This window comes from Peribacillus sp. NPDC096540, from assembly GCF_050278525.1.
GTDB lineage: Bacteria > Bacillota > Bacilli > Bacillales > DSM-1321 > Peribacillus.
In genome coordinates this window covers 57,672-115,219 of record NZ_JBNNTG010000003.1, presented here as the reverse complement: position 1 = coordinate 115,219, position 57,548 = coordinate 57,672, and the positions used below count along the sequence as shown (strand labels likewise).

Annotated in this window: 62 protein-coding genes, 1 pseudogene and 1 other annotated feature (1 of these 64 only partly in view); of the genes and pseudogenes, 8 read left to right on the top strand and 55 right to left on the bottom strand. The window is 39.7% G+C overall.

The annotated features are described in order from the left end of the window. Positions 1–14: 14 nt before the first annotated feature. From ACQKMR_RS04420 to rpsU, 19 genes are all read right to left on the bottom strand, one after another. Positions 15–836 carry a pyruvate, water dikinase regulatory protein gene (locus ACQKMR_RS04420; protein WP_427696191.1) on the bottom strand — a complete coding sequence of 274 codons (822 nt, stop codon included), beginning with the start codon at positions 834–836 and terminating at the stop codon, positions 15–17. 16 nt (positions 837–852) lie between these two features. Continuing rightward, entirely contained in the window at positions 853–1,491 is a 639-nt protein-coding gene (locus tag ACQKMR_RS04415) for a helix-turn-helix transcriptional regulator (RefSeq protein ID WP_427696190.1), read from the bottom strand. A gap of 160 nt (positions 1,492–1,651) precedes the next feature. Beyond that, positions 1,652–3,721: a glycine--tRNA ligase subunit beta gene (glyS, locus tag ACQKMR_RS04410; protein WP_427696189.1), complete on the bottom strand. Its 2,070-nt coding sequence runs from the start codon at positions 3,719–3,721 to the stop codon at positions 1,652–1,654. Next, positions 3,708–4,604 carry a glycine--tRNA ligase subunit alpha gene (gene glyQ / locus ACQKMR_RS04405; RefSeq protein WP_053346993.1) on the bottom strand — a complete coding sequence of 299 codons (897 nt, stop codon included), beginning with the start codon at positions 4,602–4,604 and terminating at the stop codon, positions 3,708–3,710. Before glyQ ends, glyS begins: the two co-directional genes overlap by 14 nt. A gap of 187 nt (positions 4,605–4,791) precedes the next feature. Continuing rightward, positions 4,792–4,966, bottom strand: a binding site (T-box leader). A 58-nt stretch (positions 4,967–5,024) separates the two neighbouring features. Further along, on the bottom strand, positions 5,025–5,777 hold the full coding sequence (gene recO / locus ACQKMR_RS04400) for a DNA repair protein RecO (protein ID WP_427696188.1): 753 nt from the start codon (positions 5,775–5,777) through the stop codon (positions 5,025–5,027). 33 nt (positions 5,778–5,810) lie between these two features. Beyond that, on the bottom strand, positions 5,811–5,954 hold the full coding sequence (locus ACQKMR_RS04395; protein ID WP_082527684.1) for a YqzL family protein: 144 nt from the start codon (positions 5,952–5,954) through the stop codon (positions 5,811–5,813). Between the two features lie 99 nt (positions 5,955–6,053). Further along, positions 6,054–6,983 carry a GTPase Era gene (era, locus tag ACQKMR_RS04390; protein ID WP_053346995.1) on the bottom strand — a complete coding sequence of 310 codons (930 nt, stop codon included), beginning with the start codon at positions 6,981–6,983 and terminating at the stop codon, positions 6,054–6,056. Next, on the bottom strand, positions 6,976–7,404 hold the full coding sequence (locus ACQKMR_RS04385; RefSeq protein WP_427696187.1) for a cytidine deaminase: 429 nt from the start codon (positions 7,402–7,404) through the stop codon (positions 6,976–6,978). The genes era and ACQKMR_RS04385 overlap by 8 nt, the downstream gene beginning before the upstream one ends. 9 nt (positions 7,405–7,413) lie before the next feature. Continuing rightward, positions 7,414–7,791, bottom strand: coding sequence for a diacylglycerol kinase family protein (locus tag ACQKMR_RS04380; RefSeq protein ID WP_427696186.1), 378 nt, complete (start codon positions 7,789–7,791; stop codon positions 7,414–7,416). Further along, a complete protein-coding gene (gene ybeY, locus ACQKMR_RS04375) occupies positions 7,769–8,245 on the bottom strand; it encodes an rRNA maturation RNase YbeY (protein ID WP_427696185.1) in 477 nt (158 codons plus the stop codon). The genes ACQKMR_RS04380 and ybeY overlap by 23 nt, the downstream gene beginning before the upstream one ends. Further along, the gene (locus ACQKMR_RS04370; RefSeq protein ID WP_427696184.1) at positions 8,242–10,416 is read right to left on the bottom strand and encodes an HD family phosphohydrolase; all 2,175 of its coding nucleotides are present in this window, start codon (positions 10,414–10,416) and stop codon (positions 8,242–8,244) included. The genes ybeY and ACQKMR_RS04370 overlap by 4 nt, the downstream gene beginning before the upstream one ends. A 190-nt stretch (positions 10,417–10,606) precedes the next feature. Continuing rightward, positions 10,607–11,569 (bottom strand): PhoH family protein, encoded by a 963-nt coding sequence (locus ACQKMR_RS04365; protein ID WP_427696183.1) that lies wholly within the window; start codon positions 11,567–11,569, stop codon positions 10,607–10,609. 3 nt (positions 11,570–11,572) lie between these two features. Continuing rightward, a complete protein-coding gene (gene yqfD, locus ACQKMR_RS04360; protein WP_427696182.1) occupies positions 11,573–12,760 on the bottom strand; it encodes a sporulation protein YqfD in 1,188 nt (395 codons plus the stop codon). A 15-nt stretch (positions 12,761–12,775) separates the two neighbouring features. Then, complete coding sequence (yqfC, locus tag ACQKMR_RS04355; protein WP_053347001.1) at positions 12,776–13,060, bottom strand: sporulation protein YqfC; 285 nt, start codon at positions 13,058–13,060, stop codon at positions 12,776–12,778. A 124-nt stretch (positions 13,061–13,184) separates the two neighbouring features. Next, complete coding sequence (locus ACQKMR_RS04350; protein ID WP_427696181.1) at positions 13,185–13,685, bottom strand: hypothetical protein; 501 nt, start codon at positions 13,683–13,685, stop codon at positions 13,185–13,187. A 22-nt stretch (positions 13,686–13,707) separates the two neighbouring features. Further along, positions 13,708–14,691, bottom strand: a complete 984-nt coding sequence (gene floA / locus ACQKMR_RS04345; RefSeq protein WP_427614051.1) for a flotillin-like protein FloA — start codon at positions 14,689–14,691, stop codon at positions 13,708–13,710. A 43-nt stretch (positions 14,692–14,734) separates the two neighbouring features. Beyond that, positions 14,735–16,054, bottom strand: coding sequence for an NfeD family protein (locus tag ACQKMR_RS04340; protein ID WP_427696348.1), 1,320 nt, complete (start codon positions 16,052–16,054; stop codon positions 14,735–14,737). 309 nt (positions 16,055–16,363) lie between these two features. Further along, the gene (locus tag ACQKMR_RS04335) at positions 16,364–16,807 is read right to left on the bottom strand and encodes a GatB/YqeY domain-containing protein (protein WP_427696180.1); all 444 of its coding nucleotides are present in this window, start codon (positions 16,805–16,807) and stop codon (positions 16,364–16,366) included. Positions 16,808–16,821: 14 nt separating this feature from the next. Further along, on the bottom strand, positions 16,822–16,995 hold the full coding sequence (gene rpsU / locus ACQKMR_RS04330) for a 30S ribosomal protein S21 (RefSeq protein ID WP_028391853.1): 174 nt from the start codon (positions 16,993–16,995) through the stop codon (positions 16,822–16,824). Positions 16,996–17,230: 235 nt separating this feature from the next. On the opposite strand from rpsU, the gene ACQKMR_RS04325 reads away from it, so the two are divergent. Further along, positions 17,231–18,163: a Na/Pi symporter gene (locus ACQKMR_RS04325; RefSeq protein WP_427696179.1), complete on the top strand. Its 933-nt coding sequence runs from the start codon at positions 17,231–17,233 to the stop codon at positions 18,161–18,163. A 29-nt stretch (positions 18,164–18,192) separates the two neighbouring features. Here the strand turns inward: ACQKMR_RS04325 and deoC are convergent, their stop codons facing one another. The 13 genes from deoC to gpr all read right to left on the bottom strand — a co-directional run bounded on the left by deoC (position 18,193) and on the right by gpr (position 33,407). Continuing rightward, positions 18,193–18,864, bottom strand: a complete 672-nt coding sequence (gene deoC / locus ACQKMR_RS04320; RefSeq protein WP_379155634.1) for a deoxyribose-phosphate aldolase — start codon at positions 18,862–18,864, stop codon at positions 18,193–18,195. Positions 18,865–19,022: 158 nt separating this feature from the next. After that, positions 19,023–20,360, bottom strand: coding sequence for a tRNA (N(6)-L-threonylcarbamoyladenosine(37)-C(2))-methylthiotransferase MtaB (mtaB, locus tag ACQKMR_RS04315; RefSeq protein ID WP_427696178.1), 1,338 nt, complete (start codon positions 20,358–20,360; stop codon positions 19,023–19,025). Positions 20,361–20,366: 6 nt separating this feature from the next. Further along, a complete protein-coding gene (locus ACQKMR_RS04310) occupies positions 20,367–21,119 on the bottom strand; it encodes a 16S rRNA (uracil(1498)-N(3))-methyltransferase (RefSeq protein WP_427696177.1) in 753 nt (250 codons plus the stop codon). Between the two features lie 144 nt (positions 21,120–21,263). Continuing rightward, the gene (gene prmA / locus ACQKMR_RS04305; RefSeq protein WP_427696176.1) at positions 21,264–22,205 is read right to left on the bottom strand and encodes a 50S ribosomal protein L11 methyltransferase; all 942 of its coding nucleotides are present in this window, start codon (positions 22,203–22,205) and stop codon (positions 21,264–21,266) included. A 36-nt stretch (positions 22,206–22,241) separates the two neighbouring features. Beyond that, on the bottom strand, positions 22,242–23,363 hold the full coding sequence (gene dnaJ, locus ACQKMR_RS04300) for a molecular chaperone DnaJ (protein ID WP_427696175.1): 1,122 nt from the start codon (positions 23,361–23,363) through the stop codon (positions 22,242–22,244). Between the two features lie 324 nt (positions 23,364–23,687). Next, complete coding sequence (dnaK, locus tag ACQKMR_RS04295) at positions 23,688–25,523, bottom strand: molecular chaperone DnaK (protein ID WP_427696174.1); 1,836 nt, start codon at positions 25,521–25,523, stop codon at positions 23,688–23,690. Between the two features lie 38 nt (positions 25,524–25,561). Beyond that, positions 25,562–26,158: a nucleotide exchange factor GrpE gene (gene grpE / locus ACQKMR_RS04290; protein ID WP_427696173.1), complete on the bottom strand. Its 597-nt coding sequence runs from the start codon at positions 26,156–26,158 to the stop codon at positions 25,562–25,564. Between the two features lie 99 nt (positions 26,159–26,257). Further along, positions 26,258–27,286, bottom strand: a complete 1,029-nt coding sequence (hrcA, locus tag ACQKMR_RS04285) for a heat-inducible transcriptional repressor HrcA (RefSeq protein ID WP_427696172.1) — start codon at positions 27,284–27,286, stop codon at positions 26,258–26,260. A gap of 125 nt (positions 27,287–27,411) precedes the next feature. Next, positions 27,412–28,563: a radical SAM family heme chaperone HemW gene (gene hemW, locus ACQKMR_RS04280; protein WP_427696171.1), complete on the bottom strand. Its 1,152-nt coding sequence runs from the start codon at positions 28,561–28,563 to the stop codon at positions 27,412–27,414. A 79-nt stretch (positions 28,564–28,642) separates the two neighbouring features. Then, positions 28,643–30,478: a translation elongation factor 4 gene (gene lepA, locus ACQKMR_RS04275; protein ID WP_427696170.1), complete on the bottom strand. Its 1,836-nt coding sequence runs from the start codon at positions 30,476–30,478 to the stop codon at positions 28,643–28,645. A gap of 181 nt (positions 30,479–30,659) precedes the next feature. Then, positions 30,660–30,983, bottom strand: coding sequence for a YqxA family protein (locus ACQKMR_RS04270; protein ID WP_427696169.1), 324 nt, complete (start codon positions 30,981–30,983; stop codon positions 30,660–30,662). A gap of 20 nt (positions 30,984–31,003) precedes the next feature. Continuing rightward, positions 31,004–32,203 carry a stage II sporulation protein P gene (gene spoIIP / locus ACQKMR_RS04265; protein ID WP_427696168.1) on the bottom strand — a complete coding sequence of 400 codons (1,200 nt, stop codon included), beginning with the start codon at positions 32,201–32,203 and terminating at the stop codon, positions 31,004–31,006. A gap of 85 nt (positions 32,204–32,288) precedes the next feature. Beyond that, positions 32,289–33,407, bottom strand: coding sequence for a GPR endopeptidase (gpr, locus tag ACQKMR_RS04260; protein ID WP_427696167.1), 1,119 nt, complete (start codon positions 33,405–33,407; stop codon positions 32,289–32,291). Between the two features lie 275 nt (positions 33,408–33,682). On the opposite strand from gpr, the gene rpsT reads away from it, so the two are divergent. Further along, positions 33,683–33,949 carry a 30S ribosomal protein S20 gene (gene rpsT / locus ACQKMR_RS04255; protein ID WP_034308554.1) on the top strand — a complete coding sequence of 89 codons (267 nt, stop codon included), beginning with the start codon at positions 33,683–33,685 and terminating at the stop codon, positions 33,947–33,949. Positions 33,950–34,030: 81 nt separating this feature from the next. On the opposite strand, the gene holA is transcribed toward rpsT, so the two are convergent. Next, positions 34,031–35,044: a DNA polymerase III subunit delta gene (holA, locus tag ACQKMR_RS04250; RefSeq protein ID WP_427696166.1), complete on the bottom strand. Its 1,014-nt coding sequence runs from the start codon at positions 35,042–35,044 to the stop codon at positions 34,031–34,033. Between the two features lie 343 nt (positions 35,045–35,387). Between holA and ACQKMR_RS04245 the strand changes: the two genes are divergently transcribed. Then, a complete protein-coding gene (locus ACQKMR_RS04245) occupies positions 35,388–35,522 on the top strand; it encodes a YqzM family protein (RefSeq protein WP_081108861.1) in 135 nt (44 codons plus the stop codon). Positions 35,523–35,599: 77 nt separating this feature from the next. Here the strand turns inward: ACQKMR_RS04245 and ACQKMR_RS04240 are convergent, their stop codons facing one another. The 3 genes from ACQKMR_RS04240 to ACQKMR_RS04230 all read right to left on the bottom strand — a co-directional run bounded on the left by ACQKMR_RS04240 (position 35,600) and on the right by ACQKMR_RS04230 (position 39,210). Continuing rightward, on the bottom strand, positions 35,600–37,906 hold the full coding sequence (locus ACQKMR_RS04240; protein ID WP_427696165.1) for a DNA internalization-related competence protein ComEC/Rec2: 2,307 nt from the start codon (positions 37,904–37,906) through the stop codon (positions 35,600–35,602). A 17-nt stretch (positions 37,907–37,923) separates the two neighbouring features. Beyond that, positions 37,924–38,484 (bottom strand): ComE operon protein 2, encoded by a 561-nt coding sequence (locus ACQKMR_RS04235; protein ID WP_427696164.1) that lies wholly within the window; start codon positions 38,482–38,484, stop codon positions 37,924–37,926. Between the two features lie 84 nt (positions 38,485–38,568). Beyond that, the gene (locus ACQKMR_RS04230; protein WP_427696163.1) at positions 38,569–39,210 is read right to left on the bottom strand and encodes a helix-hairpin-helix domain-containing protein; all 642 of its coding nucleotides are present in this window, start codon (positions 39,208–39,210) and stop codon (positions 38,569–38,571) included. 105 nt (positions 39,211–39,315) lie between these two features. On the opposite strand from ACQKMR_RS04230, the gene comER reads away from it, so the two are divergent. Beyond that, positions 39,316–40,146 carry a late competence protein ComER gene (comER, locus tag ACQKMR_RS04225; RefSeq protein ID WP_427696162.1) on the top strand — a complete coding sequence of 277 codons (831 nt, stop codon included), beginning with the start codon at positions 39,316–39,318 and terminating at the stop codon, positions 40,144–40,146. Between the two features lie 105 nt (positions 40,147–40,251). Here comER and ACQKMR_RS04220 read toward each other — a convergent pair whose 3' ends face one another. The 8 genes from ACQKMR_RS04220 to ACQKMR_RS04185 are packed head-to-tail and all read right to left on the bottom strand — an operon-like array spanning position 40,252 to position 45,264. Continuing rightward, a complete protein-coding gene (locus ACQKMR_RS04220) occupies positions 40,252–40,995 on the bottom strand; it encodes a class I SAM-dependent DNA methyltransferase (protein WP_427696161.1) in 744 nt (247 codons plus the stop codon). Then, the gene (gene rsfS, locus ACQKMR_RS04215; RefSeq protein WP_057218744.1) at positions 40,992–41,348 is read right to left on the bottom strand and encodes a ribosome silencing factor; all 357 of its coding nucleotides are present in this window, start codon (positions 41,346–41,348) and stop codon (positions 40,992–40,994) included. Before rsfS ends, ACQKMR_RS04220 begins: the two co-directional genes overlap by 4 nt. Then, the gene (yqeK, locus tag ACQKMR_RS04210) at positions 41,348–41,920 is read right to left on the bottom strand and encodes a bis(5'-nucleosyl)-tetraphosphatase (symmetrical) YqeK (RefSeq protein ID WP_427696160.1); all 573 of its coding nucleotides are present in this window, start codon (positions 41,918–41,920) and stop codon (positions 41,348–41,350) included. The genes rsfS and yqeK overlap by 1 nt, the downstream gene beginning before the upstream one ends. Continuing rightward, the gene (locus ACQKMR_RS04205; RefSeq protein ID WP_427696159.1) at positions 41,910–42,479 is read right to left on the bottom strand and encodes a nicotinate-nucleotide adenylyltransferase; all 570 of its coding nucleotides are present in this window, start codon (positions 42,477–42,479) and stop codon (positions 41,910–41,912) included. The genes yqeK and ACQKMR_RS04205 overlap by 11 nt, the downstream gene beginning before the upstream one ends. 11 nt (positions 42,480–42,490) lie before the next feature. Then, positions 42,491–42,781, bottom strand: a complete 291-nt coding sequence (gene yhbY / locus ACQKMR_RS04200) for a ribosome assembly RNA-binding protein YhbY (protein ID WP_053347027.1) — start codon at positions 42,779–42,781, stop codon at positions 42,491–42,493. Continuing rightward, on the bottom strand, positions 42,775–43,617 hold the full coding sequence (gene aroE, locus ACQKMR_RS04195) for a shikimate dehydrogenase (protein WP_427696158.1): 843 nt from the start codon (positions 43,615–43,617) through the stop codon (positions 42,775–42,777). Before aroE ends, yhbY begins: the two co-directional genes overlap by 7 nt. Positions 43,618–43,636: 19 nt before the next feature. Further along, complete coding sequence (gene yqeH / locus ACQKMR_RS04190) at positions 43,637–44,746, bottom strand: ribosome biogenesis GTPase YqeH (RefSeq protein ID WP_427696157.1); 1,110 nt, start codon at positions 44,744–44,746, stop codon at positions 43,637–43,639. After that, on the bottom strand, positions 44,743–45,264 hold the full coding sequence (locus ACQKMR_RS04185; RefSeq protein WP_427696156.1) for a YqeG family HAD IIIA-type phosphatase: 522 nt from the start codon (positions 45,262–45,264) through the stop codon (positions 44,743–44,745). Before ACQKMR_RS04185 ends, yqeH begins: the two co-directional genes overlap by 4 nt. Positions 45,265–45,729: 465 nt before the next feature. On the opposite strand from ACQKMR_RS04185, the gene ACQKMR_RS04180 reads away from it, so the two are divergent. Next, entirely contained in the window at positions 45,730–45,870 is a 141-nt protein-coding gene (locus tag ACQKMR_RS04180; RefSeq protein ID WP_201185876.1) for a sporulation histidine kinase inhibitor Sda, read from the top strand. Between the two features lie 57 nt (positions 45,871–45,927). Here the strand turns inward: ACQKMR_RS04180 and ACQKMR_RS04175 are convergent, their stop codons facing one another. Then, positions 45,928–46,713, bottom strand: coding sequence for a phosphatidylserine decarboxylase (locus ACQKMR_RS04175; RefSeq protein ID WP_427696155.1), 786 nt, complete (start codon positions 46,711–46,713; stop codon positions 45,928–45,930). Positions 46,714–46,848: 135 nt separating this feature from the next. On the opposite strand from ACQKMR_RS04175, the gene pssA reads away from it, so the two are divergent. Further along, the gene (gene pssA / locus ACQKMR_RS04170; RefSeq protein ID WP_427696154.1) at positions 46,849–47,388 is read left to right on the top strand and encodes a CDP-diacylglycerol--serine O-phosphatidyltransferase; all 540 of its coding nucleotides are present in this window, start codon (positions 46,849–46,851) and stop codon (positions 47,386–47,388) included. Positions 47,389–47,453: 65 nt separating this feature from the next. Here pssA and ACQKMR_RS04165 read toward each other — a convergent pair whose 3' ends face one another. The 3 genes and pseudogenes from ACQKMR_RS04165 to sigK form a co-directional block, all read right to left on the bottom strand. Continuing rightward, positions 47,454–49,244, bottom strand: a complete 1,791-nt coding sequence (locus tag ACQKMR_RS04165; protein WP_427696153.1) for a M3 family oligoendopeptidase — start codon at positions 49,242–49,244, stop codon at positions 47,454–47,456. 778 nt (positions 49,245–50,022) lie between these two features. Beyond that, positions 50,023–50,240: pseudogene (locus tag ACQKMR_RS04160) on the bottom strand (transposase); the annotation flags it as partial. Between the two features lie 378 nt (positions 50,241–50,618). Next, complete coding sequence (gene sigK / locus ACQKMR_RS04155; RefSeq protein WP_053347035.1) at positions 50,619–51,341, bottom strand: RNA polymerase sporulation sigma factor SigK; 723 nt, start codon at positions 51,339–51,341, stop codon at positions 50,619–50,621. A gap of 192 nt (positions 51,342–51,533) precedes the next feature. On the opposite strand from sigK, the gene ACQKMR_RS04150 reads away from it, so the two are divergent. Further along, on the top strand, positions 51,534–51,719 hold the full coding sequence (locus ACQKMR_RS04150) for a hypothetical protein (RefSeq protein ID WP_427696152.1): 186 nt from the start codon (positions 51,534–51,536) through the stop codon (positions 51,717–51,719). A gap of 407 nt (positions 51,720–52,126) precedes the next feature. Here the strand turns inward: ACQKMR_RS04150 and ACQKMR_RS04145 are convergent, their stop codons facing one another. From ACQKMR_RS04145 to ACQKMR_RS04120, 6 genes are all read right to left on the bottom strand, one after another. Next, on the bottom strand, positions 52,127–52,267 hold the full coding sequence (locus ACQKMR_RS04145; protein ID WP_116820737.1) for a YrzI family small protein: 141 nt from the start codon (positions 52,265–52,267) through the stop codon (positions 52,127–52,129). Between the two features lie 530 nt (positions 52,268–52,797). Next, positions 52,798–53,064: a YrhC family protein gene (locus ACQKMR_RS04140; protein WP_427696151.1), complete on the bottom strand. Its 267-nt coding sequence runs from the start codon at positions 53,062–53,064 to the stop codon at positions 52,798–52,800. Positions 53,065–53,178: 114 nt separating this feature from the next. Then, positions 53,179–54,315, bottom strand: a complete 1,137-nt coding sequence (locus ACQKMR_RS04135; RefSeq protein WP_427696150.1) for a bifunctional cystathionine gamma-lyase/homocysteine desulfhydrase — start codon at positions 54,313–54,315, stop codon at positions 53,179–53,181. Between the two features lies 1 nt (position 54,316). Then, positions 54,317–55,240 carry a PLP-dependent cysteine synthase family protein gene (locus ACQKMR_RS04130; RefSeq protein WP_427696149.1) on the bottom strand — a complete coding sequence of 308 codons (924 nt, stop codon included), beginning with the start codon at positions 55,238–55,240 and terminating at the stop codon, positions 54,317–54,319. Positions 55,241–55,332: 92 nt separating this feature from the next. Continuing rightward, positions 55,333–56,028: a 5'-methylthioadenosine/S-adenosylhomocysteine nucleosidase gene (mtnN, locus tag ACQKMR_RS04125; RefSeq protein WP_427696148.1), complete on the bottom strand. Its 696-nt coding sequence runs from the start codon at positions 56,026–56,028 to the stop codon at positions 55,333–55,335. 16 nt (positions 56,029–56,044) lie between these two features. Next, positions 56,045–56,683, bottom strand: coding sequence for a class I SAM-dependent DNA methyltransferase (locus ACQKMR_RS04120; RefSeq protein WP_427696147.1), 639 nt, complete (start codon positions 56,681–56,683; stop codon positions 56,045–56,047). A 160-nt stretch (positions 56,684–56,843) separates the two neighbouring features. On the opposite strand from ACQKMR_RS04120, the gene ACQKMR_RS04115 reads away from it, so the two are divergent. Further along, positions 56,844–57,056, top strand: coding sequence for a DUF2536 family protein (locus ACQKMR_RS04115; RefSeq protein WP_053347042.1), 213 nt, complete (start codon positions 56,844–56,846; stop codon positions 57,054–57,056). 85 nt (positions 57,057–57,141) lie between these two features. Here ACQKMR_RS04115 and ACQKMR_RS04110 read toward each other — a convergent pair whose 3' ends face one another. Then, a protein-coding gene (locus tag ACQKMR_RS04110) for a YrrS family protein (protein WP_427696146.1) crosses the window boundary here: on the bottom strand, positions 57,142–57,548 show its 3' portion. 307 nt of this gene lie beyond the right edge of the window; 407 of the gene's 714 nt are visible here — the last part of the coding sequence; its start codon lies off the right edge, out of view — the gene reads right to left on this strand; its stop codon occupies positions 57,142–57,144.

Genomic DNA, 57,548 nt, shown 5'->3' with positions numbered 1-57,548 from the left:
AATATATCCACCTATCAACGATTTTTGTTTTGAAGGATATTGATAATCAAATTGGCTGTTTCTTCAACAGCTTTATTCGTAACATCAATGATTGGACAATTCAACCTCGAAATGATTGTATCAAAGTAAGTCAACTCTTCTTTAATCCGTTCCACATTCGCGTAAATAGCATGATCATTAAGTCCCAGGGACTTTAATCGCTCTTTACGAATATGGTTCAGCTTTTCCGGACTGATCTTTAAACCAATACATTTTTCAGGTGGGACCAGGAATAATTCTTCTGGTGGTTCCACTTCAGGCACTAAAGGTACATTAGCCACTTTATAGCGTTTATGGGCCAAATATTGTGATAGAGGTGTTTTTGAAGTACGTGATACACCTACAAGGACAATATCCGCTCGTAAAATACCACGGGGATCCCGCCCATCATCATATTTTACAGCAAATTCAATGGCTTCGACTCGCTTGAAATAATCATCATCAAGCTTTCTAACGAGACCAGGCTCATTAAGCGGTCCTTTTGGCGCTCTTTTCTGAAGGATGTCCATGAGCGGCCCTAAAATGTCATAAGCAGACAGATTTTCTTTTTCGACCTGTGCTTTCATGTAAGCTCTAATAGTTGGTTTCACAAGGGTATAGGCGATGATTGCTCCATCTAATTTAGCCAGTGAAATTACTTCATCCACGTTTTGTTCATCTTCAATATACGGAATTCGTTTTATGGAAAAAGCAGATCCCGAGAACTGGCTTGCGGCTGCTTTTGTAACCAATTCCGCTGTTTCCCCCACTGAATCCGATACAACATATATAATAGAACCGTTCATATTCTCCGTCATTCCTTTTGCAAGCCCCCTAATAGCCTTCATCAGCTAAAGCTACGAATGCTTTTGTTATATTGGTTTTCGTAATTCTTCCAATTACTTCATAGCCTTTTTCTGTTTCTTTGACAACCGGTAATGAGTCGATTTGTTTATCAATCAATTTTTTTGCAACATCAATCATTAAGTCTTCTTTTGAACACATTGTAATATTGGGCATCCTAGTCATAATAATATTGACTGGAATGGAGTTAAGCTCTTGTTTACCTATACTAGCACGCAACAAGTCTTTCCTTGATAAGACACCAACTAGCAAAGCATGCTTATCGACAACAAACATGGTACCGACATCTTCTAAAAACATCATGACGATTGCATCATATACGGAAATGCCTTCATCAACAACGACAGGAATTGATTGATAGTCTCGTACATAAAGATGGTTCAAACTATCTGTCAAAAGCTGCGTCCCTGACCTGCCTGTATAAAAATACCCGACACGCGGCCTCGCATCAAGAAAGCCTGCCATCGTTAAGATAGCAAGATCAGGACGAAGTGTCGCTCTTGTAAGGTTCAGTCTATCGGCAATATGTTCTCCTGTAATTGGTCCATTTTCTTTTACAATTTGTAAAATATGCTCTTGACGCTTATTCAATTGGATTATAATCACCACCCCACTGCTTTCGCAGAGTAAAGTAACAAAAGTTATTCATTTAATAATTATATACCATATTATTTAATAAAAGCATGTTTGTCCTATTTATTGACCATTTAATATTTTAAGAAATCGGAAACCTTTATAAAGTGTCTCCGATTTCTATGAATCCTTTCAATTATGAAAGGATAATTTTATTCATAGCCGCAAAACCTGAAACTAAATCGCTAATTTCCTTCATTAGTGATAAGCGGTTATTACGGATTGCTTCATCATCTGCCATGACCATTGTATTCTCGAAATATGACTCTATTTCCGTTTGAAGCGAGATAAGCTGTTCAAAACGCTCTTTCTCATTTTTAGATTCAGCATATCGCAATGCTACTGTTTGATATTTTTCATAAAGCTCTTTTTCCTGCTCATTTTCAAAAGCATTCGGGTCAACTGTCACTTTATGGTCACACTTCACAGCAATATTCATAACGCGACTTAACGCTTCTAGGCTTTCTTTAAAGCCTGCTTCATCTTTTTTCGCATCCAATACATGAGCACGCTCTACTAAAGAGTGAATAAACCCAATCTCGTCGATCAGAACCGCATCAATTAAATCATAACGAATCTGCTGTTCTTGAAGTAAATGTTTAACCCGTGCTTTAAAGAAGGTAAACATGTCTGCTTTTACTTCTTCCAAATCACGTTTTAGAAGGCCTTTTGATTCTAGTCCTTTAAGTCCTAGAGTGATAAGCTCTTCTAAAGAGATATTCCATTTTTTCTCCGCTAAAATTTGAACAACACCACTTGCCTGTCTTCTCAATGCGTATGGATCCTGTGAGCCGGTTGGAATGACGCCAATAGCAAAGAATGATGCGAGTGTATCAATTTTTTCGGCTATACTTACAACTGCTCCAATAACAGAAGGCGGTACATTGTCATCCGCATGTCTTGGCATGTAGTGTTCATTGATTGCAGCTGCTACTTCTTTTGCTTCTCCTTTTAGAAGCGCATACTTCTCACCCATATACCCTTGTAATTCAGGGAATTCATAAACCATATGGCTTACTAAATCAAATTTAGCAATTTCGGCTGCACGTAGCGCCAGTTCCTTTTCTGCCTTTAAATTCAAGGCATCCGCCAGAACGCCTGTCACCGCTATTACTCGGGCAGTTTTCTCAGCCAAGGTGCCTATTTCTTCATGATAAACGATGCTGTCGAGCTTTTTCAAAGCATCTGCTATCTCTTTTTTCTGATCTTCTTTAAAGAAGAATGCCGCATCCGATAAACGGGCACGTAACACTTTTTCATTTCCTTTAGATACCTTTTCTAGATGACGGTCATCGCCATTACGAACGGTTACAAAGAAAGCAAGTAACTTGCCGTCTTGATCTTTAACTGGAAAATAACGTTGGTGCTCCTTCATTGAAGTGATCAAAACTTCAGCTGGAAGTTCAAGGAATTCTTCTTCAAATTGGCCAAATAACACCGTTGGGTACTCAACCAAATTATTGACTTCTTCAAGCAGCTCTTCATCAACTGGGATAATCCAGCCTTTTTCCTGCTCTAGTCTTTTAATCTGGTCTAAAATAACATTACGCCGTTCATCTGGATTAGCCATGACAAACTGTTCTTTTAACGTTGCTTCGTATTGTTCAGGAGCCTCTATTATTGCGACTTCTCCTAGGAAACGATGTCCCTTTGTTTCACGACCTGTTTCAACATCAGCTATGGAAAATGGCACTACTTCGTTGCCGAATAATGCAATTAGCCACTTAATCGGACGGACGAAACGAAGATCTTGGTTGGCCCAACGCATATTTTTCGGGAACGTCATGCCTGTAATAATTTCCTGTAGCTCAGATAAAAGCTGGGCTGTCGGTTGTCCTTTAATGAACTTATTTACATGGGCATATTCAACACCCTTAAGTTCTTTAAAATAAATATCCTCAGCGGTCATTCCTTGGCCTCTAACAAATCCCAATGCAGCTTTTGACCAGTTACCTTCACTGTCCAAAGCAATTTTTTTTGCTGGTCCTTTTGCTTCTTCTTCGATATCTTTTTGTGATTCTGATACGTCTTTTACCAATATGGCCAAACGTCTTGGTGTGGAAAAAGCTTCAACCGCTCCGAATTCAATTGCTTTTTCCGTTAGCCATTTCTGTACTTTATCTGACAACTGTTTCATGGACGCTGTCACAAAACGAGCCGGCATCTCTTCCAATCCAATTTCCAATAACAAATCACGCTTGCTCATTTGTATTTTCCCCTTTCACTTTCAGAATCGGGAAGCCTAATTTCTCCCGCTCTTCATAGAAGGTTTTGGCAACCTTACGTGCTAAGTTACGGCAGCGGGCTATATATCCCGTTCTTTCCGTTACTGAAATCGCACCTTTTGCATCCAAAAGATTAAATGTATGTGAACATTTTAAAACATAATCATAGGCAGGATGTACAAGCCCTTCTTCCATTTGGCGATGTGCTTCCTTTTCATACATCGTGAAAAGTTGAAATAACATATCAAGGTCGGATGTTTCAAACGTATATTTTGAATGCTCGTATTCCGGCTGTCCAAAAATATCCCGTACTGTAAATCCTTCTGTCCATTCTAGATCAAACACATTTTCTTTTTCCTGAATGTAAGAAGCCAAACGCTCGATTCCATATGTAATTTCCACGGAAACCGGCTTACACTCAAGGCCGCCTACCTGTTGGAAATACGTAAATTGTGTAATTTCCATTCCATCAAGCCAAACTTCCCAGCCGAGACCAGCACAACCTAATGATGGGTTTTCCCAGTTATCTTCTACAAAGCGAATATCATGCTCAAGTGGATTAATACCTAAAGCGCGTAATGAATCCAAATACAGCTCTTGGATATTGTCTGGTGATGGCTTCATGATCACTTGGAATTGATGATGCTGATAGAGACGGTTAGGATTCTCTCCATAACGACCGTCTGCTGGACGGCGGGATGGCTCTACATATGCAACACTCCACGGTTCAGGTCCAATAGCTCTAAGGAACGTATAAGGGCTCATCGTCCCTGCCCCTTTCTCGACATCATAAGCATTCATTAATATGCAGCCTTGTTCAGACCAATGCTTTTGTAAAGTTAAAATCATATTTTGAATATTCATCGTACACCTCCAGATTATTTAAAACGCATCTTAATGAATTAAGGACGGGAGCAAATTTACCAGTAAAATTGAATCCTTTATTGGCCAGACATGCATTTCACCAATTAATTCAAGTGTCTTACCGGCCCATTCATTTTTATTCTTTCGCATTTTTGCAAACAAAAAACTCCCGTCTCTATGCGAAATGCATAGGGACGAGAGTATACCCGCGGTTCCACCCTAATTGCCGTTAATAAACCGGCCTCTTTTCAAAGCTACATGCTCCGGAACGCCTTCCCTGTAAATCCATATCCCGGCTTTCACCATCCCGGGTTCGCTTTTTATGGAGAATGACAGATACTCTTTTCCATCAACGCAATCTTCTTATTTTAATGATTAGAATTTTATACAATCAAGCCTGGAATGTCAATAGGTCAAATCTTAAAACATATCTTTCATCGTATCAATCTGTTTTAAAAACTTTTTTGATTTTAAATGGAGACCTGAATACTCTTCATAATAAGCATCAATGATTTTCTGCAGTTCTTTTTTCGTTTCAGGCTTAACCGAAATGTTTCCGAGCCTTGATAAATCCAAATAATAAAATATTCGCAGCAATTTAACGGCTGCGGGTGAAATTTTATAGTGATATTGGTCTTTTCCCAGACAGCGGTGACAAATAAAACCACCTTCCCGTAGCGAGAAGGAGAATTCCCCTTCTGTTTCACCACAAACAGCACATTGATTTAGTACAGGGTTAATCCCATTGACGGGCAGCATCTTCATTTCGAAAATAAATTTCAAAACCTCCGCGTCATATTCTTCGTTTATGTAATGCAAGGTTTGCGAAAGCAATTCAAACAGATAAGGATTTGGTTTCTTATCATCTACGCTTTTATCAACCAATTCAACAATGTATGAAGCATATGCAGTGGCAAAAAGATCCTCCCTTATAAAACGAAGCGAGTCGACCATTTCTCCTTGCTGAAGGCTTCCGAGTCCGCTTGATGTAGAAACAAGGAAATACCCGGAGCAAAAAAGTTGGGTGACGGCAGCAAGCCTGCTATTAGGTTTACTGGCTCCTCTAGCCATAACTCCAATTTTCCCTAGCTCACGGGTATAAATAGTAATAATTTTGTTGTTTTCTCCATATGCAGTCCGTCTTATGACAATGCCTTCACATTTTTGGAGCATACCAAGACACCACCCATGCTTGCCAAGACTAACTTATGAAACAGGAAAATCAATATCTGCTAGCTCTTCACTCAATACTAAGGGTCTTTCCTGTCTTTCGACTTCTATCTCCTTAAACAGCAAATAGGTGTCCACATTACCTGTTTCACTAAATAACTCCCAGGTAAAATCCAACATATAAAGCCCACCTTTCAATTTTAACTAGCAATATAAATATCCGACCATATGATTAGCTTGACCGTTTTCCACACTTTCATGAAGCGTAAATTTTGTTAATTAATACTCGCTCTCATTAAAACCATAATCGCGAAGTTGGCTCGCTTTGTTACGCCAATCCTTCTGTACCTTCACCCATAGTTCCAGGAATACTTTCGAGCCTAATAAATTCTCGATGTCAACCCTCGCACGGCTACCGACTTCTTTCAACATTTTCCCTTGCTTACCAATGACAATACCTTTTTGTGAATCACGTTCTACCACAATCGTTGCCATAACATTAATCGTATCACTGTTATCCATTTTTTTTATTGAATCGATAACAACAGCCACTGAATGGGGAATTTCCTCCCGCGTCAGGTGAAGTACTTTTTCACGGACCAATTCGGAAATAATAAAACGTTCAGGATGATCGGTTACCTGGTCAGCTGGATAAAACTGTGGACCTTCAGGAAGATGCTCCTTGATTTGTTCAAGCAGTGTATCGACATTATTACCTTCAAGCGCTGAGATTGGAACGACGGCCGCGAACGGATAAAGCTTTTGATATTTTTCAATAATTGGAAGTAAATCATCAGGATGCATAGCATCAATCTTGTTAACTACAAGGAAAACAGGTGTTTTTACGGTTTGTAATTTTTCAATGATAAACTCATCACCACGTCCGTATCCTTCTGTCGCATTTATCATGAACAGAATCAAATCCACCTCTTTCAATGTATTTGTTGCTACCTTCATCATAAAGTCGCCAAGCTTATGCTTCGGCTTATGAATACCTGGTGTATCAATGAATATCATTTGTGAATCGTTTTGCGTAAGTACACCTTGAACCTTATTTCTCGTTGTTTGCGGTTTATCGCTCATTATGGCAATTTTTTGACCGATAACCCGGTTCAAAAATGTACTCTTGCCAACATTAGGTCGGCCTATAATCGAAATAAAACCTGATTTGTAACCTTTTACTTGTGTTTCGTCGAATAGTTTATTCATTTAAATCCTCCGGTGAAAAAGCTCCTGGAAGCAATTCCTGTACTGTTAGTTCTTTAATATCCCCATTTAAGTTGGTTAAAACAACCGTCATATCTTGTTCACATAGTTCTGATATAACCTGCCTGCACGCTCCGCATGGGGAAACAGGACGATCAGTATCTGCCACGACTGCTAGTTTTGTGAACTTCTTATCATTATGGGCATAGGCGCTGAATAAAGCAGTTCTTTCGGCGCAATTGCACATACTGTATGCAGCATTTTCTATATTGCACCCATGATAAACTTTACCATCGGCGGTTAATAAAGCAGCCCCTACTTTAAATTTCGAATAAGGTACATAAGCCTTTTCCCTTGCTTTTTTAGCTTCCTCAATCAATTCATTCGTATTCAATTCACATCTTCCTTTCAAATTGGATACCATTTCAACCACCTATAAACCAAACTTCGGCAAAAAGATAATCAATCCAACTATTATAGAAAATATAGCATATATGAATACAGCTCCCGCTGCAATATCTTTTGCCTGCTTAGCAAGAGGATGGATTTGGTCTGTTACCAAGTCTACAACCCTTTCAATAGCTGAATTTACAAGCTCTAACGTAATCGTACCAGCAATGGCCGCCAAAATGAACAGCCATTCCATCCCATCCAATGAAAAATACCAACCAAAGAATACGATGATTACTGTTAACACAAAATGAATCTTTATATTACGCTCTGTTCGAACTGCTTCCAAAATTCCCTGACAGGCAAAAGAGAAGCTTTTTATTAAAGGATACTTTTTTTTACCCTTCTCTTGAAAGTCCATATTCTTCCAAGATCTCCTTTTGTTTAGTAAACATCACTTTTTCATCTTCTTCATTCATGTGATCAAAGCCTAGTAAATGAAGAAAACCATGAAGAGCTAAAAACCCAAGTTCACGGTCAAAAGAATGTCCGTATTCTTCTGCTTGCTCTTTTGTACGCTCAATGGAAATGATAATATCACCAAGCATACGAGGCATTTCCGCACCGATAATTTCCATTTCATCTTCACCCATCTCTTCCAGTGCAAAGGAAATGACATCGGTTGGTGCATCTTTATGGCGATATTTTTTATTGATTTCCTGAATTCTATTATTATCTACAAAAGTGACAGACAGCTCCGTATCTTCTTCGATATTTTCATTTTTAGCCGCAAATTGCAGAATACTTTCAACAAGTTGCTGGGCTTTTTCCGTAACTTCGTTCGTTTCATCCATTAAATCGATTGCTAACATCATTCTTTCACCTTCTGTCCTAATTTATCCGGCTCCGGATATTCAATCCTGGAGTGGAAGATACCATTAAGCGATTCACATAAGGAATGCTTCACGATACTTAATTCTCTCATAGTAATGTCACATTCATCAAATTGACCGTCTTGAATTCGGTCCTGAATAATAAAACTTACCAGCTCTTCAATCTTCTCTGGTGTAGGGTGCTGCATCGATCTCACTGCTGCCTCTACACTATCAGCAATCCCTATGACAGCGACTTCCTTCATTTTCGCCCTCGGTCCTGGGTAACGGTAACAGGCTTCAACGGTCGTATCATCCTGTTTCTTTGCCTTATGATAGAAAAATTTCAATAAAGTTGTCCCGTGATGCTGCTCCGCAATATCCACAATCTCTTTGGGGAATTTATGACTGCGCAACATCTCTCCACCATCAACGGCATGGGCAATGATGATATCCCTACTTGTTTCCGGCTGCAGTCGATCATGCGGGTTTTCTGCATTCATCTGATTCTCGATGAAAAAGTGCGGACGTTTCGTCTTGCCTATATCATGATAATAACTGCCGACCCTTGCAAGCAATCCATTTGATCCAATAGCTTCACAAGCTGATTCCGCTAAATTGGCCACCATTACACTGTGATGGTAGGTTCCTGGCGCTTCAATTAAAATTTTTCGCAGTAAAGGGTGGTTTGGATTTGAAAGTTCGATTAGCTTCATCGATGATAAGATCCCGAAACCTGCCTCAAAAAACGGTAACAGTCCCATTGTCAAAACAGCTGAACCGACCCCTGATCCTATGGCAGCAGCAGCAAAGTACAAATACTCCATTTTAGTATAATGCCCGTCCATTATAAAGATAAGCGAAAATACAAATGCCATATTGATTACAGACATCAGAAGTCCTGCAATCAAAACCTTTGATTTGAAATTGGGGCGCGATAATATAATGATTGCCGCCAAACCCCCGAAAATAATATAAAGTCCCATTGTGAAATCTAGATTTCCAGGTGTATCTCCATTAAATATAATCGTACCATACGAACCTAATAAAATTATCATTGCTACAGCTAACTTATCATTTAATAAAATCTTTATTAGCATCGCCGCCATGGCACCTGGGAAAATGTATTCCAAATTCGAATTTTTAAGATCTGCTAAAACGCTGACAGTTTTCATAGTTGCCATTGAAAGGATAAAGACAAGACTGAAGATCAATAACTGATTATACTTGTTATCCCGTTTGGAAATTGAAAAGTAAAAAAAGTAATAAAAAGCGCCAAAAGTTAAAAGGATAAATAGCAGTAGGCCAACATAAGGATAAATGGTAGACTCTGTACTTAAAAAACCTGCCAGTTCAAGTTGCCTATACACATCCCGGTCTACTAACTGATTTTCTTCAACGATAATCTGCCCCTGAAGAATTCTAATAGGCTCTACGCTTTCGATCGCTTTCCTGCGTTGCTCCTCGGTTTTATCCTTATCAAAAAACACATTTTGGATGATCGCCGTGCGTGCAAGGGAATTAGAGGCTTTTTTCATATCGCTATTAATGCTCATATACCCTAATTCTTCTACAACCTTTTTCTTGGCATTTTCGACATCACTGGCCGCAATTCGTGAGCTCATCACATTATTAACAGCCGTAATCGTTGAATCTTTTGCTATTTTCAACTCATCTTCATCCGCCTGTACTAAAGCAAGGAAAACAGATTCCTCAATATTTCTATTGACTTCATCTGTCAATTTTTCTTTTAAAATGGAAACCTTCTGGGCATCGGTTTTTATTATTTCCTTTTTATTTTCCTTCCCTTCCTCTTTTTTGTTATCTCCTTCAGGATCTGATTCTTTATTCACCTCAATTGCCGAATCAAAAATGGATGAAATCAGATCGACTTTATTTTTGGCGTATTCTTTTTTTAATGTATAGACATCCGCCACTTGTTTTGAAATCTCTTCTTTTTCTTGTTCGGTCTTATATGTATCTTCTACAGTCTTGGTTGAACGAATGGTTTGTTCTGCCGGCTTAAATAGCTCTACATGGACTTTTTCCGGTTTGACATTGGAAAACATTAATCCATAAGCAAACAAACCAAGTATCATAAACAACAGTACTTGAAAAAAACGATGGACCAATAGCCCCTTTATTTTAGTGAAAAATTTCTGGATACGATTCAAGGAAGGTCCTCCTATAAGAAAGTGATGTAATACTCTAGATATGTAAAATCATAACAGTTTTCTTGTTAATTTTCACCTTGTTATGATAAATGTAAAGCTTCTTCCGTTCTATTTCTACTTTTTGTTAAAAAAAATACATACACTACACACAGCACGAAAAATCCGCCGAGTTGAATTGGCGGATTTTTTATTATTCCTTTGCCTGCTCGTAAGCGGTAATGATTTTGGCTACAAGCGGATGTCTTACTACATCACTTTGTTCAAAATAAACAAATGAAAGACCTTTAACATTTTTCAAGATTTCTTCAACCCGAACCAAACCGGACTTCATTCCTTTGGGAAGGTCAATCTGTGTACGATCTCCCGTAATGACCATCTTTGAACCGAATCCAAGCCGAGTCAAGAACATCTTCATTTGGGCTTCAGTCGTATTTTGTGCCTCATCCAAGATGACAAATGCATCTTCAAGCGTACGTCCCCTCATATAGGCAAGAGGAGCAATTTCAATCGTTCCACGCTCTATCATCCTTTGGGTTTGTTCCATCCCCAGAAGGTCATGTAGGGCGTCATATAACGGCCGTAGGTACGGATCTACTTTTTCCTTCAGATCTCCTGGCAGGAACCCTAGGCTTTCACCCGCTTCAACAGCAGGTCGAGTCAAGATAATTCTTTTAACATGGCCGTTCTTCAATGCATTAATCGCCATCACTACAGCAAGATAGGTCTTCCCGGTTCCAGCAGGCCCAATTCCAAATACTAAGTCGTGCTTCTTTATAGCTTGAATATAGTATCTCTGTCCGATTGTTTTGACTTTAATGGATTTCCCTTTAGCCGTTTTAGCGATTTCCTCTTCATATAATTCACCGAAATATTCCAAGGTGCCTTTTCTAGCCAATTCAATTGCATATAGAACATCCCGGGAACTGATTGTAATTCCTTTTCTAATTACTGTTAATAGTGCCTTCAATATTTCCTGTCCCATTGTTACCCGCTCGATTTCTCCGGCAACACTAATTGCTTCACCTCGGGTAATAACTGAAATACCAAGCTCTTCTTCAAGCACTTTTACATTTGAATCTCCATTGCCCAATAAAGCAATTGCTTCATTAGGTGATTCTATTTCTAGCTTAATTACTTTCACGTCATCTGCCATTCGTTAGTCTCCTTGAATGATTGGTTGTCCAATCGCTATATCTTCAATAACTTGGTAATGTATAGATAATTTAACTTTACCATTCTCTATGCTTTCGTGCAAAATTTTTTCTCCCACGATTTCATCTTCCTCATCGAGCAGCTTTTTCAAATCAGCTCGGGCCATTTTTTTACCTTCCTTTATCGCTTCTTCCTTCGTGTAACTTCTGACAATATCCTCTTTGCTCCTTAAGGTTATAACTTTATAGGAAATAGGCAGTTCCCATTGAAGAAAGTGAAAAGGCCTCACAGTCGTTTCTTTTACCTGCTTCTCATATCCCGGATCTTTGAATCCCCAGATTGGCAAAGAAAAGCCACTCATTTTTAAAAAGTGCTTACTCGTTTCATTTCCGTTTAAAACAGAAAATTTAGTTTCCAATGGAACTTTCACTTCCGCTTTATACCAGGTTTTCCCTTTTATTACTCCCTGGGCTGATACAATTTCCGGCTTGTCTTCTTTTCCAATTACACCTGAAACAAGAAGCTGTCCTTTGCCGACATAATCATTAACATTTACTATAGATTGTCCTTTTTCCACGAACAAATCAGTGATTATTGCTTTTTTCGAAGCTACCAAATTCTGTGGTGAAGTTTTCTCGATTTCTTTCGGCTGCCGTTTTTCAACAACTCTAAAATGGTAAGTCGTCCCCTTCAGTTCCACTCCCACCCATGTTAATGCGCCAATCCGATCAGAAAGTTTACGCTGGATTGTATCCACATCATCAACAAAAAATTGCACTTTGCCAATTTTCACTCCCATCTTGTCCAACTCTTTTCTGATGGCATGCTCGGTTGCCGGCTTTGCATCTTGCACTTCAATGCCCCAAACCATATTGGAAAGTACAAAAATGCAAAGCAGGAAGGCAATTAGCCCAGCCAAAAACCCGCTATTTTTCATAACTCTCTTCAATAGGAACGGAACGCCTTTTCCCTGCATGAACTTTACTTTGCAGTCACTTTTGCGTATAACCTGACGGAGCTTTGGAATATCCCTAACATCCATATGAAAAATTAAAGATTCACTTCCAACACGCTTCACATCCCAGATATGAAGCCCTCTCCTTGTCAGCATGTTAATCAACCGTTCCGCACCTCTGCCATAAGCCTTCACTTTAACATAGCCTGTATAATAGTTTGTCCATTGGTTTTTCATGGAGACCTCCCGGGATCATTCATTGATAAAATATACCTTGTCAATCTTGCCTTCGAGCATGATTTCTTCCGGCAAAATGGTCTTAATGACAAAGGCTGTTCCCTTTATTAGCAGCTGACCATTTTTCAGCATCAATCGTACTTCGCTGTCAGTAAAAGCTAATAAGCCACGATGATTTTCAATATAAATATGTAATTGCCCGATCATAGTAATTCGCGGCAGGTCCATCATGACATCTTGCGGAAGGTCCATTGTTTTGGTCATAAGCTGTTTCATTTTTTTTCCCCAATTACGAGCCATAAAAAAGAACCCCCTTTCATCTCAATGTATGAAATGAAAGAGGGTTCTAGCACAAAATTATAAAGGAACAAAAGTCTATTTTTTTATTGCATCAAAGACATACTGCAAACAGATCCCTATCAGTTTATCTTCTTGACCTCTGCAGACTGCGCTTTGCCCTTGGCGGGCCCAACACCTCTGACATGATAATTCCATCAATCAGCTGCTTTTTGCCATAAGATGGACCTTTCCGATAGACTGAACTGCTGTTATCTGTAATCGCTGATGTAATTTGATCAGCCTTTGCTTTTTGATACAAACGCTCTTGATCGTATTTCTGCTGCAGTCGCCTAAGCTCAGCAATCCTTTTATTAGCTTCGGTTTTCGTCTCATCGATAACTTGAACAGCTTGAGTTGCCTGCTGTTCGACTTTCCTATCCGGAGCCGGGGCAGGTCCTTGCGGATTATCTTGCGACACTTCACCTTGAAGCTCCCGTATGACCTCCTGCCATTTCTTTTTCGGAGGATTATTAGGATCATCATTTTGCTGCGTCTGCTTTTTTCTTCCTAACATGGACGTTAACATACCGATCAAGACTATGATAAGGAATGGGTTCTTGAGAAAGAAATCAATAAAATCTCCCATTTAAAGACCTCCCTTCCCTGATCTAATTATTGTTATTGTTGTTATCTTTTGGATTGTCGGATATTTTACTGATGGAATCACGCATATCCGTATCAGCCGTGATATTTTGGATATTCATATAATCCATCACTCCAAGGTTTCCACTTTTCAGTGCATCTGCCATCGCCAATGGAACTTCCGCTTCAGATTGGACAACCTTCGCTCGCATTTCTTGAACGCGGGCAACCATTTCCTGTTCAAGCGCAACAGCCATGGCACGGCGTTCTTCTGCTTTTGCCTGGGCAATTTTCTTATCCGCTTCGGCTTGGTCAGTTTGCAAGATAGCCCCGATGTTTTTCCCGATATCCACTTCAGCGATATCAATGGAGAGAATTTCAAATGCTGTTCCTGAATCCAACCCTTTTGATAATACTGTTCTTGAAATCAAATCAGGATTTTCCAGTACATCTGTGTGCATTTCCGAAGCACCAATTGTTGATACGATCCCTTCCCCTACACGGGCAATGATCGTCTCTTCACCGGCACCACCGACAAGACGTTCAATATTGGCACGAACTGTAATTCTTGCCTTTGCTTTTACTTCAATCCCATTCATCGCTACACCAGAGATGAACGGAGTTTCGATTACTTTTGGATTAACGCTCATTTGAACGGCTTGCAGTACATCACGACCAGCAAGATCAATAGCCGCACCTCTTTCAAAAGGTAAAACGATATTCGCACGTTCTGCAGCAATTAATGCATTCACGACGCGATCGACATTACCTCCTGCAAGGTAATGGCTTTCCAATTGATTCGTTGAAACATTAATTCCAGCCTTATGGGCTTTGATAAGAGGATTGACAACTCTGCTCGGTATAACTCGACGAAGCCTCATACCCACTAATGTAAATATACTGATTTTAACTCCTGCCGCTAAAGCGGAAATCCATAACATTACTGGTACGAATGTGAAAAATACTGCCAATACGATGATAGCAGCAATCACTGCCAGTACTATAAAAATCGTTCCTGAAGTTATCACTTAATTATTCATCCTTCCTGTTCTTTTAATTTGATTCCGGAATTTCCCGGACGACAACCCTAGATCCTTCAACTTTAACAATTATGATTGACGAACCTTTAGAAACAAAACTTCCTTCAGTCACGACATCAACTCTTTCATCATTAATCAAAGCTGTTCCTGAAGGCCTTAAATCTGTAAGGGCCTTCCCTTCAACACCTAATAAATCCACTCGATTCGGATTGCTCACATACCCTTGTTCCGTTTTTGTTGCATCGGTTAATATCATTTTCCTGAAAAATTTCATCTGTTTTCCAAACACCTTTACAAGTAGGATGAATGCCAAAATGGATACGGTAATCGCAATTAGCAAGGAAATCGTCATATGAACTGGATCACCTGATGCGAGGAATAAACTTCCCACAATCGAGGTAAATCCAAGAAGCCCGATAATTCCCCCTGGGACAAAAAATTCTACTAGAACAAGAATGATTCCAATAATGAACAATGCTAACGATTCGTACCCGGTGATACCTGCGACAAGATGGCCATAAAAGAACAACATAAGACTGGAAATCCCAATAACACCAGGAATTCCAAAACCAGGTGAAAACAATTCAATCACAATCCCGATTCCTGCTATCGTTAATAAAATAGGAATGACAATTGGATTGGTCAAAAAGCGGGCAAGTTTCTCAGGAAAGCTTTCTTCGATTGATCGAATATCGGCGTCCTCAACCCCAAGTAAACTATACAGCTCTTCTTTCCCAGAGACGGTACCTTCACTATAGCCTGCCTTTTTAGCCTGCTCAGCTGTTAATGTCAGCAACTTTCCGGTTTCTGCACCATATTCAGGAAGGTCGATGTCTTCATCCGCCATAGCCTGGGCAAATATGGGATCACGTCCATTTTGTTCAGCAGCAGTCTTCATGGCAGCAAGCCAATAAGATTGAGCTTTCTTTCCTGCAGCGTTTCCTGATGAATCAATTACAGCTGCAGATCCCATTGTAGCACTCGGAACCATATAGATCTCATCAGCACTCAGAGAAATATAAGCACCTGCAGATAAAGCTCTGTTATTGACGTAGGCAACTGTCTTTATTGGTGAATCTGACAGTAACTTAGCAATTTTCCCTGCCGCATCAACAGCACCACCTGGGGTATTCACCTCGAAAACGACAAGATCTGCACCAGCTGCTTCTGCAGTTGTCAACGCACGCTCCAAAAAAGCCGAGAGTCCCTTTTCCACCGTTTCTTCAATCGGAACATGGTAAACGATTTTCTCCTTTGCAGAAACAGCCGGTACCATCAGTGAAGACATGGTAAACAGCAATCCAAATAAGAGCAAAGAAATATAACGCCAAATTTTCAACGGAACGCCTCCTTTCCCGTATTAAACACTGTAAGCGGCCTCCGATTTTCGGAAGACTACTTACCAGTTAAATTCAGCCGATAACTAAAAATTGAATAAGAGGCCCCTGCAAATGAAGCAACCCTTTACTCTGTTCCTTAGTTATTACGTATGTATATGAAAAAGGTTTCAAAAAAAGCAAATAAATTTGAAAATATCCATAATATCTCGCTATTTGTCCCAATAATATACGCATAAATGCAGGTATCTAATCCTTTAATACACAAAAACCACAGGCAATTTGCCTGCGGTTAGGTTTCGAGTTTAAGATAGATGTTGTTGTACTAATTTGTTTACTAGAGAACCATCTGCTTTACCTTTAACTTTAGGCATTAAAGCTCCCATAACTCTCCCCATATCTGCTTTGGACGTTGCATTGACTTCTTCAATTGTTTGTTTAACAATTTTAGAAATCTCTTCTTCTGAAAGTTGCTCAGGCATATATGCCTCTACGTATACTAGTTCGGTGCGGACTTTATCCACGAGATCGGAACGACCTGCGTTTTCAAACTCCTGGAGGGAGTCTTTGCGTTGTTTTAATTCGCGAGAGAGCACTGTCAATTCTTCATCATCTGTTAAATCTTGTCTCAGCTTTAGAGCTTCGTTTTGAATAGAAGCTTTCAGCATCCGAATAACAGATAGTTTGTCCTTTTCCTTGTTCTTCATCGCTTGTTTCATATCATTATTTAAACGCTCGAGAAGACTCATCTTTCCACCCTCTCTTAGAATTTACGTTTTCTTGCAGCTTCAGACTTTTTCTTACGTTTTACGCTTGGTTTTTCATAAAATTCACGCTTCCTAGCTTCCTGAAGCGATCCTGCTTTAGATACAGTACGTTTGAAACGACGAAGAGCATCTTCAAGCGATTCGTTTTTACGAACGACGGTTTTAGACATCTCTTTCCCTCCCTCCGAAAACAACACACTAACTCAAGTTGTCAACATGTTATACATGTACTAAACAATTATAATATATCATCTTTAACAGGTCAACTAATAAAATCAAACTTATTTCGAATATTATCATGTTTATGTCATAATTTCTCGCTAAACAATCATCCTAGAGCAAAGAAATCCTTTTTATAGCATGTCTACCACCTTTGGACCATAAGCTGATTAAGGGGTGAGAGTCATGTATGAGCTATTTTTATTTCTATTATTCATTGCGATATTTTTAGCAGGTATGGCTGTTTTACGTATCGGATTGTTCAATATGTCCGGCGCCGCATTAAAAACTTTCCTCTCAAAGGTAACAGATAGACCCTGGAAAGGTTTCTTTGCCGGTACCATTTTTACAGGAATTCTCCAGAGCAGCTCAGCGGTCATGGTCATGACGGTCGGCCTCGTTTCTGCAGGGAGTTTAACCTTCCCACAAACAATCGGTATTATTCTAGGAACAAATATCGGCTCTACCTTCACTGCAGAGTTCATGACCATTTCTTTGGACCGATGGATAATTCCTGGTGTCATCAGTGGTGCTATTCTTTGTTTAATGCCAAAAGTATTATTAAGAAGCGCAGGGATGTCCCTGATCGGTATCTCAGCTATCTTCGCAGCGATGAGTGGCTTTAAAATGTTATCGACACCTATTGCAGTCTATCCTTCGGTACAGACTCTAATCAGCAACATAGAGGATCATATGAGTATTGCTCTATTGGCCGGTATCTTGTTAACAGCAATGATTCACTCTAGCTCCGCGACTATAGGGATAGCCATGAGCTTTTTAATGAGCGGGGAGTTATCCGTCGCTCCCGCCATTGTCATGATGCTCGGTTCTAATATAGGCACTTGTATCACTGGCTACATGGCCAGCATCGGTTCTGGTAGACAAGCTGCTTTTACAGCATATGCACATATTTGGCTAAATGTAATAGGAGTTGCAGCTTTTCTCCCTTTTGTGGACGTCCTGGAACGAACAGCTGCTTTTTTCACCGATGATAAGGGTACACAACTCGCGCATGCTAGTGTCATTTTTAATATCGTGACTTCCTTGATCGTTTTACCATTCGCACACCAGTTTTCCAACTTTATTTTATTGATCCATCGTCCCCATATAAAAAAATAAGCCGCATTCCTAAGAATGCGGCTTATAAATTAATAATCAGAGTCAGCTGTTAAGCCCTTTAAGATGGAGACACCTGCACTCGCTCCAATTCTTGTTGCACCCGCTTCAATCACTTTCTGAGCATCACTCGTGTTACGAACTCCGCCTGAAGCTTTAACGCCGATATCTGGTCCTACTGTTTTTCTCATAAGCGCGACATCTTCAACAGTTGCACCGCCAGTTGAAAAACCAGTTGAGGTTTTAACGAAATCCGTTCCCGCTTTTACAGCAAGTTCGCAAGCACGGACTTTTTCTTCCTCAGTCAATAAAGAGGTTTCAATAATTACTTTTGACAGAGCCTTACCTGTTGATGCCGCTATCACAGCTCGAATATCCCGCTCTACCAATTCATTATCCTTGTCCTTTAATGCGCCAATATTGATCACCATATCGACTTCGTGTGCGCCATTACTTATGGCGTCTTTTGTTTCAAAAGCTTTAGTTTCCGGTGTAGTGGCACCTAAAGGGAAACCAATTACCGTACAAACTTTTACTTCTGAGCCTTCTAAAAGCTCACTTGCATACTTCACCCAAGTCGGGTTTACGCATACTGAAGCAAAATTATACTCTCTCGCTTCTTCACATAATACCTTTATTTGTTCTTTCGTTGCATCTGCTTTTAATAAAGTGTGGTCAATTAAACCTGCTACATTTTGTGACATTTTAATAATCCTCCTTAAAAACAATTTAAAACCAGTTGTACGTACCTCTCATCATACCATAGTTCTTCCACTTTGACGATATATATAGTCTTTACCCTAATGTACTAAGAAAACACGTTAAACAAAGGATAAAAAAAGACAGCGAAAAAATCGCTGTCTTAGATATTAGCCACTTGCTGCAACGGAAAATCTTTAACAACCGTCACGAACTGTCCTTCACTATGTGGATAGCCAGACTTTGTAATTTTCACTTTTACAATGTCACCAACCATTTCCTCGGTAGCCGGGAAGACTATTTTCATGTAATTATCCGAGTAGCCTTCATAAAGACCATTTTCCAACTTTGTCTCAGGAATGACTTCAAGCACTTCTCCCTCAAATCGAGAAGCGTATTCTTTTGCCAGCTGATCCGATAAGGCAATTAGACGGTGAACACGTTCGTTTTTCACATCTTCATCCACTTGGTCTTCCATGCGTGCCGCAGGAGTCCCTGTCCGTTTTGAATACGGGAAGACATGAAGTTCGGAGAATTTATATTTTTCTATAAAATTATATGTCTCCATAAATTCTTCTTCTGTTTCACCCGGGAAGCCTACGATTACATCAGATGTAACAGCAAGGCCTGGCAGTGCAACTTTTAACTTTTCAATTCGATCACCGAAGAAAGCCATTGTATATTTACGTCTCATGCGTTTTAAAACCGTATCAGAACCTGATTGGATAGGGATATGCAAATGACGAACCACCTTTTTCGAATTCGTCAGTACTTCAATGATTTCATCTGTAATTTGACTGGCTTCGATCGAAGAAATACGGATTCGCTTTAGTCCATCAACTTTTTCCAAGTCACGTAGCAGCATCGCCAAATTATAATCCTTCAAGTCATCTCCGTAACCACCGGTATGAATGCCCGTCAAGACAAGCTCTTTATATCCTGCCTCGACAAGTTGCTCAGCTTGATGAATGACTTCCTTTGGATCACGAGAACGCATTAAACCACGAGCCCAAGGGATGATACAGAAAGTACAGAAATTATTGCAGCCTTCCTGAATCTTTAGTGATGCACGGGTACGGTCGGTAAATGCCGGTACATCCAATTCTTCATAGACACGATTTTTCATTATATTTCCAACTGCATTAATTGGTTCACGTTCTACCTTGAACTGCTCGATGTATTCAAGCAATTTAACCCTGTCCTGGGTTCCAACAACAATATCTACACCTGGAATAGCCATGATCTCTGCAGGAGATGTCTGTGCGTAACAACCCGTTACCGCGATAACAGCATTCGGATTTTTACGTATTGCACGACGGATAACCTGACGGCTCTTCTTATCGCCAGTATTCGTTACCGTGCAAGTGTTGATGACGTATACATCTGATGTATTTTCAAATTCAACACGATCATATCCTTCTGTTTTAAATAATTGCCAAATAGCTTCTGTTTCATAATGATTTACTTTACAACCTAATGTATGGAAAGCGACCGTTGCCATTTTTCATCACCTCAAAAGTTCTACATGATAAGAAACAGCGGAAAGTGCATATAAAGGTGCTGTTTCAGTTCTTAATATTCTTGGTCCAAGACCACAAGCTACAAATCCAGCAGCCGACAATTTTTCAATTTCCTTCTCTGCCAAGCCCCCTTCAGGACCAAACACGAATAAAATCGATTGTCCGGCAGTAATATCTTTCAAGACGGAAGCAAGTACAGACGTTTCTCCACGCTTCGCTTCTTCTTCGAAGGCAATTAATCTATGATCGAAACCAGAAGCATATTCAGCTAGCTGATCTGCCGTCATCGGTTCCTTGATGGCAGGGATAACTGTGCGGTGGGACTGTTCGGCCGCTTCCTTTGAAATCTTCTGGAGTCGTTCCAATTTCTTACCAACCTTTTTGTGGTCCCATTTTACCACCGAACGAGCAGCAATAAAAGGGATAAATTCAACGGCACCTAATTCCGTACCCTTTTGAACGATATATTCTAACTTATCCCCTTTAGGCAGACCGCTCGCTATCGTAACCCTTACCGAAAGTTCCTTTTCTTCATTCTTCCATTCAATAACGGTTCCTATAACAGCATCATTTGTAATTTCAGAAATTTCCGTGACCGCAGTCATTCCGTTGCCTTTTACGGTGATGATTTGCTCCCCTGGTTCCATTCTCATTACCCTGGAAATATGGTGAAAATCATCGCCTGATATCGTCACTGTTTTACCATTAAAGTCTTCCTCGTTAAGAAAATACCGTTGCACACTGCCACCTACTTCGTCTAGTCTAAAAAAACTCACAGGCTAGCAGTCAGAGGCTTATTTTCCGATTGCGCGCCATGCAAAAACTCAAGCTAAAAAAAGGTACTCTGACTATCCAAATATACGATAATCAGAGTAACTTTTCATTTAATCATTTCTTTTCGCGATGATTGCTACCCAATCTTCCATCAAAATGGTTTCCTCAACTGTGAATCCGGAAGCTATAATTGCATCCTTCACATCCTGTTTCTTTGGCTGGATAATCCCAGACGCTATAAAATATCCACCAGGTTTAACCACTTTTGCAACATCATCTGTAAAGCGCATAATGACTTCAGCTAAAATATTAGCTACAACGACATCTGCTTGTTCGTTTACGCCGTCCAACAAGTTACCTTGAGAAACAGAAACTCTGTCTTGAACGTTGTTAAGTTCTACATTTTGTTTAGCGGACTGTACAGCTACATCATCCAAATCAAGCGACTGAACTTGTTTCGCCTCTAATAATGCCGCTGCAATACTTAAAACACCGGAACCCGTTCCTACATCAACAACTAAGTCACCCGGCTTAACTGTACGTTCAAGCGCTTGGATACACATAACCGTTGTCGGGTGGGTACCTGTTCCAAAAGCCATACCAGGATCAAGTTCAATGATCAATTCATCACTGCTTACAGGAGTGTAATCTTCCCATGTAGGAACAATGGTAAAACGTTCAGAAATCTTGACCGGATTATAATATTTTTTCCAGGCTGTTGCCCATTCTTCTTCATTCACTTCACTAATTGAAACAACATTCTTCCCAAGATCGATATCAAAAAGAAGGAGATTATTAATTGATTCCTTAATAGCATCAACAGTTTCGCCAAGGAAGCTGTTAACCGGCAAATATGCCTTAATCAACACACCTTCATCCGGATAATCAGCTGGGTTTAGGTGGTAGATTTCGCCAAAAACATTTTCGCGTTCTTTGACTAATTCAAGAGGATCCTCAATGACAACACCGCTTGCACCTGCCTCATGAAGAATATTTGAAACAGGTTCAACCGCTTCATTTGTTGTTTGGATTGCAAATTCAGACCACTTCATAATCTACCAACTCCCAATTTCTTCTTTTACTTGTATTCACCTATCTTTAAAAGCACGCTTTACCTTTGAGAAAAAGCCATCTTCTTGTTCATCTATACCTGATTGTCCGCTGATTTCGTTGAACTCACGAAGAAGCTCCTTTTGTTTTTCACTTAATTTTTTAGGTGTAACCACTAATACGACCACATGCTGATCTCCCTGGCCATATCCTCTTACATTCGGTACCCCTTTTCCTTTTAAACGGAAACGCGTGCTTGTTTGTGTTCCTGCAGGAATCTTCAACTTAACTTTACCATGCAATGTCGGAACTTCAATTTCATCTCCTAATGCTGCCTGAGCAAAAGTAACCGGCATTTCACAATAAATATCATCGCCATCTCTTTCGAAGAATTCATGGCTCCGAACATGGAACACTACATAAAGGTCTCCAGCTGGACCGCCATTAATTCCAGGCTCTCCTTGACCGGATACACGCAGCTGTTGGCCATCATCGATTCCGGCTGGCACTTTGACTTGGATTTTTTTACGTTTTTGAACTTTACCGTCGCCGCCACATGTTGAACATTTATTAGGAATGATTTTCCCTGTTCCTTGACAATGGTGACATGCTCTCCGGTTCACAATCCGTCCGAATGCCGTGTTTTGTTCAACATTTAATTGGCCTGTTCCATGACAATGTGAACAGTTCTCCACTTTTGTGCCAGGCTTAGCACCCGATCCTTTACATGTATCACAATTCTCTTCACGCGGAATTTCGATTTCAGTTTCTTTTCCGAATGCAGCCTCTTCAAAAGAAAGCGTCATCGTATACTGTAAATCAGCCCCTTGACGCGGTGCATTAGGATCTCTTCTGCGTCCGCCGCCACCACCAAAGAAACTACTGAAAATATCTTCAAAGCCACCGAAACCGCCAAAGTCCTGGCCGCCGAAGCCCTGATTTGGATCTGTATGTCCAAATTGGTCATAATGAGCCTTTTTCTGATCGTCGCTTAATACCTCGTAAGCTTCCTTAATTTCCTTGAATTTATCCGCAGCATCTTCGGCTTTATTAATATCAGGATGATATTGTTTGGAGAGCTTTCGATACGCTTTTTTGATTTCATCCTTCGAAGCACTCTTCGAAAGGCCTAACACCTCATAATAATCACGTTTACTCATATCTAAAATCCACTCCCGATTCGATTCACATAAAGGTAATATTATCACTGAACGAAGATAATAATCAACTAGAAAAGTACAAACGGCTTGAACACTTTTTCGTAAAAGAAGACATCTGCCTCAAATTTGCACCTATTTTTTCCATATTCTTATGATTCCCCACTAGCGATTATAAGAATAAAAGAAAACCAGCTGCCATTACTTCTGGACTTTGATTTCATCCATTGTAAAAAAGCCAAAGCCAAGATAACCTGACTTTGACTTTTCTACAATTACAGGCAGAATTCCTGCCCTATATATCAGCGTCCCAACAGGGTCACTTTTTTATTTTTTCTCTTCTTCGTTTACTTCTGTATATTCTGCATCAACTACATTATCGTCTTGAGCACCTGCTTCGCCAGCACCCTCTTGGGCAGCTTGCTGAGCTTTTGCAGCTTCTTCATAAAGCTTCATTGTCAAAGCTTGAACGATTTCGTTAAGTGCATCTTTTTTCACGCGGATTTCTTCAAGCTCATTTTTCTCGATTGCTGCTTTAAGTTCATCCTTCGCTTCGTTTGCTTTTGTTACTTCCGCTTCGTCTACTTTACCTTCTAGATCTTTAAGCGTTTTTTCCGTTTGGAAGACTAGTTGATCTGCTTCGTTACGAAGTTCAACTTCTTCTTTACGTTGTTTATCACTATCAGCATTTTCTTCTGCTTCACGTACCATGCGGTCGATTTCTTCATCAGAAAGTCCTGAAGATGATTTGATTGTGATTGCTTGTTCTTTGTTTGTGCCAAGGTCTTTCGCACGAACGTTTACAATACCATTTTTATCAATGTCGAAAGTTACTTCGACTTGTGGAATTCCGCGCGGTGCCGGTGGAATGTCACTCAATTGGAAACGACCAAGTGTTTTGTTGTCTGCTGACATCGGACGTTCACCTTGAAGAACATGGATATCTACAGCTGTTTGATTATCAGCCGCTGTTGAGAATACTTGTGATTTACTTGTTGGAATCGTTGTATTACGGTCGATTAATTTCGTGAATACTCCGCCCATTGTTTCAATTCCAAGTGAAAGTGGAGTTACGTCTAAAAGAACAACGTCTTTAACATCTCCAGTTAATACGCCACCTTGAATCGCAGCACCCATAGCTACTACTTCATCAGGGTTAACACCTTTGCTTGGCTCTTGACCGATTTCTTTTTTGATTGCTTCAACAACCGCAGGAATACGCGTAGATCCACCAACAAGGATAACTTTATCGATTTCAGATGCTGAAAGACCTGCATCTTTCATAGCTTGACGAGTAGGTCCCATTGTACGTTCCACAAGACTTAAAGAAAGTTCATCGAATTTAGCTCTAGTCATTGTTACGTCTAAGTGAAGCGGGCCAGCATCTCCAGCTGTGATGAATGGCAATGAAATTTGTGTAGAAGTTACACCTGAAAGATCTTTTTTCGCTTTTTCAGCTGCATCTTTCAAACGTTGAACTGCCATTTTGTCTTTAGAAAGATCGACTCCATTTTCTTTCTTGAATGCTTCTACTAGGTAATCAATGATGACTTGGTCGAAATCATCTCCACCTAGACGGTTGTCACCAGCAGTGGATTTTACTTCAAATACGCCATCCCCAAGTTCCATGACTGATACGTCAAATGTACCGCCACCAAGGTCGAATACAAGAATTGTTTGGTCTTCATCCGTTTTATCTAAACCGTATGCAAGTGCTGCAGCTGTCGGTTCGTTAATAATACGTTCTACTTCAAGACCAGCAATTTGACCAGCATCTTTAGTTGCTTGACGTTCAGCATCATTAAAGTAAGCAGGTACAGTGATAACCGCTTTTGTAACTTTTTCGCCTAGATACTCTTCAGCATATGATTTCAAGTATTGAAGGATGATTGCAGAAACTTCCTGCGGTGAGTATTCTTTACCTTCAATTACTTCTTTATGATTAGTACCCATATGACGTTTAATAGAAATGATCGTGTTCGGGTTTGTAATTGCTTGGCGTTTTGCCACTTCCCCTACTTGTCTTTCTCCATTTTTGAATGCCACTACGGACGGTGTTGTACGGTTTCCTTCTGGATTCGGGATAACTTTTGGTTCCCCGCCTTCAAGTACAGATACACAAGAGTTTGTTGTACCTAAGTCAATACCAATAATCTTGCTCATAGTTTCACTACCTCCCAATTATTTATATGTAATTTCTATTATTCGTTTACTTTTACCATTGCAGGACGAAGCACTCGGTCTTTAAGAATGTATCCTTTTTGGAACTCCTCGACAACGATGTTAGAACCAAAGTTTTCATCTTGAACTTGCATGACCGCTTGATGTAAACGTGGATCAAATTCTTCACCAACCGAACTGATTGGTTCGATGCCTTCTTTAGTCAATGCATCAATAATCGCTTTGTAGACCATTTCCATCCCTTGAAGCAGGGATTTTGTTTGTTCATTATCCGCTTCGATTTTTGTCGCTCTTTCAAAATTATCAAGAGCCTCGACTAAATCACCAGCAATACTTTGAACTCTATATTTTTGAGCCGCTTCCATATCAAGCTTGGCACGGCGTCTTGAATTATCAAAATCGGCCTGCAGACGAAGATAACGGTTATCCATTTCTTCGATTTTAGCCTGTAGCTCAGCAATCTTTTCATTAGCCAATTGAAGTTCATCTTTTTCAACCGGAGTTTCCTCCTGATTTTGTTCCGCTGGAATTTCTTCTTCAGCGAATACCGCTTCTGCAGCGCTTTCCTCGATTGTTTCATTCTCTAATGTTTGTTCTTCGTTTTTATTTTCTGTCACAATCTCACCTCCCTAAAAGGGTTATACAATTTATGCTTAAGTAATAAGTCAGGCTGGGGAATTTACATCCCCACCACCTTAACAATATTACCTTTGCTCCTATTTTTGATACAGTTTAGTCATCAGAGTCGTTAAATCTTTCGAGAAAAACGAAAGCAGACTGATTACTCTCGAATATTCCATTCTCGTTGGACCTAGTATCGCTAATGTGCCCACTTGTTCCTGTCCGATTGAGTAAGTTGCGGTAATTAAGCTGCAGTCATCAAGTACCGTATTTTGATTTTCACGGCCAATCTTGACGTGGATACCTGCTGGATTTTGAGTAATAAGATCATAAAACCCTTGTTCCTGCTCAATCATCGATAAAAGTGTGCTGACTTTTGCAATGTCATGGAACTCCGGCTGTCTTAGTATATTCGTTTTACCGCCAAAAAATATTTTTTCAGGCTTTGTATCCGTCAAGGTATCCGCTAGAACTGAAACAATCGATCCATAATTATGAATGTGGCGGCTTAATAGAGCAGCCACCTCCTTATAGATCTTATCTTTTAAATCAACAAGCGGAACATCGACTAATCGGGCATTTAAAATGTTCACCATCTTTTCAATTTCATTTATATCAAAAGAAGGAGGCAAGGAAATCATTCGATTTTCCACATGACCTGTATCAGTAATAATTATGGCAATTGCAGCATCCGAACTCAATGGAACGATCTGAATTTTTTTTAACTTATGCTCATTGACTTTTGGACCTAGTACTATTGCCGTATAATTCGTCAGTTCAGAAAGAATTTTTGCTGACTTTTGAACAATCTTTTCTAGTTCATAGATCCGCTCTACAAAAACGGATTTTAACAATTTCATTTCATTCTTTTTAGGAGCTTGAGGAGAAAGTAAATGATCCACATAATATCTATACCCTTTTTCAGAAGGTATTCTACCAGAAGATGTATGAGTTTTTTCTAAAAAACCCAATTCTTCAAGATCAGACATTTCGTTACGGATTGTGGCAGAGCTGAACGTAATTTCATCTTTCTTCGACAAGCTTCGCGACCCAACTGGCTGGGCAGAATGGATAAAATCCTCGATTATCACTTGCAGAATCAATAATTGACGATCAGTTAGCATGTAGGATCACCTCTGTTAGCACTCTGTCTCTTTGAGTGCTAATATACTAATAAATTATCAAATGCAGCTTATGATGTCAACAATGAAAACCGCTAAATTATTGATAAAATAACAAGATATTTCCTTCACTCGGAATCAACAACACCTAAAAACGATTGGAACACTTCATTACCAAGCAATTTTCCTTGCTCAGTCAAGCGGACGAACCCACCTTCAAACGTAAGAAGACCCTTCGCTGATTCTTCTCCGAGCGGTTTCCCGAAAATTTCCGTCATTTCAACAGAAAATTTATTCTTGAAGATTTCCAATGAAACTCCTTCTGTTTTTCTAAGGCCTAAAAACATCTCCTCTTCCATCTTTTCATGGAGTGGTACAGGATGTTCTTCTAAAACAGGTAACTCGTTCGCCATCAATGGCGTAATATACTTTTTCACTGGCCCATGATTAGCCACTCTTTTTCCACCAGTATAGCCGTGTGCTCCGGCGCCAATTCCATAATACTCCACATTATCCCAATATGTTAAGTTGTGCCGGCTTTCAAATCCAGGACGAGCAAAATTACTGATTTCGTATTGATGCAGACCATGCTTCTCCATCTCTTCCATCAGCCGTTCATACATGGAAGCCTCAAGTTCTTGAGGCGGAAGATTTAATTTTCCTCTTCTCATCTGATTATAGAAAACCGTCTTCGGCTCAACAATTAATGAGTAACTTGAATAATGAGGAAGCTGAAGTGCAAGAGCCTTATCTAGCGTATCCTTGAAGTCTTCCATCGTTTGACCTGGCAATCCATAAATTAAGTCGATACTGATATTTGTAAAACCAACCTCTTGAGCCAAATGAATCGTTTCATATACTTCAGATGCCCGATGTGTCCGACCAATTCGCTTTAATAATTCATCATTGAAGCTTTGTACCCCAAAGCTAAGCCTATTCACACCGGAATGAAATAGTATCTCCAGCTTTTCTTTTGAAAGGTCCCCAGGATTGGCCTCGAATGTATATTCAGCCTTCTTTGAATCAAATGGAAGGGTTTCATTGATTGCTTCACATAAGAATGCAAGTTGTTTTTCATCAAGTGAGGTTGGTGTCCCTCCGCCGACGAAAACCGTGTTCAATCCTGTTGTTGGATACTTTGCAAGTTGCATTTCCATTTCTCTTTTCATCAACCGTAAATATTCGTCAACTGGCTGCCCCTGCAAAAACACTTTATTAAAATCACAATAGTGACAAATATGTTCACAAAACGGTATGTGGAGATAGGCACTTTTAATCATTGTGTTCACAACCTTTAATCGATTGAGTCGATAGAAAAAGAGGCTAGATCCTCTCTACCCTCTTTTTTCTATCTATCATTTATTTTTTCGGAGTCGTATCATCCATTTTCAAAACAGCCATGAAAGCTTCCTGCGGCACTTCAACAGAACCTACCTGTTTCATCCGCTTTTTACCTTCTTTTTGTTTTTCAAGCAATTTACGTTTACGGGAAATATCGCCACCGTAACATTTAGCCAATACGTTTTTACGCATTGCACTAATAGAAGAACGAGCCACGATTTTTTGCCCAATAGCTGCTTGGATTGGAACTTCAAACTGTTGTCTCGGAATCAATTTCTTTAATTTCTCAACAATAACTTTACCACGATCATAAGCGAAGTCCTTATGAACGATGAAACTTAAAGCATCGACCGTTTCTGCATTCAATAAAATATCCATCTTCACAAGCTTGGACGGTTTGTAGCCGATTAATTCATAATCAAATGAAGCATAGCCTCTTGTATTTGATTTCAATTGATCAAAGAAATCATATACGATTTCCGACAATGGTATTTCATAGTGAATGCTTACACGCGTCTCATCGATATATTCCATATCAATGAAGTTTCCGCGTTTATTCTGACAGATTTCCATGATGGCGCCTACAAATTCTGTTGGTGCCATCATTGTTGCTTTTACATATGGCTCCTCAACGCGTTCAATCTTTTGAGCATCCGGCATGTTAGATGGGTTATCTACCTTCAAAACGGTTCCATCAGTTTGGATGACATCATAAATAACACTTGGCGCAGTAGTAATTAAATCAATTTTGAATTCACGTTCAATACGCTCTTGGATGATTTCCATATGAAGAAGTCCTAGGAAACCGCAACGGAAACCAAAGCCTAATGCTTGCGATGATTCCGCCTCATACTGCAGCGCTGAATCATTCAATTCCAATTTCTCTAATGCATCACGTAGATCATTGAATTTCGATGCGTCAATCGGATACAAACCGCAATATACCATCGGATTCATTTTCCGGTAACCTGGCAGCGGCTCTGTAGCACTATTCACAGCGCTAGTAATCGTATCACCAACTGTCGTATCCCCTACGTTTTTAATAGCGGCTGTAAGGAAACCAACATCACCTACGTTTAGTTCATCAAGCAGTTGTGTTTTGGGATTAAATACACCCAATTCCGTAACATCAAATTCCTTGCCTGTGGACATCATTTTAATTTTGTCGCCCACTTTAATAGACCCTTCAACAACCCGGATATAGGCAACTACACCGCGATATGCATCAAAGAGCGAGTCGAAAATAAGCGCCTTAAACGGTGCTTCGGGATCTCCTTGTGGTGCCGGCACTAATTCAACGACCTGCTCCAAAATCTCCTCGATTCCGATACCCGCTTTAGCCGAAGCCAAAACTGCATCAGAAGCATCCAACCCGATTACTTCCTCGATTTCATTACGAACACGTTCTGGATCAGCACTCGGCAAGTCAATTTTATTGATGACCGGGATGATTTCCAAATTGTTGTCCAATGCTAAATATACGTTTGCAAGCGTTTGGGCCTCAATACCCTGAGCCGCATCGACAACAAGGACAGCACCTTCACATGCTGCAAGGCTTCGAGAAACCTCATACGTAAAATCGACATGCCCTGGTGTATCAATAAGATGGAAAATATATTCTTCGCCATCTTTCGCTTTATATTTCAATTGAATTGCATTCAATTTAATCGTAATTCCACGCTCACGCTCTAAATCCATGGAATCTAACAACTGACTCTTCATTTCACGTTGAGTCATAGCGTTCGTTTTTTCTATGATACGATCCGCCAATGTAGATTTACCATGATCAATATGAGCGATGATGGAAAAGTTACGAATCTTGGATTGTCTTTTTAATTTTTCTTCTCTATTCATAACGTTCACTCCCACTAGTCGACACAATACACTATTTTTTATTATATCAATAGAAAATGCAAGATTCAACAGAATAGTTACAAAAGAAGCATCATTGTAGTGCCAAGGATAAAAAAAGGCTGCATTCCGAATTCTCGGATGCAGCCTTTCGACAGAGTTATTCGACTTTTCTTGCGCAAGCTTAAATCATATTTATAAGCGCTTGAAAGGCCGCTGATATCGTTTCGCCGAGAGTCTTGCCAAGAGATGAGAAAAAGTTGAAAGCCTTCATTTCTTCAAGCTTTTCTTTTTTCGTCTCTAAATCATGGCTTGTTACTTTTTCACCAAGGATATCCGCCTCCATCTCCCCTTGGTCCGATTGGTTGATAATAAATGCACTATTCAAAGAGGGGTCTTCATATCCCTTCATTTTTTTCATGCCTTCATTCGCCTGCTGCATTCCAATAAGGACGCCTAAAAATAATACGAGTATAATCCCCGTGCATTTTAACCAAAATCGAACCATGATAGAGAACTCCTTTCAAATTACTTCGCTTCCGATTCCCCAGTCGTTTTATCCACTGCTTTGGCATCCCAGTAAAATTCACTGAAAACATCGCTAAAGGCATCAACGGTTAAGTACATTTCCTCAAAAGTATTATCAACACCGCCAATTTCAATCAGCATGGAATTTCCTGACAAATCCTGATTATATATACCATTATGGCTAGTTCCGCCCTGTTTCATAACCCCTCGTGAAATCCCTGGGTATTTTTTCTCCAAAGCTTTATGAAGCTTATTGGCAAGCGCCGCATTTTTTTCGAAGTTCGGGTTATTGCCCCCAATCACGAAGGCAATCTTCGCATAGTCTTTACCTTTGAGCTTAATTGTCGTATATTTTTTTCGTTTTGAATCACGATGGATATCAATCAGATATTCCAAATCTTTGTTATTGGCCAATGCCGTCTGGACTGCCTTTCGGGATTCTTGATAGGATTTGGTATAATTCAATCCTTTATTATTGAGATTTCCTGTGATATCCGTTTTATCGAGCGAGGAACCAATCCCCTTATCAGCCAGATCTTCAGCCATCCGTTCCCCGAGTTTCGTAATATTGATTTTAGAATGGTAGGCCAGGTCCGGATTGGTCACGCCTTTTAAATAAGGAAGATATGATTCCCGGTTATGGCTATGATAAATCTCGACCACTTTCCGGCCATTGGTCGTTTGATTCGGCTGATTGGCCACTCCTTTTTCCGGTTCTTCAATCTCATCGAGGTTTTGCAGGGATGCATCCCTTTCTTCATTCAGGACGTCTACTGGCGGTGAGGATTCATACGGCATATTCGTATAATTCGTCCCCTCCCCAGCCACGAGGATTTCATTATCAAAAATCGAGAAGCCAGGAAGTTCCCGGCCAAGTAAACTTCGCGGGTCCTCAAATGAAATGTTAGTCGAGACTTTTATCAATTGATTCGCGATCACCGATTCTTGTTTACCTTCAGGCAGGGCATTAAAAAAGTAATGATTTTCATTAGCCAGCATCGAGAACAGCATTTTCCCTGAAAATTGGTTCGCTACGGTATGTACGGAATCCGAAGATATCCGATACTCCGGTCGTAGAGACGTCATGACCCCGCTGACGGAAAAAACAAAAAGAAGCAAGGCGAGAATACCTAGAAAAGATTTTATTATAGTTGAACCGTGAATAGCTGTTATGATCCCTGGGGAATTTCTTCTTTTCATCCTTCCACCCTCTCTATAGCTTGTCTATTAATACCTATGACTTTGCTAGAAAGGGTAGAACACCATTTTTGGGCACTAACATGAATTAGCGAGTGTAGTAGCCAGTATTTTCTTGATTAATTGACCTATGCAACGCTGCATTCAATCCATTGGCTATCAAATTCGCCATGTCCTCAATGAATACATCAACTTCTTTCGGTGTAACCATTAAATTTTGACCGAGCGGTGATAGAACTTCATAAATCAATTTCCGCTTTTCTTCGTCAGGAAGGACACCAATCATCCCCAAGAAGGTTTGCCGTTCCTTTTCACCTGGCATATCCTCTTCGGTCAGCTTTGTACGCTTTCCAAAACTGAATCCAGCGGGTGCCAATGAACGTGATGGTCTGTCCCCTTCATTCAATTCCTTGCCAAAGTGCTTCAAAATATAGTCAATCGAGTCGCTAGTAATTGATACAGCATCAACGACGGTAGGTATTCCTATTGCTATGACAGGAACCCCCAGTGTCTCCTGACTCAATTCCTTTCGTTTATTTCCAACACCCGACCCTGGATGAATGCCTGTATCAGTTATTTGAATCGTTGAATTTACCCGATCAATCGAACGGGCTGCCAGGGCATCAATAACGATAAGAAAATCAGGATTACTTTTTTCAATGACTCCTTTGATAATGTCGCTTGTCTCGATACCTGTAATCCCCATAACACCAGGAGAAATCGCACTGACCGGCCGATAACCTTCTTTAACAGACTCTGGTTGCAACTCGAACAAATGCCTTGTGACAACCAGGTTCTCGACGACAGCCGGCCCCAAAGCATCCGGAGTTACATTCCAATTACCGAGGCCTACGACTAAACAACTGCTTTCTTTCGTGATTTTATTCCTTTTTAAGAAGTAGGCTAGCTCGTCAGCAAACACCTTCTCCACTCGTTGCTGTGTGTCCGTATCCTGTTGGCGGATACCCTGAACTTCAATGGTCAAATAGCTACCCTGTTTTTTACCAATCTCTTTTTCTCCCTCAGCCGTGACCTCAACCAAGGAAATTTTCAGATCATCCACTTCTTTTTCCTTTATTATGACCCCTTCGATATGGGAAACATCAACTTCTTCAACAACACCTTTATTTTCAAGAGCAATATCTTTTGCTTCAATCGCCAAATCTGTCCGAATTCCGAACTTACTAAGGTCCAAATGTTTTTCCATAGCGGCCTCCTGATGTTTGAATTGTATCGAATCTAGTAATTTCTATAGTCCCTCTTAAACATTCTGTCGTTTTAGCTTTTTTATTATTCATTTTTTTGGTATAATGAGCTATGACGAGATGAATTTATTTACTGAAATTATAATTCCTTTTCGATTCTCAATCTGAAGTATTGCATATTCATGAGCAGTCTGATAGAATATCACTTGTGCTATTTGATATGGATTTGAAAAGTCGAGTTCATATAATCTCGATTTCTTTGTAGGAGGTGAACGGAATGCCAAACATTAAATCTGCTATTAAACGTGTGAAAATTAACGACAAAAAACGCGTTCATAACATTACTGTTAGATCAACTATGCGTACTACAGTGAAAAATGCTGAAGTTGCATTAGCTGGTGAAAACGTTGAAGCTGCTAAAGAAGCTCTTTTAACAGCTGCTGTGAAATTAGACAAAGCTGCATCTAAAGGATTAATCCATAAAAATGCGGCAGCCCGTAAAAAATCTCGTTTAGCGAAAAGACTTAACGCTCTTAACGCATAATGACAAAAATTAAACGATCCTTCCGGATCGTTTTTTTTTACGCACCAAAAAGGTGACAGGGATTTCTGTCACCTTTTTTAGTTATCTAATTTTCAAAAGCAGCAACTCAAGTGTGATCGCCTTATCGGCCTGACCAGTTTTCATCTTATAATCCGCTTCCGCTAAATCATTCATTATACTCAACAATTCACGTTCCTGGAATTTCCCCGTTTTTTCTAGAGCAAGCTTTACCCGGTATGGATGCACCTTCAATTGCCCTGCAATTTTTTGCTGACTATACCCTTGACGCGAAAGCTCCTTCACTTGATACATAAGCCGGACCTGTCCAGCCATTACACTCAAGATTTTAATCGGCTCTTCATTCTGCCGGAGAAGATCATGAAAAATCGTCATAGCACTTTCCATTTTTCGCTGCAAAACATGATCAACAAGTGTGAAGATATTTTGTTCTAGAGATTTAGCGACTAACTTTTCAACAACCTCAATGGTAATCCGTTTGTCAGCTTCTACATAAAGGGCCATTTTATCAAGTTCATTTGTCAACATCATCAGATTCGTTCCTGCAAGTTCGAGCAAAAGTTCTGTGGCTGGTTCATCTATTTGGACAGAATAAGCTGCAACACGCTCCTTAACCCATCCCTTTAATTCATGGTCGCCAAGCTTTTTAGCTTCAACGAGAACCGCTTTACGCTTCAGTTCTTTGGTAATCTTTTTCCGTTCGTCCAGTTTTTCATAAGGAGCAGTCAAAACGACAATAGAATAAGGAACTGGGTCAGCAAGATACGCTTCTAGTCTTTTTACATTATGTTCAACTTTCGATTTCGTTTTTTCAGCTGTCAAAAAAAATGGATTTTGCATGAAAACAAGGCGTTTTTCCCCGATAAAAGGAAGAGTTTCAACGTCCTCAAGCGCTGTTTCAATCGGCGTCTCTTCTAAATCAAATTGAGAAAAGTTAAAATCCATTTCATCTTCGTTAAGGACATGCTCAATCAAAAGTTGCTTCGTTTCATTAATTAAATAAGCTTCTGTTCCATATAACAAATAAACAGGCGCGAATTGCCCTTTTTTAATACTTTTCCATACGTCTAATACCAATAGAATCCGCCTCTTTTTTATGTATTCTTCTCTAATGGTATAGGTGGATGAGCCATTTGACAAGCTATAAAGGGAACTAGCCCTCTAAAGGACTAATTCCGGATCTATATGAACACTTTCAAGAAAGGCCCGGGTAAACTCCCTTGAAAGCGGGTAAAGTATTCATGTAGAACAAAAAAGTGAACTTTTCTTTTTCGCTAGCTTTGTTTGTACCTTTATTTTGACCTCATAATTCCAAACTATTTGTGACAACTCTTGTCAGTAAAGGAAATGAAGAAATGAGGCCTGTAGATTTTTTTTTGGTAATGTTTTATACTATTAGCAGAAATAGGAGGGGTAAACAATGAACGAATTCGAAAAGAATGTCCAATCAAAGACTGATGACGTCGCTGATTCCGCTATGGGATTCATCGGTTCTTTTGTATTTTTCGCTGCCATGTTCACCATTGCTGTCGTCATTAAAGCAGTCGGATCCTGATTTCATTTTTCAAAATGCACTTATTTTTCCCTGAAGGAGGCTGCTGATGCAGTCTCTTTCTTTTTGATTTCTACATACTATGGAAGAGTCTTCCGAAAGGTTCCTTCACTTTTGTAATACTTGTAAATAATAGAACCATCTTCATCCGTCCTTAACAAATGGATATTATTTTCTTTCAAAGCCTCAATAACTTGTTCATGTGGGTGACCGTACCTATTCTCTTTTCCAACTGAAATAAGAGCTGCTTTCGGCTGCAATTGTTCAAGAAAAGACTGCGAGGAAGAAGTCTTACTGCCGTGATGACCAACCTTCAAAATATGCGCCCGCAACTGTGGGTAAGTATCCATCAATTCCTTTTCCCCCTCTTCCTCCATATCGCCGGTAAATACCCAAGACAATCCCCCTAACTTTGTATATAAAACAATGGACGAATCATTCTTATTTTCTTCTTTTTTATGTGGATTTAGCACAAAAAACTCAGCTTCCCCTACTTTCCACTGTTCACCCCTTTGTACGACTGTCACTTTAACCCTCTTATCTCTTGCAATGGAAACAAAGTCCTTATCTCGAAATTCGTCCTCACTCCAACCTCCAATAACTATCTCCTTAACTTTGAAATTTTCAATGAGTTCTTTTGCACTTCCTATATGATCTGCATCGGCATGCGTTAAAATCAGCTTGTCCAAATGGTGGATGCCCTTACTTTTCAACAGCGGGATAATGATATCATCCGCCGTATTATAAGACTTTCGCTTTTTTTTCCACATTTCCATAGGAAACGTAATTTGTCCCCCAGTATCAATCAAATAATTTCCACGGTTAAACGGTAGAGTAATTAAAATTGAATCACCCTGTCCAACATCAATTACCTGTACTTCACCGAATGGAGATAGCTTTTGTAAATTATATTGAAAAAGTAAAAGTAAAATCATTATTCCACACCAGATTTTACATTTACTAAAAGATTTCTCCCAAGTCAGGAACAGTTCTAAAACTGTAACAACAAGCAATAACATCATGATGAAATGAGGTTTTCCAAACGGAATGGAGGCAAGAGGAAGATTCGAGGCAGTATCAGCGGCCTTATTACTAAGAAGGAAGATGAAGTTTAATAACGATATAAGAGGTTGAACTAAATCAGGAAGTAACAGATGGATAAAGAGAGTAATTAATGAAAAAGGCAGCAAAATGATGGAGTATAGAGGCACATACAGTACATTAAGAAGCACACCAAGTAAAGATATTTCAAAAAAGTGAAAAAGTAAAATCGGGAGAGCCGCTAATTGGCAGATTGAGCTGATAATGAAAAGCTGAAATGTCTTTTGTGGGTACTGCAAAAAGATGCTCGAAGACATAATGATTGAAAAGGTGACAGCGAAAGAAAGCTGAAACCCAATATTATAGAGCATAAAAGGCTGAAAAAATAGTAGCGTCATATAGACCGCACTGATTGTGGCACCTGCTGAAATTCGCTTCTTGAAAAGCATAAGCAAAAAGAATACCATAGCCATCAAACATGATCTCATCACTGACGGGCTTGCTCCTGAAAGTATGATGTAAATCGGAAGAAAGATAAGAATGGCAATCATCATTTTTTCGCGAGTAACTCCGAAGCGGATGCCAAGATAAAACAACATCCCCGTTAAAAAACTGACATGAAGTCCCGAAATCGCCAGTAAATGAACAAGACCAAGCCGCTGATAATTAGTAAGATCACTTTCATCGATATCCGTCTGATCACCGAAAATAAGGGCTGTGACAAATCCGCTCGATTCTTCTGGGAAGTGTTTTTTAATATACGAAATGCCCCTCATCCGTAAATTACGAATTGAAACGACAATCGAGTTTCCACCTACTTTGCATTTCGAAAAAGAAATAGAACTCGCGTTTAATATCCAATGGGTGTTTTGCTGGAGGAGATAACGCTGATAATCGAAGCTGTTTTCATTACGGTGTTTTTCAGGAACCTGCAGATCCCCCTCTGCTGGACAAGATAAACCGATGCGCAGATACTGATTCAGCTTTTCCTTTTCTTGTTCGGAGGCAATTTTATATCGAAGCATCAGCCGTTCACCTTGTTCACTGATGATGAAACCTTTTAATAGATTTCCATCTATCTTCGGTTGGTCAGTAAATGTAATAACAAAACGACTTTCCGTTCCCTGAAAAGAAGAGATGTTTCGATGTTCGGAGGCAGTAGCGGACCCTATAAAAATCCCCATAATCACCACATGAAGTACAAGGGTCTTCCATTTACCCCCGCTTGAATAATAAATAAAACAGAGGAAAAGAAGGATAACGATTAAAAGCCTTACACTAAAAAATGAATGGGCCGAAACGCCAAACGTGGCCGAAACGGCTAAAAAGAGAAGTTGTCTTGCCATGCCAACCCCCTGTCTAATTATTTGTTAAATAACAGTTTGGCCTGCTTTTCTAGCTCCAGCACAGCTTCTTTCTCTAATCCGGATTGTTCTAGTTGACCTAGCAACGACCGAACAAAGTCCTGTTTTTCTTTCCCGTATACATCGATGGCTCCTCTTGCTTCAACCTTTTCCGTCTTGACCCCAGCCTGCTCAAACAATTCAATGGCATATGGATGGTTTTTATAATCCTCTGCATAATAAACAGCTTTGATTCCAGCTTGGATGAGCGATTTACAGCATTGTAGGCATGGAAAATGCGTCACATATATTTCCGCCTCTGCCGTCGGCACACCGAATTTTGCACATTGTAAAAGTGCATTCATTTCAGCATGTATCGTTCTAATACAATGATTATCTATTACATAACAACCATCATCAATACAGTGCGTTCCCCCGGCAATCGAACCATTGTAGCCTCCTGCAATAATCCGGTTATCCCTAACGATTGTTGCGCCGACAGTTAGTCGTGTACATGTGCTTCTTAGAGCTAATAAATGGCTTTGAGCCATGAAATATTGATCCCAGCTAATCCTGTTCATGTTGTGGTCCCCTTTTACTTAAAGTAAATTGATTTTCTTCAATTTTACCTTCTTCCTGTCCATTTGTGTAGAGAATTCAATCATTCATTTTACGGAAATAGAATCCTTTAATTTTTCAAACGTTTTATCACCGATTCCTGATACATTCTTCAATTCATCTATCTGCTTGAATTTTCCTATCGTATCTCTGTATTCAAGGATGGCTGTCGCTTTTGATGACCCAATCCCTGACAGGGTTTCTAAATCTTCCTTTGTGGCAGTGTTCAAGTTAACCTGGCCCCTAGACTCTCCAGATGCCCCTCCAGTGGCTACAGTTCCGCTCGAGGTGACTGGTGCATTCTCCGGAAGTTCTATGCCTTCTTCACCTATTTTGGGTACATAAATGACCATTTGGTCCTCAACAATTTGGGCAAAATTCACTTTATCCTTATCCGCCTTGTCTGTAAAACTTCCCGCCTTCGTTATCAAGTCAATCACCCTGTCACCTGCCTCTGCAGTAAATATACCAGGGGCCTGTACCGCTCCCTTAACATCGACTTTAATTATAAGAGGTTCTGCCTCTGTTTCAGTGGTCATTTCTTCAATACCATCCTTTGCTGATACTGCAAAGATATCTTCGGTTTCAACCGGTTCCTTCCCAGGTTGAAAGAAAAAGTAAACTCCTACGGCCCCAGTAGCTACTGCAGCGGCAATCATCGCCATTTTCTTTCTTAAAATTTTATCCATTTCTTAGCCTCCTTGTTTGATTTAGAACATTACATTGTCATAGGACAGAGTAAAAACACATAGTGTTTTTAAGAGAATTGCTTTTTGTGAGAGGAGTTGAAGGTATTGAAGAAAATCGGTGTAATTGGCACAGGCAATATGGGGACGATTTTAATCGAAGCTTGGCTGGAGGCTAAAATACTAAATCCGGCTGATCTAGTCATTACAAATAGAACGCTCTCCAAAGCATTGGTGCTTAAAGAAAGGCATCCCGGTATCGAGGTAGCGAAAAGCGCCGCCGAGATTGTCCAACAGGCAGACTTTATTTTTCTCTGCGTAAAACCATTACAAATTCACAGCCTTTTACAGGGCATTAAACACCATATTAAAAGAGAACAACTACTTATCTCCATTACAAGCCCGGTTTCAGTCGCGCAGCTTGAATCAGCAGTGAATGCGCCATGCGCCCGTTTTATCCCAAGCATAACGAACCGTGTGGGTTCTGGGGTATCGTTACTGAGCTTCAGTAAAGGGTGCAGTAATGAGACACAGCAATCCTTATTTAATCTGGCATCTGCCATATCGGCACCGGTCATCATTGAAAATGATATAACCCGGGCAGCTTCTGACATTGTAAGCTGCGGACCTGCCTTCTTTAGCTTTTTAGCACAAGCTTTTATTGAAGCCGCATGTCAAACAACGAAGATAGATAAAAAAATGGCAACGACTTTGACCGAGAACATGCTGATTGGGTTAGGTGAATTGCTTGGTAAGGGAGTTTACACATTGCCGACCTTACAGGAAAAGGTTTGCGTAAAAGGTGGGATCACAGGGGAAGGAATAAAGGTTTTAGAAGCTGAAACCGGAGAGATGTTTCATCATCTGTTTCAAGCGACACACGAAAAATTCGCAGAAGATCTTTACGAGGTTGAAAAACAATTTGGCCATCCTTATTAATATTCGCATCCGATATCTATTCTCCTTCTAAAATATAAATAAAAAAATAAAAGGTCAGGCGTCCTCTCGCACAGTGATGTACGAGAGGGTGCCTGACCCCTTGATTTATTTTCTGGCTACAAATAAAATTCTTTCGGTTTCTTTACCGAGCGGTGCTTCTTCAAGGTCCGCCAGAAGTTCAGAAACTTCAAAACCTGCTTGTTGCAACCATTTTTTATATTGCTCAACCGGATAGGTACGCTGATAATGCAATTCATCAAATCGGTCGTACAAACCACTATCATTGTCCTTCACGAAAAAACTTAAATCATGTTCAACACTGTATGATTCTTCACCCGGGAAGCAGTCCCAAATATAGGAGACCTCTTCATCATTGACGGCAAACGTATTATTGTGAAAGATTTCTTCCATCTTATAAATTGAATGGACATCAAACAAAAATAATCCGCCATCCTTCAAATGTTCATGCACCCGGGAGAATGTTTTTACAATATCCGCTTCCTCACGAAGATAGTTCAACGAATCACAAAAAATCGTGACACAGTCATATAGACCAAGCCCTTCGAGTTCTGCCATATTCTGCTGAAAAAAAGGAATAGATAACCCTAGCTTCGCCGCTTTTTCATTGGCAACCATCAACATTTCATCAGACAAATCTACCCCAGAGACATCATATCCATGCTGCGCCAGTTCTACTGTTATTTCCCCTGTTCCGCATGCTAAGTCTAGGACTTTCCTTCCACCAATTCCGTACTGTTCCAGCTTCGCCGTCAGGATCATCAGCCATTTTTCATAGGGAGCATCCTTCATCAATTCATCGTATACATAGGCAAAGCGTTCGTAGGTCATGGAGTCAGTTCACTCTCTAGATCTTCAAAAGGTGCATCTCCCCATAAACGTTCAAGGTTATAATAGTTTCTTTCATCCTTATGGAAAATGTGGGCTACAACATCTCCAAGATCTACAAGTACCCATTTCGCTTCGTCAAAACCTTCAAGGCGTTTTACATTGATCCCTGATTCGTCTGCTTTGCTCTTCATTTCTCGAGCTATAGCTTGTACTTGTTTTTCAGAATTACCATGACAGATTAAAAAGTAATCCGCTACCAAAGAAATACCTTGCATATTTAGAGCAACGATATCCTCAGCTCTTTTATCGTCCGCCGCTTTTGCTGCAATTACAAGAAGTTCACGTTCAGTCATTACATCTTCTCCTTCAAATTCATAATTAAATCATTATATGTCTTAAATGTATCAGGGTAAATTGCCTGATTTCTTTTCATTAAAAATACAACTGTATTCCTTAAAGCCTGAATGACAGCACGATCCAAGTTTTCCTTTGCTGTGTGCCTTACTTCATCGACTCCAGGGAAAGTACGCCCTGGCTCAATATAGTCAGCAAGATATACGACCTTATCCAAAAGGCTCATACCAACCCTGCCTGAGGTGTGATAGGCGATCGCATCCAATATTTCACGATCAGTGATACCGGCTTCTTTTTCTACCAGATAAGCCCCAACAGGAGCATGCCACAGTTCCATATTGAATTCAAGTAAATCCGGTGCCATTTTTTCAGAGATTATTATTTGCTCCATTTCCTCTTTTGGACGAAACTTTGCATAATCGTGGAAAATAGCTGCCAGTTCTGCTTTTTTGACATCAGCACCATACAGTTCGGCAAGTTCTATTGCTGACTCGACCACGCCTAATGTATGAATATACCTGCGCTCGGTTATTTGTTCTTTGACGAGCGCTAATGCTTTCTCACGATTCATATAAACCATTCCCTTTAATATACTTCACCACTGGATCTGCTATTAAATATTTCACGGTTTTTCCTGTTCGCAATTTCCTTCGTATCATAGAGGAAGAAATAAACATTTGTGGAACCTTCACCATCGTGATTGGGTATTCTGTCTTTTCATTATAGCCGGGACGCTTCACTCCGACAAAATTGACTAGGTGCAATAGTTCGTCAATATGGTGCCAATTAGGTAAATACTCAATCATATCTGCACCTATAATAAAATAAAACTCATTGCCAGGTTCACGTTCTTTCAGCAATTTAATCGTATCATACGTATAAGATGTACCTTTTCTTTCTATTTCAATATCCTCAATATAAAAAGATGGGTTTCCGGCTATGGCATTTTCCAACATAGCCAACCTGTCCATATCGGTTACTTCCTCCGTTTTTTCCTTGTGAGGAGGAACATGATTTGGCATGAATCTAATTTCATCTAACTCTAGAGCATCCAGCACTTCATTAGCTATAATTAAATGACCGATATGAGGAGGATTGAATGTACCGCCAAGAATTCCAATTTTTTTCATAGATAGGTTCCTTAAGGTAGTTTAAGTTGTTTGTTTTCTTTTGATTCTTTATACAACACAATTGTGTTACCGATAATTTGAACCAATTCAGCTCTTGCCCCTTTTGATAATGCAAGACCCACATCATTGCGGTCTTCTTCACAGTTTTGCAGTATGCTAACCTTGATTAGTTCGCGTACTTCTAGCGCCTCACCAATTTGTTTAATGAGATTATCATTAACCCCGCCTTTTCCAACTTGAAAAATTGGATTCAGGTGATGTGCCTTTGATCGTAAAAATCTTTTTTGTTTACCTGTTAACATGTGTGACCTCCTAGTTTGTTCGAGACAATATCTGTCATTCTTGCTGTATTAGGCATGATGCCTGTCCATATCTCAAAAGCGAGCGCAGCCTGGTAGACAAACATTCCAACACCATTTTGCGTTTCCGCCCCTTTTTCCCTCGCTTCACGAAGCAGTTTCGTTTGCAAAGGGTTATAGATGATGTCACTGACAAATGCACCAGCCTTTAAATGGTCCAACTTCAACGGAGAATGATCAATGTGCGGACTCATTCCAGAAGAAGTTGTTTGGATGATTAAATCATATTGTGATAAGCTTTCTTCCGCTTGGGCAATCGTGAGCGCCTTTGATTCTTTATCATATGGGCAATCAGAAACAAGGTGGGCCGCTGTTTCCTTTGTCCGGTTTGCAATATCAACGTGCTTTACACCTTCTTTTACAAGCGTAAAATAAATCGCACGTGCAGCACCGCCCGCTCCGATCACTAACGTTTTTTTAGCCTTAATGTCACCTGATATTTCATCGCATAAAGATTTATAAAATCCTATTCCGTCTGTATTATACCCTATAAATCGTCCATTTTCGTTAATAACCGTATTAACCGCCCCAATTGCAAGGGCCAGTTCATCTACTTCATCAAGAAGTGGGATGACCGTAGTTTTATGTGGAATCGTGATGTTAAACCCTGCTACACCAAGGGCTTTCATACCCTTTACAGCCTCCGTCAAGCTCTCTGGTTTTACATGAAAATGGTGATAAACCGCTTCTACATTTTCTTTTTCAAATGCATCATTATGAATATCCGGAGACATTGAATGCGCAATTGGATCTCCTATTACCCCATATATCTTATTCATAGACAGACGACCCCTATATTTAGATTAATGATTTACGAACTATGACATTCACACCTTTTGGAACGTGTGCAACGATCTTCGCACCTGGTTCATTGACAGTTACCCAGCCAAGGCCTGAAAACACGATATCCATTTTACCATCTTTTAAGGAGAATTCATGAGAAACAAGCTTCGGAAATTCTTCCATCTGTTCAGGACGCGGAGGCGTCAATAATTCTCCTGCATGATTTTTATATAATTCATCCGCTTTTTCCAGTTTTGTCCGATGAATATTTAATTCATTCGAAAGATAGCAAGTCAGCGAGCGTCTGCCACCTGAAACATAGTCCAACCGAGCCAATCCGCCGAAAAATAGCGTTTGCTCTTCATTCAGCTGATACACTCTCGGCTTGATTTCCTTCTTCGGCATAATCACCTTGAAATCACGTTTATCTACATAATGAGCCATTTGATGATGATTAATGATTCCTGGTGTATCGATCAAGGACTGTCCATCATCCAGAGGAATTTCAATCATATCTAAAGTTGTGCCTGGAAAATGAGAAGTCGTGATGATATCCCCTTCACCACTCACTTCTTTAATAAGACGGTTGATGAAAGTCGATTTACCAACATTCGTACAGCCAACGACATAGACATCTTTATCCTGACGATATCGTTCAATCGCATCAGCAGCCTCAAGAATATGCTTTCCTTTTTCAGCACTGACAAGAAGGACATCAACCGGATTCAATCCTAGTTCCTTCGAAGATTGCTTCATCCAATTAATCAATTTGTTCGGCTTTACTGATTTGGGCAGTAAGTCCACCTTATTACCAATTAAAAGAACATCATTTCTGCCTACAAATCGATGCAGGCCCGGCAGCCAGCTTCCATTGAAATCAAAAATATCGACGATTTTGACGATTAATGAATCTGTTTCGCCTACTTTATTCAAGATTTTCAAGAAGTCATCATCTGTTAAGGAAACATCCTGAACTTCGTTATAATGTTTCAATTTAAAGCAACGCTGACAAACAATGATCTCTTTTTCAAGCGCTGATTTAGGTGCAAAGCCTAATTCCTTCGGATCTTCCGTCTGAACCTTAACGCCGCAGCCGATGCATACTAATTCTTGATGATTGTTCAATTGTGATCCTCCCATTCTATCATTCCTTTTCGTTTAAAAAACGCCATAATCTTTCTTTCAAAATAACGATTGATTTTCGTTCTGAATTCGTCAGTCTGTGCAACAGGGACAACTAAGATGGTATGAAAACCACCTCTATTTCCGCCCAATACATCCGTCAATAACTGATCGCCGATCACCACTGTTTCCTCTAATTTCAATCCCATCGCTTTACGGGCTTTATGGAAAGCTCTCGCCATCGGCTTTTTAGCCTGATAAATAAATGGAATATGAAGCGGATCAGAAAAAGCTCGTACCCTTTTTTCATTATTATTGGACACAATCGTCACTAAAATCCCATGGTCCCGCATATTATCGAACCATTTGATTAAATCAGGGGTAGCAGTAGGCCTGTCCCATTCAACAAGTGTATTGTCTAGATCAGTAATAACTCCCTTAATCCCTCTTTTTTTCAAATCTTGAGGATCTATATTAAAAATGCTTTTAACATGTTCACTCGGCAAAAATAATTTAAGCATATTGACACCTCTATATTTTTCATAAAATTTACCGTCTCCATCATATCGAATTTTTGGCTTACTTTCAAAAAAAATTAGGAACGAAGGGGCTAACGGTAAAAAAACATCATAATGTAAGTTTTCTAATATGGAAAGGCATTTTTCATAAAGACTGAGAAATCCGTCTGTCTTAACAGACGAAAGAACTAATTATTACTAAAAGAATTCGACAAAAATTTCATTAGCCTAACCTGTGGATAACTTTACTAACATTTTCCATAGTGTTGTGTATCTATTCGTTCACTTTGTAAACAACTTAACCACAGGTTATCCACTTTCAACTGTGGATAACAGAACGATTGTTCTCTACGTTTATTTCTGATACAGTAGGGGTACATCATGGATGACTTACTAATATATGCATGTAATTACAAAAATATTCCTCGCAATCCCTACTGGAGGTGAGCAGCCGTAATTGGCGTTCTAATGCAAAAACTATCTGATGACCTGTTGCTGGAATCCTATTTTAAAGCGCAGTATTTAAAGTTAAGTACCGATTTCATCCGCCTCATAGAAACGGAAATTCATCGAAGATCTTTGACACATAAAATCCGATCAATATTTTAAAATGAAATACATAGGCTGACAAAACATGTCAGCCTTCTTATTTTTATTTAATGATTATTAATTGGCCCTCATGTACCCAATCTTTTCACCGACACGGACATCAGCGGGAATGGATAAGTTTTCATCAAGTTGAAAATTGTTTTTCTCAAAAAGCAGCACGACTGTTGAACCAAAACTGAAATAAGAAAATTCCTGTCCTTTTTCTAAGTGATTCGATTCATCAGTAATAACGATTGAATTAATATACATGGCTCCGACTTTCACCATTGCCAAACATCCTGCCTCATTTTGAAGCTCTGTTATTGTACGATAATTTTTCGATAACGGCTCTTTTCCATATTTCATTCCCCATTTATTAACAGGGTACGATTTCTTTCCAAGCGTCCAACGTTTTACCACAGAACCCGTAATAGGTGCATGGATCCTATGATAATGACTCGGGCTTAAGTATAACACGAGATATTTACCACCTAGGTACTTTTCTAAAAAAAGCGCATCCCCTAACATTTCCTCTATCGAATATACTTTCCCTTTAACTACAATTTTTTTATCAGCACGAATTTCCCCTGCATCCTCGAGCACACCATCTACTGGACATGCCACTGCAGAAGATTCCACAGTAATTGGCCTTGCCTCCTGCTTTAGGTGTCTTGTAAATAACTCATGAAGATTGTTGTAAGTTTTTAATTCATTACCAAATTCTTGTTGGTTAAGGTTAAAAGTTTTTACATATAGTAAAATCAACGGCTTACTCCAACGAGATTGGCTAAAATGCTTTAATAAACCTGACGAATACCTTCCATTTGTCAGTTCAATAAGAATACGATATAAAGATTGATACAAACAAAATCACTCCAAATTGTAAAATAATTCTAAAACCCCTTGCATAAATTGTGTTAAATAAAATATTATTATATAATAAATACTTATGTTTACTATATTTTGTTTTTATTTGTTTTATTTGAAAGGAGTGAAAAGATGTTTTTATTACACGCCCTAGATCAAACCATTAAAAAAGTGAAAGCCCAAACAGCAAATATACTTACTTTAATGAATTTATCCCTTGGGGGATTTGCAATAATTGCCGTGATGCACGGCGAATTGAATTTCAGCTTGCTTTTAATTTTCCTAGCTGCGCTTGCAGATCGCTTTGATGGTATGGTTGCAAGGAAGTTTAACATTGAATCGGAATTAGGTAAGCAACTTGATTCCATGTGCGATATTATTTCTTTCGGCGTTGCACCAGCTCTATTATTATACCAAGGAATTTTAATAGAATTCGGAGCTCCAGGCACACTCTTCACGGTTTTTTATATCGGATGTGGCGCATTTCGCCTCGCCCGTTTTAACATTAGTGAAAGTAATGGATATTTTACCGGCGTTCCGATTACCGTTGCAGGCTGTTTAGCAACCGTTAGTTATTTAGCCATACCTTATCTCCACCCGGTCTTTTTCTTATTCCTCATGATTATATTATCATTACTAATGGTCAGTCCATTTAAACTGAAAAAAGTTTAAATTGGAAAGCGGATGTCCTAAACCGGACATCCGCTTTTTTGTTCTTATTTAAACTAAACTTTAGTTTATGCTTTTTGAACTAGAGGATCGGTCAAACGCATGAACTCTTCGACATCCTCCAGACAGGCAGTAACCGCATCTTCCCAAAAATCACGGGTAGTTAAATCCACGCCTAAATGTTTCTCTGCCAAGTCCTCGACCTTCATGGAACCGGTGTCCTTTAGTAAAGCGATATATTTTTCTTCAAACCCAGAAGGTTCTTTAAGGGCATTCGCGTAAATGCCTAATGAGAACAAGAATCCGAATGTGTATGGGAAATTATAAAACGGTACACCAGTTATATAGAAATGAAGCTTTGAAGCCCAAAACGTTGGATTATACTCACTTAGCGCATCACCATAGGCTTCTTTTTGCGCTTCAACCATTAGTTCATTTAAGCGTTCGGAACTGACATATCCCTGTTTTCTCTCATCGTAAAATCTTGTCTCAAATAAGAAACGAGCATGGATATTCATCAACAATGACACAGAGCGTTGAATTTTATCTTCTAAAAGAATCAGCTTTTCTTCCCCATTTGTCGCTTCTTTCACTGCTGCATCCGAAACGACCATCTCTGCAAACGTAGAGGCTGTTTCAGCCACGTTCATAGCATATGATCGATTCAATGGATGGATATCCCTCATCGCATACGAATGAAAAGCATGCCCCAATTCATGAGCCAATGTCGACACATTCGAAGGGGTGCCCGAATAAGTCATGAAAATCCGGGACTGCTTATCCAAAGGGAAACCTGTGCAAAAACCGCCTGGTCTCTTGCCAGATCTGTCTTCTGCTTCAATCCAGCTGTCTTCAAATGCTTTTTGTGTGAAACTCGCTAACTGAGTTCCAAATTTAGAAAATTGCTGCACGATAAAATCTGCACCTTCTTGATAATCCATTACCTTTGACTCTGCTGTAACAGCAAGCGGAGCATCCAAATCCGCCCAACTTAATTTCTCCAAATCAAGTAATTCCGCCTTCCTATGTAAAAACTTCACTAGCGGATCCTTATTATCAGCAATTACGGTCCACATGCTCTCGAGGGTTTCTTTCTTCATCCTGCCGATTTCTAGCGGCTCCTTCAAAATATCATCCCAGCCTCTTTTTTCATTCACACTGAGACGAAAGCCTGCTAAATGATTCAAAGTCCGGGCAAAAAGATCACTTTTTTCATTCCAAGCCTGTTCCCAAGCAGTAAACAATTCTTTCCGGACGTTTTTATCCGGATCAGAAAATTTATTAGCCGCCTGACCAACAGAAAGTGCTTCACCCTTAAAAGGGATGGTCATAGAGCCCACAATTGTATCATACATTTGGCTCCAGCCTTCAAACCCGTCCATGGATAGCTGGGTGATTAGTGACTCTTCCTTAACAGAAAGCCTTTCCTTCGCTCTTTCTCTACGTTCATTCAATACATATTTCAGTTCATTCAATGGCTCTTTATTGAGGATACTCTGAAAAAACACCTCATCAAGCTCAACCAGCTTTTCATCCAGTTTACTTACCACCACTTTTAGTGATGCCATACTCTTCATTTGTTTAATTCGCAGTTGACCTGCCTTTTTATCCTGTACATTTTGAGCTTCCAGGCATCCTATAAAGGCGCTAGCCTGCCTCGATTTCATATTAATATTTTTATTAAGATCAAATGCCTGGATCAAACTGATTTCATCATTTTCTTCTGAATTTATCTTGCTTACAAGTCGGTCAAATTCTTGAACCTCTTGATTGATTTCATCTAAAAAAAGCAGGAATTTCTTTGAAGAGCTTCCCCCTTTAAAAAAGACATCTAAATCCCATGTTAATGAATATCCCATTCTGTTTTGCCCCCTTTATCAATAATCCTATTATAGAGGTTTTTTCTATATTTTTCTAATTAAAATGAATTTTCAGTAACTTTTCAATACATTTTTCTATATCCCCTATTAAAAGCATGATATGATGTATATATCCTTAGGAAAGGGGAAGGTTCACATGAAACTCTTTATCCAACTGTCAGCCATTACCCTGCTACTTTGGACTCTGCATATACCTCTCGAACATCACACTCAGCCATTAAACCTTGAAGAGCACTATGATGTTCATCATTGGGATAAGGCCGAGAAAAAACTACCGCTCATACCTTTCTTAGGTTCCTGGCAGCCGATTATTCTTTTTCTTATTTTCGAATTTTCTATTTTTAATTTTCTTTATTTTCACTCAAATCTTCGACGTCGATTTCTCAGCCCAGTCTTTTACCAGGCGAATTACGTATCCACAAACTCTAAGATTTTATAAAAAAATAAAATCGAGGAGTGATGAACATGTGGTTTCGTCTAATAATGATTGGTATCTTTTCTTTAACTGCTTCACGTCTTTTCCTTTTCCAAGGTATTGAGATTTATCATGCCTTTGCAGACTTATTCCGAAATAAATATTAAAGCAAAAAGAGTGCGGGAAGTTTGATCCGCACTCTCAGATTGTAGACAAAAGGGTTTCGGAATGGTCTCATTCCGAAACCTTTTTGATTTTTTATTGGATTTGAAGCAGTTATAGAATAGTTGACCTCTCCGAGTTCATTATTTAGGCCATTTCTGGCCCTCGCCAAGTCCAGTTGGCCATGTTCGTAACTATCTCTTCAATTGTCTTACGCATCGAGCGAATACCGTATATTGAATGAATGTCAGTTTAACTAAAATAACTGGATCAATACTTGGGCGTCCTACCTCTGAATACATATCTTTCACCAAGTCATAAATGAAAGAGAAGTCAATGGCGGCCTCAATTTTACGAACCAAATGGTTCGCTGGCACCAGTTGATCTAAAGGAATCATTTCAAGTTGATCTCGCTAAATAGAATCATGTTTAGAAAGCATCCTTATCACCTCAAGTTTTTATACTTCTATTTTAAAACAAAAAAGACTGTTGGCAAAAGGGGTTCTATCTAAATGTTAAAACAAAGTTGATTGGAACGAAAGGTGCGAGACTCCTGCGGGAAAAGCGCGTCCAAGGGAGACCCCACAGGCGCAAAGGGCGCCGAGGAGGCTCCCGGACCGCCCGCGGAAAGCGAGTGCCTGTAGTGGAAATCAAACGTTCAAATTTTACAAATCCTCAAAAAAACTGTAGACAAACTCAATTATTTATCGAGTTTGTCTACAGTCTAAGAGTGTGGGAAGTTTGACCCGCACTCTTTTTACTTTTAAAAATAATTTTTATCCTTTTGCTTTCTTTTCTTTCTCTTTTTCTGCTCGGTAAAACTCATGGAACATCTTCATCAAGGCACGCTTTTCAATTCGTGATACATAGCTACGGGAAATCCCAAGTTCTTTTGCAATTTCCCGCTGGGTTTTTTCCTTTTTTAAATCTAGTCCGAACCGGCCAACAATGACTTCCTTTTCTCGTTCATCCAAAATATCAATATACTTTTTCACCTTTTCAATTTCCATATTGAGCTGAATTGTATCAATGACATCTTCTGATTCTGATTTCAACACGTCAATTAAACTGATTTCGTTTCCTTCTTTATCCTGACCAATCGGATCATGTAATGAAATATCCTTTTTCGTTTTTTTTGTTGCTCGTAAATGCATCAGGATCTCGTTCTCGATACAACGTGCTGCATATGTGGCCAGCTTTGTACCCTTTCCATCGGAATAACTTTCAATGGCTTTTATTAAGCCAATTGTTCCAATCGAAATCAGATCCTCTGTATCTTCGCCTGTATTCTCGAATTTCTTGACAATATGGGCAACAAGCCTGAGGTTATGCTCGATAAGGATATTACGGGCATCACCATCCCCCTCACCCATGAGCTTCAGGTACTTCTTTTCGTCCTGGGATGACAAGGGCTGGGGAAAAGCGTTGTTTTTTACATAGGAGACTAATAAGTAAAATTCTTTGATAATATATCCGACAGCTGTAAGTATTCCGGGCATTGGTCTCATCCTCCCGTTTCTTTGGTTTCCCTATTCATACCTATGCAACAGTGGGCTTGTTCGTGCCTGTACCACTAAAAGAAATCATGAAAGTAAAAAAATGTCTAAAACAAGAATGGTTGAAATCCCAATCGGACAAAGACAAACATTCATATAATGATAGTGAATTTTTAGGGAGAGGAGGTTTTTACCATGGGATATAACTATGGACCATACGGGTACAACTATGGTTATCCGGGTCCAGCACCTTGTTATGGAGGAGGATGTTATGGGTTTGGGTACGGCCTGTTTATTGTCCTCTTGATTTTATTGCTCATATTCGGCTTTTGGTGGCTCGGATGTGGGTTTGGATTCGGTGGATTTGGTCCTTGTTGCTGATAAAAGCATAGAAAAAACTCGGCTGAAATGCCGAGTTTTCTACTTTACATTTTTTTATTTTAAACTGTGAAGCGGCTGATCAGCATCGACGGAAACATTTACAGCGATTACAGTTCCGATGACAGTTGTAAAAATAAGAATCATTACCATTGAGAACATCAAGAATCACTCCCCATATCTAACTTATCTTCAATTTATCATGTTTCCGCTGCTCTTAACCGTTGCTTATTTGAACAATTTGAATACAAACCATGGCAATAATGTGAAAGGAAACAGATCCATTAGCCGGTATCCTTCTCATTCCAATAACAACACTTATCTCCTTTTATATAAACCAATTTAATCATATTTACCTCCACCTTTCCTAAAATTTATAAATCCTAACGGATAACCGTACATATCAAGTCTTAGAAAAAAGGACGATGCTTCATTGCATTGTTTAGGTGTTCTTCACGAAGCTTGTGAATTCTCTCCTGTTGCAAACATTCTTCAGCAGTCATTTTTTTCATTTTAATTGTGATCGTAAAAAATAGCATATTCAGTGTCATAATATCACCTCCTTTAAGGGAGCGGCTCACCAAAAAGGCATAAAAAGGCCGCAGAAAGTTACTTCCTCCTGCGGGTATTTTTAGAGAATATAAAAAGACCGCAGGATAAAAGATTTCTCCCTGCGGCCGCTATGTCTGAATGATTAATAAAGCTAAAATTGCTTTATAAATATTCCGCTTGGTACAGGTCGAATAGTATTTGATTGTTATTTGAAACAGTCCAGCCAATCTGATTAGTGATGGATCCTTGTAAATACAATTTCATTTTCTTCGACCTCCTTTGGAATATTTTTTATTACCTGGTAAGTATATCCACAAATCACTTTTTTGTAAACGGCTTTTGCCTATTTTTTTGAAAGTTCTTTCTTTTTTCCTATTTTCATAAGAAATTCACAGCTAAGGGAGGTAATTAGTATGAAAAAGCAGCCCATAGAAAAGGCACCACTATCCTGTTATTGATTTTCTCTAAGTGTTGGAAAAACAAAAAAGCCTGATTCTCCGTCAACAACTACGAAGAATCAGGCTTACTTTTATTGTTTTAAAGAGTCATGGTCATCCATTTCTGCCAAGATCTTTTTATATTTATTGGATAATCGGAAAAATAGGATAGACATACAGAGGAACAAAATTGTGGCTCCCATATTGACATAAGTGGAAACCATCGTTTTTTCAATAGAAGGGAGTATGGTTCCTAAGTAGAAGAACGAGCCCACACATAGCAAGGTAATCGCAAATTGTCTAAAATCAGCCATTTTTGAACGTAGGACTGCCGCCGTTTGTATTTTACGATTTTTCATGCCATTTCCACCTTCTTTCAAGCTAGTAAGTAATCGATATCTCATTCTACCATATTTATTCCAAATGATACGGTGTAAATAATGGCAGTAAGCTGTGAAGGTGATGCTGTCCGTTTAACCTCTTAGCGCCTGTTCCAAATCTTCAACTAAGTCTTCCACGTCTTCAAGACCTACGGAAATACGAATTAATCCATCGGTGATTCCAAGTTCAGCACGGCGATCTGCTGGAATCGAAGCATGCGTCATCAAGGCTGGAACCGAGATTAAGCTCTCCACTGCCCCAAGGCTTTCTGCAAGGGTAAAGTATTTTACTTTCTCTAGCACACGTTTGGCCTTTTCTGCACTGCCGACATCGAATGAAACCATGCCGCCAAAGCCACGTGATTGTTTTTTGGCTATGTCATGGTTTGGATGGTTTTCAAGACCTGGATAATAGATTTTTGAAACTCCTTTATGCTCGGTTAAGAAACGAACGATTTGGGATGTGTTTTTTTCATGTTCTTCCATCCGGATGCCAAGTGTTTTCATGCCACGCATCAGCAGCCATGAATCTTGAGGCCCTAGCACGCCCCCTGTAGAGTTTTGGATGAAATGAAGGTCATTACCGAGTTTTTCATCATTCACCACGACAAGACCCGCTACAACATCGCTGTGCCCCCCAAGGTACTTCGTCGCGCTATGAAGTACGATATCTGCTCCAAGGTTAAGTGGATTTTGCCAATATGGCGTACTGAATGTATTATCCACAATAGTAAGCAAGCCGTTTGCATTAGCTATTTTAGATACCGATTCAAGATCAGTAATTTTCAATAATGGATTCGTCGGTGATTCAATGAACAATGCTTTTGTATTGCTCTTGATTTCTTTTTCGATAGTGTTAATGTCACTCGTATTGACGAAGGTCGCTTCAATGCCGAAGCGGTTCAACACTTTTGTCATGATCCGAAAAGAACCTCCATATACGTCATCGGTCAGCAATACATGATCACCTTGATTGAGCAACATCATCACCGCCGTCATCGCTGCCATTCCGGAACCGAAGGCAAATCCTCTTTTCCCTTCTTCGAGCTCCTTGATTAATTCCTCCAGGGCATGGCGGGTTGGGTTACCAGTACGGGAATACTCATAGCCTCGATGGTCTCCTGGACCATCCTGCTTGTAGGTGCTTACCTGATAGATCGGTACCGAAACCGCACCTGTTTTTTCATCACCAAAAATGCCGCCATGAATCAATTGTGTTTTTTTTCTCATTTCACAGGCCTCCCTGATAAATTTTTTTGCTTAAGTAACGTTCACTAGAATCCGGAAAAATCACGACAATATTTGTTCCTTGAGCAGCCTTTTCCGCTTCTATCATTGCCGCTGCAAACGCCGAACCAGAAGAACTCCCAACAAGCAGGCCTTCTTTAATCGCCAATTCCTTCACCATCTGAAATGCATTACTATCGCTTATCGTATGAATCTGGTCAAAATACGTTTCATCCATATAGGGAGGTAAAAATTCCATGCCGATCCCTTCTGTTTTATGAGGCCCAGCTTTGCCTCCGCTTAAAATTGATCCCTCTGGTTCAACAATGACGGTTTTGATCGCAGGATTTTTTTCTTTTAAATAACGTGATGTCCCCATGAAGGTCCCTCCCGTACCGGCACCAGCAACAAACACATCCACATAACCATTCAACTGCTCCCAAATTTCCGGACCTAGTGTTTTGTAATACGCCTCTGGATTAGATGGGTTGGCGAACTGCTGAGGACAATAGGCATCCGGAATTTCAGCCAGCAACTCCTTTGCCTTAGCAATCGCTCCTGTCATTCCTTCCTCTGTCGGAGTCTGAATCACTTTTGCACCAAGGGCTCGCATCAATTCCTGTTTCTCGGTACTAAATTTCTCCGGTACACAAAATATTACACCCACACCACTGTTAATCGCTGCCAGAGCCAAGCCAATCCCAGTATTTCCAGCTGTCGGCTCGATGATGGTTCCGCCCTCCTTTACTCTTCCTGACAGAAACGCTTGCGTTAAAAGTTCCTGACCAAGCCGATCCTTCACACTGCCCCCAGGGTTAAAGAATTCCAGCTTGGCAAAAATCCGGACTTCATTTGGAAGAGGGAAATGGGTGATTTCCATAAGGGGAGTCTCCCCAATCAAATCATGAATGTTTTGAAAGACCTTCATATTTGGACATCCTTTCAGAGTTTACCTACCGATTTAGTGTACTATACAAATAAAGAAATGATCAACGGAAAGGGTCCGCTGATCACTACCATTTATTTCATTTTTTCAACCATTTTTAAAATCAGAGCGGCTGAATGAAGTGCCGCCGTTTCTAAGAACTTGTCGAAGGAAATATTCGACTCCTTACCAGCGATATCTGAAAGGGAGCGAATGATAACAAACGGTGTTTTAAATTGGTGTGCTACCTGAGCAATAGCTGCCGCTTCCATTTCTACCGCATATAAATCCGTAAATTTCCCTCTGACGAATTCAACCCGAACAGGATCATTCATGAAAGAATCTCCCGTCACGATCAAACCTCTCGCCACTTGAATATCTTCAATTTCTTTCGCTGCTTCTTCTGCGATTGCAAAAAGCTTCTCATCCGGGATAAATGCTGCTGGCAATTGCGGCACTTGACCGTATTCATAGCCAAAGATTGTCACGTCAACATCATGGTGGCGCACTTCTGTTGAAATGACCACATCCCCGACATTAAGCGCTGGATGATAACCTCCAGCAGATCCTGTATTAATGACCGCATCCGGTTTGAATTTTTCTAAAAGAATCGTTGTGGACATCGCAGCATTCACTTTACCGATTCCCGATTTAAGTAAAATGACCTCAATGCCGTTCAGTGTCCCTGTGTTGAATTCGGATCCAGCAATCGTAACCTGTTCCAAACCTTCCAATTTATCACGTAAAATCGTAACTTCTTCTTCCATTGCTCCGATTATGGCTACCTTCATTAGTAAAAACCTCTTCCTATAATTTTTCAGCCTCCATAATCCAGACGAATTGATTGCAGCGCTCAAAGTTCACTTTAAATCCATGTGTTTCAAGTGCTTTTTCTAAAAAAGGAATGGTCGTATAATATTCCGTTTGCAAATCGTTTGCCAAATTATGAAAGCCTGCATGCTTTGCATCTTGAATCGCTTGTTCATGCGCGTCTCTCGATTGATACATTGTATCCGCAAACACTATTTTACCACCTGTATTCAGTAACTTTCCATAGTTCGCTATAGCTTTTTCTTTTTCTTCATCTGTTAAATGGTGAAAAGCATACGTACTCACAATCGAATCAACTTGTTTAGGCTCCGGAAAATCTATAAAATCACCATCGATAATTTCTGTTTCTACCCCTAACTTGCTAGCCGCTATTTCCCTCATTGAAGGTGATGGCTCAATTCCAGACACCATAAGACCTTTCTTCAGCAGCCTTGTCGTTAAATTCCCCGTCCCTACCCCAAACTCCAGTACATGACCGTGAGCCCGACTCGTGACGCTGTCTAATATGTTGTTATAATGTTTAAAAACCTCTTGATATTCAATATCGTGTCCACCGACGGTATCATCATACGATTTCGACCATTCCTCAAATAACTCTACAAATTCTCTGCCCATTTTAATCACCTTTTTATGATAAGATAACAAAACCTATAAGTATAATATGAAATGAACCTAAGAACAGTTCTTATTTTTTTAGGCAAATCTACCATTCAAGTTCAGATTCAATTCATTTGGTGTTAAACTAACACTATCAAAACGTTGGAGGAATACAGAAATGAATTTTCAACTCGACTTAAACTTATTCGAAGATAAAATTGAATTTTTTGAAGCAGAAAGCATTAAGAACCTAGAAGAAAAAATCCAGTCACAAATCGAAATCAATAAAGCGATCATGCTTCAAGTCCACTCCGTATCGCACCAAATGTATGTCAGTGAAGAGGGCAGAAGGTTTTACAGTGCTGTCGTTCACTTTAAAGCAAAAAAGTAATTTTTATTATCCAAAAAAACCTCGAAAAGAAGGACTCTTTTCGAGGTTTTTTTAATGTGGAGATATTTTCTTATTTACTCTGACTCTATTTCTTTTTATCATTAGTCTTCAATTCTTCAACCTTTACAGGCTTCCAACCTGATCCGTCTACCCATTCAATATAAACGCGGAAGGTTTTAGGGTTGTCCCCTTCTGATACAGTACCGATTGCAGTGTTAGGTGATCCGCCATTTTGGAGCCACCACAATTTCATGCTTCCTTGGTCAATACTGGCTCCATTGGCAATGGCTTTTTTCATTTCATTCCAATCAACAGAATCCTTCTGAAAGCTTGTTGTGTGTTCACCGGATTGCTCTGTGCCAACTGGTTTCCAGCTCTCACTCGTGTATGCTGTCGCGACATTCCCATCTCCGCTTCCTTCCACTTCGACAAGCTCAGCGTCCTCTGCTGCATCTGTGTTTGTGTCTGTATTTGTGTCTGTATTTGTATCTG

Bases quoted from the DNA above. Each gene is read 5' to 3' on its own strand.
- yqfD (WP_427696182.1), bottom strand. From the start codon at position 12,760: ATGAAAAACCAATGGACAAACTATTATACAGGCTATGTTAAAGTGAAG.
- era (WP_053346995.1), bottom strand. From the start codon at position 6,983: ATGAATAAACTATTCGACGAAACACAAGTAAAAGGTTACAAATCAGGT.
- ACQKMR_RS04230 (WP_427696163.1), bottom strand. From the start codon at position 39,210: ATGGATAAAATTTTAAGAAAGAAAATGGCGATGATTGCCGCTGCAGTA.
- ACQKMR_RS04420 (WP_427696191.1), bottom strand. From the start codon at position 836: ATGACGGAGAATATGAACGGTTCTATTATATATGTTGTATCGGATTCA.
- ACQKMR_RS04205 (WP_427696159.1), bottom strand. From the start codon at position 42,479: ATGAAAAAAATTGGAATTCTTGGCGGTACATTCAATCCTCCTCATATC.
- ACQKMR_RS04335 (WP_427696180.1), bottom strand. From the start codon at position 16,807: ATGAGTCTTCTCGAGCGTTTAAATAATGATATGAAACAAGCGATGAAG.
- ACQKMR_RS04165 (WP_427696153.1), bottom strand. From the start codon at position 49,244: ATGGGATATTCATTAACATGGGATTTAGATGTCTTTTTTAAAGGGGGA.
- sigK (WP_053347035.1), bottom strand. From the start codon at position 51,341: ATGCCCGGAATACTTACAGCTGTCGGATATATTATCAAAGAATTTTAC.
- pssA (WP_427696154.1), top strand. From the start codon at position 46,849: ATGTTTTTATTACACGCCCTAGATCAAACCATTAAAAAAGTGAAAGCC.
- hemW (WP_427696171.1), bottom strand. From the start codon at position 28,563: ATGATTAAAAGTGCCTATCTCCACATACCGTTTTGTGAACATATTTGT.
- aroE (WP_427696158.1), bottom strand. From the start codon at position 43,617: ATGAATAAGATATATGGGGTAATAGGAGATCCAATTGCGCATTCAATG.
- ACQKMR_RS04115 (WP_053347042.1), top strand. From the start codon at position 56,844: ATGAATTTTCAACTCGACTTAAACTTATTCGAAGATAAAATTGAATTT.
- ACQKMR_RS04185 (WP_427696156.1), bottom strand. From the start codon at position 45,264: ATGCTTAAATTATTTTTGCCGAGTGAACATGTTAAAAGCATTTTTAAT.
- yqeK (WP_427696160.1), bottom strand. From the start codon at position 41,920: ATGAATCGTGAGAAAGCATTAGCGCTCGTCAAAGAACAAATAACCGAG.
- ybeY (WP_427696185.1), bottom strand. From the start codon at position 8,245: ATGATGTTAGCAATCGATTTAATGGATGAAACGAACGAAGTTACGGAA.
- ACQKMR_RS04140 (WP_427696151.1), bottom strand. From the start codon at position 53,064: ATGAAAAATCGTAAAATACAAACGGCGGCAGTCCTACGTTCAAAAATG.
- ACQKMR_RS04380 (WP_427696186.1), bottom strand. From the start codon at position 7,791: ATGGACTTTCAAGAGAAGGGTAAAAAAAAGTATCCTTTAATAAAAAGC.
- ACQKMR_RS04270 (WP_427696169.1), bottom strand. From the start codon at position 30,983: ATGGTTCGATTTTGGTTAAAATGCACGGGGATTATACTCGTATTATTT.
- ACQKMR_RS04220 (WP_427696161.1), bottom strand. From the start codon at position 40,995: ATGACCTACGAACGCTTTGCCTATGTATACGATGAATTGATGAAGGAT.
- mtnN (WP_427696148.1), bottom strand. From the start codon at position 56,028: ATGAAGGTAGCCATAATCGGAGCAATGGAAGAAGAAGTTACGATTTTA.
- lepA (WP_427696170.1), bottom strand. From the start codon at position 30,478: ATGAATAGAGAAGAAAAATTAAAAAGACAATCCAAGATTCGTAACTTT.
- gpr (WP_427696167.1), bottom strand. From the start codon at position 33,407: ATGGAAAAACATTTGGACCTTAGTAAGTTCGGAATTCGGACAGATTTG.
- yhbY (WP_053347027.1), bottom strand. From the start codon at position 42,781: ATGTTAACAGGTAAACAAAAAAGATTTTTACGATCAAAGGCACATCAC.
- ACQKMR_RS04325 (WP_427696179.1), top strand. From the start codon at position 17,231: ATGTATGAGCTATTTTTATTTCTATTATTCATTGCGATATTTTTAGCA.
- ACQKMR_RS04245 (WP_081108861.1), top strand. From the start codon at position 35,388: ATGAACGAATTCGAAAAGAATGTCCAATCAAAGACTGATGACGTCGCT.
- ACQKMR_RS04130 (WP_427696149.1), bottom strand. From the start codon at position 55,240: ATGAAGGTCTTTCAAAACATTCATGATTTGATTGGGGAGACTCCCCTT.
- rpsT (WP_034308554.1), top strand. From the start codon at position 33,683: ATGCCAAACATTAAATCTGCTATTAAACGTGTGAAAATTAACGACAAA.
- ACQKMR_RS04145 (WP_116820737.1), bottom strand. From the start codon at position 52,267: ATGACACTGAATATGCTATTTTTTACGATCACAATTAAAATGAAAAAA.
- ACQKMR_RS04120 (WP_427696147.1), bottom strand. From the start codon at position 56,683: ATGGGCAGAGAATTTGTAGAGTTATTTGAGGAATGGTCGAAATCGTAT.
- glyS (WP_427696189.1), bottom strand. From the start codon at position 3,721: ATGAGCAAGCGTGATTTGTTATTGGAAATTGGATTGGAAGAGATGCCG.
- ACQKMR_RS04180 (WP_201185876.1), top strand. From the start codon at position 45,730: ATGCAAAAACTATCTGATGACCTGTTGCTGGAATCCTATTTTAAAGCG.
- spoIIP (WP_427696168.1), bottom strand. From the start codon at position 32,203: ATGAAAAGAAGAAATTCCCCAGGGATCATAACAGCTATTCACGGTTCA.
- dnaK (WP_427696174.1), bottom strand. From the start codon at position 25,523: ATGAGCAAGATTATTGGTATTGACTTAGGTACAACAAACTCTTGTGTA.
- yqfC (WP_053347001.1), bottom strand. From the start codon at position 13,060: ATGGCTCGTAATTGGGGAAAAAAAATGAAACAGCTTATGACCAAAACA.
- deoC (WP_379155634.1), bottom strand. From the start codon at position 18,864: ATGTCACAAAATGTAGCAGGTTTAATTGACCACACTTTATTAAAAGCA.
- dnaJ (WP_427696175.1), bottom strand. From the start codon at position 23,363: ATGAGTAAACGTGATTATTATGAGGTGTTAGGCCTTTCGAAGAGTGCT.
- rpsU (WP_028391853.1), bottom strand. From the start codon at position 16,995: ATGTCTAAAACCGTCGTTCGTAAAAACGAATCGCTTGAAGATGCTCTT.
- glyQ (WP_053346993.1), bottom strand. From the start codon at position 4,604: ATGAATATTCAAAATATGATTTTAACTTTACAAAAGCATTGGTCTGAA.
- ACQKMR_RS04350 (WP_427696181.1), bottom strand. From the start codon at position 13,685: ATGGGAGATTTTATTGATTTCTTTCTCAAGAACCCATTCCTTATCATA.
- ACQKMR_RS04385 (WP_427696187.1), bottom strand. From the start codon at position 7,404: ATGGTATCCAATTTGAAAGGAAGATGTGAATTGAATACGAATGAATTG.
- ACQKMR_RS04240 (WP_427696165.1), bottom strand. From the start codon at position 37,906: ATGGCAAGACAACTTCTCTTTTTAGCCGTTTCGGCCACGTTTGGCGTT.
- rsfS (WP_057218744.1), bottom strand. From the start codon at position 41,348: ATGACTGAACGTGAACTTCTTGTAATTGCAGCAAAAGCGGCGGACGAT.
- recO (WP_427696188.1), bottom strand. From the start codon at position 5,777: ATGCTCCAAAAATGTGAAGGCATTGTCATAAGACGGACTGCATATGGA.
- ACQKMR_RS04395 (WP_082527684.1), bottom strand. From the start codon at position 5,954: ATGTTGGATTTTACCTGGGAGTTATTTAGTGAAACAGGTAATGTGGAC.
- ACQKMR_RS04235 (WP_427696164.1), bottom strand. From the start codon at position 38,484: ATGAACAGGATTAGCTGGGATCAATATTTCATGGCTCAAAGCCATTTA.
- mtaB (WP_427696178.1), bottom strand. From the start codon at position 20,360: ATGGCAACGGTCGCTTTCCATACATTAGGTTGTAAAGTAAATCATTAT.
- hrcA (WP_427696172.1), bottom strand. From the start codon at position 27,286: ATGCTAACTGATCGTCAATTATTGATTCTGCAAGTGATAATCGAGGAT.
- prmA (WP_427696176.1), bottom strand. From the start codon at position 22,205: ATGAAGTGGTCTGAATTTGCAATCCAAACAACAAATGAAGCGGTTGAA.
- ACQKMR_RS04135 (WP_427696150.1), bottom strand. From the start codon at position 54,315: ATGAGAAAAAAAACACAATTGATTCATGGCGGCATTTTTGGTGATGAA.
- ACQKMR_RS04365 (WP_427696183.1), bottom strand. From the start codon at position 11,569: ATGGCAGATGACGTGAAAGTAATTAAGCTAGAAATAGAATCACCTAAT.
- ACQKMR_RS04150 (WP_427696152.1), top strand. From the start codon at position 51,534: ATGGGATATAACTATGGACCATACGGGTACAACTATGGTTATCCGGGT.